This is a genomic window from Vibrio sp. 2CM40D, assembly GCF_023161825.1.
GTDB classification, from domain to species: Bacteria; Pseudomonadota; Gammaproteobacteria; order Enterobacterales; family Vibrionaceae; genus Vibrio; species Vibrio alginolyticus.
The window spans coordinates 1-57,671 of sequence record NZ_JALNTL010000015.1; the positions used below are offsets into that span (position 1 = coordinate 1).

A 57,671-nucleotide genomic window follows, 5' to 3' on the forward strand; every position below is an offset into this window, starting at 1 on the left:
CGGCCTGTCACGCCGGGGGTCGCGGGTTCGAGTCCCGTCCACTCCGCCACTTATATTAAGCCTCAGTCGAAAGACTGGGGCTTTTTTCGTTTTGGTTCCCCGACTTACCTTAAACCCACTTTCGTATTGAAACCTTGCATCGAGAGGCCGGCTTCCCTCTGGCGATGCTTTCTAAGCCCTATATGAGTGAAGTGGAACTCAGTTTTGTGTGGTTTCTACTGAACCGGGTCCTAGTATCGAGCGCTAGTTCTCAGCCCTTGTGCTTACTTACCAAAGCTTCCTTTATTATTACCTGGAAAATTTATTCACTAGGTTATGTTATTTTCGGGGGAGATTTCTCTGCTTTAGATGTTTTGATTTAGCCATAGGCGCTTATTAATATAAACTCAGCGCATTTAAAACTTTCCAAACATGGATTTTGTTTTGTCGACCTATTTAAGCCAGTGTCTTAAAGTATATTCGCTACTTCTTCCCTCTAACCCTCTCCAACCTTCAAAGCCACCACTACGTACGTATAACGTGAGCGGTATAGGTGCTTTCATAGCTGTGTTTGCTGAGTAAGCAGTTCACCTGGCACATTGACTGAGGAAAAGTCTTCTTTCTGTGGACCTTCGTGTAAGTCACGATAGTTTTAATAATTATCTGGTACTTTTTATTCTAAAGGTGTACGCTTCACATCGAATATTTTTTCGACAGTAAATCATGTTATATCTCTTGTTTAAAAGCTTTGTAAGAAGGCTGAACTCCATGCAAAAAACGCGATGAAGTGTTGCTCGGAGTCTTAAATTAATCTTCATCAGGTGTTTTATGTGTGGGTAGCTTCGCTGAAGTTATACGCAGGAGCTTGTACACCTGATAAAAGAGAAGAGATGGCCGGTGATATTTCATCATCGGCCTTTTTGTATCTGTTAAGCAGCTACAAAGCATTACCCAGTATTGAAATAAGGGCCGGTATTGATCACCGGCCCTTTTTTATTTGGTTGAAAACATGAGTATTTTACAAGTTAAAAATTTGTCTTATCAGATAGCTGATAAGACGTTATACAACAACGTAACCTTTCGTATTAACGTGGGAGAGAAAATAGGTATCACCGGAGCGAATGGTGTTGGAAAAAGCACCTTATTAAAATTGCTTATTGGTGAATTATCTGCAGATAAGGGCTGCATTGACTGGTTACCAAACCTTGAGGTGGGGTATTTAGAGCAACATTTTAAGATGGATAATGCGCTGACGGTTTATGAATGCTTAAAGAGTGCTTTTGAGAACTTATACGCTGCCGAGCAGAAGCTTTGGACTTTGTATCAGGCGATGACCGAGTCTCACTCTACATCTCTTTTAAGCCAAGTCGCTCGGCTACAGGCATATTTAGAAGATGAAGACTTCTATGCAATTAATACCAAAATTGAACGAGTTGCTGTAGGTCTTGGTATTTATCAATTTGGCTTAGATACACCGCTTGTCTCGCTAAGTGGTGGTCAAAGACACAAAGTCCTTTTAGGCAAGTTGTTACTTCGCAACCCCGATGTGTTAATTCTTGATGAGCCGACAAACTATCTTGATGCTCCGCACATTGAATGGCTAGTCGCGTTTCTCAATGATTACATTGGCACCGTTTTACTGGTTTCTCATGATATTGATTTCCTTAATCAAGTAGCGACCAGTGTTTGTGATATTGATTATCAAACGGTTCGAAAATACAGCGGTACTTATGTCAAAGCAATGCAGCAAAAGCAGCACGACGGTGCTTTATTAGAAAAGCAATATAAGGCTCAGCAAAGTGAAATTCGAAAGTTAGAGAAATTTATTGCCCAAAATGGTGCAGGAGTTAACGCCAGTCTTGCTAAAGGGCGTAAGAAGAGACTGGATAAAATCGAACGTATTCAACTGAATCATGTAGAGAAAGTATCGACGTTTGACTTTGCTTACCAGCCCATTGAGCAACCGAATGTGGTTGAGGCAAAAGCGTTGATGATCGGTTATCAGCAGCCTCTGCTTCCAGTATTTGATATCACGTTAGCGCGCGGGGAAAAGTTGGTTGTTGCTGGCTTTAACGGCGTGGGTAAGTCGACCTTACTTAAAACCCTGATGGGGAAGATCGAGCCACTCTCTGGTGAGGTGGTATTGGCAAAAGGTGCAATGATTGGTTATTTTTCTCAAGATTTGTCTTGGCGCCATCCTCAGAACACGCCTGAACAGGAGCTGTGCTCTTGTGCGCCAACAATCTCAAGCAAAGAGTCACGCAAGCTATTAGCTCGCTTTGGGATTACGGGGGATAAGACGCAGCGCCACTTAGATACATTGAGCGGTGGTGAGCAAACTCGGGTGAAGTTGTGTTGTTTATCGGTTCAGAAATGCAATGTTTTGCTGTTGGACGAACCAACAACACACTTGGATAGCAGCAGTAAAAATGCGCTTAAAGAGGCTCTCCAGCGCTTTTCCGGTAGCGTGATTGTGGTATCTCATGAGAAGGCATTTTTGCAATCTTGGCCTGATAGAGTTTTAGATATTTCGTTGCTCACTTGTGCTGAATCGGAAACAGAACAGGAGGTGGAGCTATGATGCAGTCCATGATCCTATTTCTCGTTGCTTTTCTTGTTGGTGCTGATGAGTTGATGCTTGGATCTATTCTTGAACCTATCGGAAATGATTTAAGTGTTCAACCGAGTCAGGTGACCTTATTTATTACGGCATATAGTTTAGCCATAGCAATTTTCGCTCCTTACTTGGGCCGTTTATCAGACCGAGCTGGGCGTATTCGTATCATGGTGCCTGCTTGCTTTGTATTTGGGGTTGTGCCTATTACGACGGGCATAGTTCATGATTTTGAACTTGCTATTGCAACTCGTGTGATCACTGGTATTGCAAGTGCAGGCATGTTACCAATTGCATTCGCGTTAGCGGGAGACGCGAAGGGTAATAGAGCGATGCGTCAAATTGTGATGGTTCAGGCGGGATTAACGCTAGGTATGATAACTAGCCCGGCGATCGGAGCATTGTTGACCCAGCTTTTATCATGGCGTGCCGCTTTTATTATTTTGGGCGTTGCGGCTCTTCTTGTCAGTGCCATGAGCGTAGTGTTCATGAACAACAAGCATAATGAGTCCAAGAAGTCAGATACTCTGCCACCTATCGCAGACGTCATTCATCTTCCAGGCGCGTTGAGAGCGATTCTAGCGATGTGTTTAGGCCTAGGGGGAGGTATTGGTGTATTTAACCTGATAGGCCTCCATATTCGAGATACCAGCGAGTTGGCGCTCGGTTGGGTGGGCGCTATTTATGCTGCTCTAGGGATCGTTAGTGTGGTTGGAAATATGTGCGTGGGGAGAGCTTGCTGTTGGCTTGGTAGCTCTCGAGCCGTTATGCGAGTGGCTTTAATGGTGTGCATACCTTGCAGTGCATGGGTGTTCTCAAATGAGATGAGTACGGTGACCGCTTATCTTCCAGTTCTAGTGCTCTGGTCTCTCGCTGGAGGGGTTGGTTCTCCGGCATTACAAGCACATATCGCAAGCTTATCTGATGAATATCGAGGTGTGTTAATGTCTTTTGGAATGAGTATGATGCACTTTGGTGTCGCGATTTGGTCTGCCTTGGCGGGCTTCGCGTATTCTGTAGGCAATGAATGGGTCGCTTTCGTGGCTTTCCTATTGTTTGGCTCAGCAGTAGTTATCTTAAAGCCAGTTGGTAATACTGAACAAAGTGAGCGTTATTCGTAGTGTTTTAGTAGATAAAGAAAAGCCGTTACCTAAAAAGGTAACGGCTTGTTCCAAATACTTTTTGAAAAACGGTCTTAGTTCATGCCGTATTTCTTAAGTTTCTTGCGAAGAGTACCGCGGTTGATACCCATCATAGTTGCTGCGCGAGTTTGGTTACCGCGAGTGTACTGCATGATAGTATCTAGTAGTGGCTGTTCAACTTCAGCTAGAACTAATTCGTATAGTTCTGTTACTTCCTGGCCGTTTAGTTGAGCAAGGTAGTTTTTAAGAGACGCTTTAACAGAGTCACGTAAAGGCTTCTGAGTAATCTGGTCTTGTGACGTTACTGTAGTTACTGTTAATGCTTCTGAAGTCAGATTTTGTTCGAACATATTCGGTCTAGCTCTTCTCTTAATTATGATGCAACGTTATCAAAATAACCTTCTAACGCCTCAATTTGCAGCGGAGCTGCGTCGATAGCGTTGAAGGTACGGCGAAACTCACTTGCCTGTTCATGCTCTTTCAGGTACCACCCAACGTGCTTGCGCGCGATACGTGGACCTAAGAACTCCCCATAAAATTCATGCAGAGCATTTACATGACCAAGCATAATGGTTTTCACTTCCTCAGTTGGAAGTTCCTCCATTGTGGTGCCGTTTTCCAAATAGTGATGGATTTCCTGGAAAATCCAAGGACGACCCTGGGCAGGGCGTCCAATCATTAAAGCGTCCGCACCGGTGTACTCCAGTACAAATTTGGCTTTCTCCGGGCTATCGATATCACCGTTCGCGATAACCGGAATTGAAATCGCCTCTTTTACCGCTTTAATGCTGTCATATTCGGCCTCACCTTTGTACATACATGCTTTCGTTCTGCCATGCAGAGCAAGAGCTTGTATGCCGCAGTTTTCGGCTAATTTAGCGATCTGGACACAGTTCTTGTTGTCTGTATCCCAGCCAGTTCGAGTCTTTAACGTTACAGGAACGTCCACTGCATTCACGACCGCTTTCAAAATCTCTTCGATAATGTTTGGGTATTGAAGCAGAGCAGAGCCCGCTAGCTTCTTATTCACTTTTTTTGCCGGGCAGCCCATGTTGATGTCGATGATTTGTGCACCGTTCTCAACACTGAATTGAGCTGCATCCGCCATAAGCTGTGGATCGGAACCCGCAATCTGTACAGAGCGAATGCCCGATTCGCCCTCGTGTACCATGCGCTGTTTCGACTTTGACGTTCCCCATAGCTTTGGGTTAGCAGACATCATTTCACTGACGGCCATTCCCGCACCATAGCGAAGACACAACTCGCGAAACGGTCTATCCGTTACACCAGCCATAGGGGCTACGATTAGATTGTTCTTAAGTTGATAGTTTCCGATTTTCAAAACGTCATCACAGTTCTGTACCAGCAAGGGCGCGCATTTTACGCATTTTTTCACTGCGTGAAAAGACTAATATTTGAGCATTTACAAATTGTTTTTGTAAATTGTATGAATTTCAAACAATTAGCTCTGAAAACCTTGTCTAGCCTTGCTTACGACCAGAGATGCGACACCATTCACTTTGCTCAACAATCGGGTCAATGTGAAGCTCGTCACGGTAATAGTTCGCAACATCTTCAGCTTGGGTGTCTAATACGCCAGACATTGCAAGGTCGCCATTTGGTTTAACTAGGCCTTTAATGATTGGTGCAAGTTCACGTAAAGGTCCTGCAAGGATGTTGGCCACAACGACGTCAGCGACGAGACCTTCAGGTTGATTTTGCGGTAAGTAAACTTCTAGTTTGTCTGCAACGCCATTACGCTCAGCATTGTCTTTTGAAGCAAGCAGGGCTTGAGGATCAATATCGATCCCTATCACTTTTTCAGCGCCCAGTTTGATCGCTGCGATCGCAAGAATACCTGAGCCACAACCGAAGTCGATAACGGTCTTACCGCTTAAGTCCATGCTTTCTAGCCACTCAAGACAAAGTGCTGTTGTAGGGTGAGTACCCGTACCGAATGCAAGGCCTGGATCCAACATAACATTAACAGCGTCAGGATCTGGAATGTCGCGCCAGCTTGGACAAATCCATAGGCGTTCACCAAATTTCATTGGGTGGAAGTTTTCCATCCATTCGCGTTCCCAGTCTTTATCTTCAAGCTGTTCTACTTTGTAAGCAAAATTGTCAGCCAGCATATTGCTCGCTTTAATTTGGTCGATGATGAAGTTAGTGTCTGCTTCTGCATCATACAGTGCCAGAATATCAGTATCGCCCCATAAGCGAGTTTCGCCAGGTAGAGGTTCGAATACAGGTGTATCCTGCGCGTCTAAGAATGTAACAGACAGCGCGCCAGTCTCTTCCATTAGCATATCGCCGATTTGCTCAGCGTTTTCATTGGTCGCGTTGAGTTTGATTTGAATCCAAGGCATTGGTTTTTGCTCTTAAAGTGAATGAAGTGGCGCAGAGTTTACCAGAACTCTACGATTTGTTTGAGTATATACCCAAATAAGCCGATTTATATGTTGAGCCGTTCGCGTACATATAAAACAAAAATGCCCACGGGAGTGGGCATTTTTTAAGACGTTTGCTTAGGCTTATTGTAAGCCAAGCTTCTTCTCTAGGTAGTGGATGTTTGCACCACCGTGTTGGAAGTTTTCGTCATTCATAATGGAGAATTGCAGTGGCACGTTAGTTTTGATGCCTTCGATGATCATCTCACCCAGTGCGTTTTTCATACGTGCAATCGCTACATCACGGTTCTCACCGTAAGTGATCAGTTTACCAATCATTGAATCGTAATGAGGTGGAACTGTGTAGCCTGTGTAGATATGAGATTCCCAACGTACACCCATACCGCCAGGAGCGTGGAAACGCTCGATCTTACCCGGAGATGGTAGGAAGCGCTCAGGGTCTTCTGCGTTGATACGACACTCAATCGCATGGCCACGGATCTTAATATCATCTTGAGTGAATGACAGAGGCTGACCCGCTGCAACACGAAGCTGTTCTTTGATTAGGTCGATGCCAGTAACCATCTCTGTTACTGGGTGCTCTACCTGAATACGAGTGTTCATTTCGATGAAGTAGAACTCACCGTTCTCGTATAGGAATTCAAACGTACCTGCGCCGCGGTAACCGATCTCGATACATGCACGAGTACAGCGTTCACCGATGTACTTACGCATTTCTTCGGTGATACCAGGTGCTGGAGCTTCTTCCACTACTTTTTGGTGACGACGTTGCATTGAACAGTCACGCTCACCAAGGTGGATTGCGCCGCCTTGACCGTCAGCAATAACCTGAACTTCAACGTGACGAGGGTTTTCTAGGAATTTCTCCATGTAAACCATGTCATTGTTGAACGCCGCTTTTGCTTCAGCACGTGTCATTGCAATGGCTTGGATAAGGTCTTTCTCTGCGCGAACAACACGCATACCACGACCGCCGCCGCCGCCAGATGCTTTGATGATTACTGGGTAACCAATGCGCTTAGCAAATGCTTTGTTTTTCTCTTCGTCATTGTCTAGAGGGCCGTCAGAACCCGGTACACAAGGAACGCCTGCTTTCTTCATTGCATTGATAGCAGATACTTTATCGCCCATTAGGCGGATAGTGTCTGCCTTTGGACCAACGAAGATGAAACCACTGCGCTCAACTTGCTCTGCGAAGTCTGCGTTTTCAGACAGGAAGCCGTAACCTGGGTGGATAGCCACAGCACCAGTCACTTCTGCTGCAGAAATGATGCGTGGAATGTTTAGGTAGCTGTCGATACCACGAGCAGGGCCGATACATACGGTTTCGTCTGCGAGTAGTACGTGCTTAAGATCGCGGTCCGCTGTTGAGTGAACAGCGACGGTCTTAATACCTAATTCTTTACAAGCGCGAAGAATACGAAGTGCAATTTCACCTCGGTTCGCGATGACTACTTTGTCTAGCATAAGGCAAGCCCCGCTTATTCGATTACAACAAGAGGTTGGTCGAATTCAACTGGTTGGCCGTCTTCAGCTAGGATTGCTGTAACAACGCCAGATTTGTCCGCTTCGATTTGGTTCATCATTTTCATTGCTTCAACAATACACAGAGTATCGCCAGCATTTACTTTCTGACCCACTTCTACGAATGCTTTAGAGTCTGGGCTTGGAGAGCGGTAGAAAGTACCAACCATTGGAGAAAGAACTTGGTGACCTACAGGTGTTGCTGCTGGAGCTTCTGCTGCTGGTGCTTCCGCTACTGGTGCCGCTGCTACTGGAGCAGGTGCCGCTGCTGGAGCTGCTGCGTAGTGAATTGGTGCTTGAGGGGCTGCAGTGCCATGACGGCTGATGCGCACTGACTCTTCACCTTCAGAGATCTCTAGCTCAGCAATGCCAGACTCTTCAACTAACTCAATTAGCTTCTTGATTTTACGAATATCCATCTTTTCTTTCTCTTTTATCTTGTGATTAAGACAACCCTCGTAGGGTTGCAGAGTGTTAGGGTTACTTTGCCTGTAGCTTATTGATCGCTGCAGACAGAGCAAATTCATAGCCTTGTGCGCCTAAACCGCAAATCACACCCTCTGCTTTATCTGACAGATAAGAGTGATGACGGAATGGTTCACGTGCATGCACATTTGATAAGTGCACCTCAATAAATGGGATGGCGACGCCAAGTAATGCATCTCGCAGCGCCACACTAGTATGAGTGAAAGCCGCTGGATTGATGATGATGAAGTCAATCTTGCCATAGGCAGAGTGAATGGCTTCAATCAGTTCGTACTCACGATTTGATTGTAGGTGTTCCAGTTCTACCCCAGCGTTATGGGCTTGCTCTGTAAGAGTATCCACAACTTGAGCTAAGGTACTGTGACCATAGTGTGTCGGTTCGCGCAGACCCAATAGATTAAGATTTGGTCCGTTTAGAACAAGAATCCGTGACTTTGCAGACATTGTGTTGCTATCTTCCCTTATCGTGAGTGGAACGTTTATATTCCCAAATATACGATAGTTCAGCACGATTTTTTTGTTAAAACCGAGCAAATTTTAAAAAATCGACCAAGATTATAGCTAATTCATAGCAATTAGCAGCAATTTACTGGTCTAATCTCCTAATAGCCACTCTCGTTTCTGTAACCAAGTTAACAAAAACAACATAATTGCCATATTTTTTGTGTGGCCAATTTGCGCACTAAAGCAAAAAACCGCCATGAGTGATGGCGGTTTTTAAAGTGCTTTTAAAACAGTTGGTTGAATTTATGCCAATTCTGCTTTCTCTGCGATAAGTTTATCTACAACGCTCGGATCGGCAAGCGTTGATGTGTCTCCGAGGTTGCTGGTATCACCCGTTGCAATTTTACGCAGGATTCGACGCATGATCTTACCAGAACGAGTCTTCGGTAAGGAATCCGTCCAGTGCAGTACATCTGGTGTTGCAATTGGACCAATCTCTTTACGCACCCAATCTTTCACTTCTTTGTGTAGCTCTGCTGACGGGAATTCACCATCGTTCAAGGTAATGTAAGCGTAGATAGCTTGGCCTTTGATATCATGCGGAATGCCCACAATAGCGGCCTCAGCAATTTTATGATGTGCGACAAGAGCCGATTCTATTTCAGCGGTACCCATGCGGTGACCCGACACGTTTAGTACGTCATCAACACGGCCCGTGATCCAGTAGTAACCGTCTTCGTCACGACGAGCTCCATCACTAGTAAAGTACATTCCCTTGAAGGTTGAGAAGTAGGTCTGTTCAAAGCGCTCGTGGTCGCCATAAACAGTGCGCATCTGACCTGGCCATGAATCAAGGATCACCAAGTTACCTTCTGCTGCGGTTTCTTCAATGATGTTGCCCATGTTATCAACCAGTGCAGGTTGGACTCCGAAGAATGGTCGAGTTGCTGAGCCTGGTTTTAAATCTGTTGCACCTGGTAGTGGTGCAATTAAGATACCGCCGGTCTCTGTTTGCCACCAAGTATCAACGATAGGCGAGCTCTCGTTACCAATCGTTTTGTAGTACCACTCCCACGCTTCAGGGTTGATAGGCTCACCTACTGAACCCATCACACGTAAGCTTGAACGAGATGTCCCTGCTACCGCTTCGTTACCTTTTGCCATTAGTGCACGAATAGCGGTTGGCGCAGTGTAGAGAATGTTCACTTGGTGCTTATCAACCACTTCACTCATACGAGCCGTGCTTGGGTAGTTTGGAACACCTTCAAACAGAATGGTTTTGGCCCCGTTCGCTAGTGGACCATAAATTAGGTAAGTATGGCCTGTAATCCAGCCCACATCCGCGGTACACCAGAAGGTTTCACCTGGTTGATAATCGAAGACATATTTAAAGGTCATTGCCGCGTAGACGAGGTAACCGCCAGTAGTATGTAGTACGCCTTTAGGTTTACCTGTCGAGCCAGATGTGTAGAGGATGAACAGCGGGTCTTCGGCTTTCATCTCTTCTGGTGGGCAAACGTCAGAAACGTTGGCTGTTGCTTCGTGCCACCAAACATCACGGTGTTCATGCCATTCAACATCACCACCTGTACGTTTAAGCACGACGACTTTATTGATGGTTTTTACGTCTGGGTTGGTTAGTGCTTCATCCACGTTCTTTTTCAGTGGAACAGCGCGTCCGCCACGTACGCCTTCGTCTGCGGTGATCACGACTTTAGCGTCAGAGTCGATGATACGGCCGGATAGTGCTTCTGGTGAGAAACCGCCAAATACTACGGTGTGAACTGCACCAATACGGGTACAAGCGAGCATCGCCACTGCGGCTTCTGGCACCATTGGCATGTATAGACACACCACGTCGCCCTTGCGTACGCCTTGCTCTTTCAATGTGTTGGAGAATTTACACACTTCTTTGTGCAGTTCGTTGAAAGTGAGTGTTTTGTCGTCGGCTGGATCATCGCCTTCCCAAATGATGGCGACGTCGTCCCCGTGTTCTGCAAGATGACGGTCAATACAGTTAGCCGAGACGTTCAGTGTGCCATCTTCAAACCAGCGAATATCAACATGGCCAGTGTCGAAAGAAGTGCTTTTTACTTTGGTGAAAGGTTTGATCCAATCAACGATTTTGCCGTGCTCGCTCCAGAAGCCCTCTGGATCGGTTACCGACTGCTGATACATGGCTAAGTAAGTATCATTATCCGCGTGTGTATGAGTTTTAATATTTTCTTTTACCGGATAAACGTGGGCTTCGCTCATGGCTTCTCTCCTTGTGCCTTATTTCTCGGCCTTACACCAATCTAGATAAGATTTTGAATATATTTTTGTAGGGCTGTTTTTTGGTTCTAAATAACGTGGTCGTGGTAATGACGACGTTGTGCTTATAACTGTCAGTCACCGCGCGTATTTCCACAATTAGACTTTAGGATGAGAGTGATAGAAGCGCCGGGAAATCGCTGAAACAAAAGTATTTCTGGGAGCTAGGTCAACTGATTTTTATGTATACGGTGTGGTTAGGTTGGGTAAATCGCCTTTCGTTAAGCGGACAAAGACCAAAGCGGCAGAAATCGCGTCTTGCAAGGCGTCGTGTTTGTCTTGGATAGGAAGTTCGAGGTGTTTACAAATGGCATCCAGACTTAAGTCGAAATAGGCATTCGGCAAATGTCGTTCCAACTTATCGTGATAAATCTGACTGACCTCGATAAGTGGGTTAGGAAGTGGGAAGCCAAGTTGCCGCAGACAAGCAAGGTCTAAGATCTTTTTATCGTAACGAATGTGATAGCCCACAAGTGGTCGGTTGCCGATAAAGTCGAGCAGCTCGAGCAGCGCCTCTTTTTCACTGATGCCATCGACTAAGTCTTGGTGGCGAATTCGATGGATCTTGACCGAGCCTGAGTCGAGCGATTGCGGCGCGCGTAAGCGGACTTCAAATGGTTGACTGGTGATGATGCGGTTGTCGATGATCTTGGTGGCTGCAATAGTCACCAGCTCGGCGCGATTTGGGTCAAGGCTGGTGGTTTCGCAGTCAAGAGAGACGTATTCTGTTTTATCTGGCGTGCAAAACAGCGACTGATAAGGCGAACCTTTCAGTTTGTAGTGCCAGTATTTGCGTTGTAACCAGTTCATTGCCTACGCCTCTGTGATTTATGAAAATCAGGGTTAATCACGAATTTGATAATGGAAGCCTAAAAATTGCTTAAATTTCTTCACCACATGTAAGCTGTGGCGAAGCAAATCACGCTCAGTTCTATCCAGTTGTTTAATATCAATGTTATTCAACGCTTCTTGCTTTTTGAGTTGCTGATTAAGGCGAAGTTTAAAGAACAATTTCAGTGCTTCGTTGAGATTATCTGCCGTTTCAGATTCTAAGATGCGCTTATTTCTCAGAGCTTCAATGCGCTCAAACGTGTTCTTCTCCTCAATGGCATATTCCAAAGACAAGGTGCGAATGCCGTGTACAATTGGGAAAATACCGCCGCGTTTAATGTCCAATCCGTCTTTAGCACTTTTTACGTTGCCAAATAGAGTTAGGGGCACCGAAAACTGCAAGGCAGGGCGAGTAAAGTCAGACAATATCAACATGCGATCTTTCATTGTGTCACGAAGATGTGCCGCAATTGGGGCCAGCAGCTCGCAATTCCCAGCAACAGCATGGGCGTCACTGAAAATGGCTAAGTCCATGATTTGTTCTGGTTCGGCTTTAGCTATCCAGTGGTTTAGGGTGCTTATCCATTCTTGCTGTGTTTTGACCCATTTCGGGTTGTTAACCATCACTTTACCAGGGCAAAGTGGATAACCGAGCTGTTGTAGGGTGTGTGTGAAGGATTGCATCACTTGTTCGCAATGAGGCCATTCCAGACCATTTTGAATAATCAGGGCATTGTCTTGATCGGTTTTGAGAATTTGCTCTCCTCGGCCTTCAGAGCCGAGTACGATCAAGCAACAATGGTCGTGCAAGGCTGGTGGTATTACTAACTCGAACGCTTTCTCGATAATTTGCTCGTTTACGGCTGAGATCAGCTCCATGATGAAGCGAGTGCGGATGCCGTTTTTCAATAAGCTCTCGACCAATTGACGTTGGCGGTTTGAGGCCAAAGCGAGCTCTTCCACGCTGCTTGCTCGAGCAATACTGAGCGTTAACACGTGAGAGTGGGTTGAGAACGCGCTAAGAATTTGGGTCATATCCAGCATGCCAACGGCTCTGTTGCCTTCACATACCATGAGGCGTTTCATTCTGTTTCTGGTCATTGTGATCATGGCGTTGAATAGAAAGTCACCATCATCAACGTGATAAACAGGAAAGCTCGCGATCTCACCCACTGGTGTGTCGAGCGCGCAACCATCTATCATCACAGAATGCAGCATATTAGTACGAGTCACTATTGCGTACGGGTGGGCTGATGGCCATTTTTCCAATCGTGGATCATCGCCATGGAGTTGAACCAATGCAGCGTCAATCCCATTTTCTTTTAAGGAACGTGTTACCTCGTTAATTGGTGTATTTGGTTCAAGGATCATCGGTGGGTGATAAATGCTGCGGTCAACTTTAGTGAGAATAAACTCCGCTAAGTTTTGCTGTTGATGGGCCGCTTCGATGAGCTCTTGCCGTTTCGATAAATTGTTATCGAAATAGGCTGCAAACTGGCCATTTTCGTTGTAAAGGGCAAGGAAAATTTCTTTCGGCAGTAGGTAAGAGAGCGTGTCCTCAAGCGCGATGTAGTGATGACGTACCTTGTCTTCAAGTAACGAGCGTACATCGAACATATCGTCGTTGGCATAATGTGCGAACACTTCCTGTTGATCGTTGGAGCGCTCTTCTACCGCGCCTTTGATCAGAATATGTAAGTGGGGGTTCTTCTGTCCGCAGGATAAAATAACATCTCGAGCTCGATAGTAGGCGACGTCCAGAGACGATCGCAGTCGCGTTTGTTGTGCTTCAGTTAAGCGATCGAACGGTGGAGATTGCATGTTAAATTTGTCAGGCATGAGAACACCCAATAATGATGGAAGGAACACTCTCTAAGTCTGACAAATTTCTTACCGGAAGCCAGACGACTTTGGTCTAAATTACGATGTTTTCGCTTGAAGATGCCAAATGTCGCAAAGTTAGTATTCCATCGAGGAAACGATAAGTTTCTTATTCTTCCCTTTTTATAATACGCATGGCGATCCATAATTCCCGGCTCGAACGTTGGTGTTCCCGTTTTAGGATATTAGTAATGTTGAAACCTTCTCCGTATGGCTGGATTTCCCAGTACTTTCTCGGATTCTTCTTTGCGTATGGCGTGTATCTGCCATTTTGGTCACTTTGGTTTAAGGATCAGGGCGTATCTTCGACAGATATCGGTTTGCTGGTCGGGTTAGGCCTTGCGACACGTTGTGTTGCCAATATCGTGATCACCCCACGAGTACACAAAGTCGAACATCTTATGCCTGCTTTACGTTGGTTGAGTTTCGCTGCCCTCCTTTTTGTTGGATTTCACTTTTTTACGGGTGGTAGCTTTTGGTTAATGGCACTAGCGACAGTGTTGTTCAATCTTTGTTGTGGACCGATTATTCCGTTGTCGGACGCGATGGCAAATTACTACGCTCGCCTGAAAATGCTCGATTATGGCCGCACGCGGCTATGGGGTTCGATCGCCTTTATCGCAGGCTCGACGGCAGTGGGCTACCTGGTGGCTGAATTTGGCTCCGATATGATCTTGTACACTGCGATGTTCGGCGTGTTTATCTCGTTGCTGTTTGCTATGCGACCGACTAACCCAATGCCTGTAACGCACGGTGGGCAAAGCGCAGAACGTCCAAAGCTGACCGCTCTTTTGACCGACAAGCCGATACTAAAATTCTTAGTGTTGGTGTCACTAATTCAGGGCAGTCATGCGGCTTACTACGGCTTTAGTGCGATTCACTGGAAGGCCGCTGGTCACTCGGAAGATGTCATTGGCTACTTGTGGAGCTTAGGAGTGGCCGCAGAAGTGGCAGTGTTTGCATTGAGTAAGCGCTTATTCGTAGGTTGGTCAATACGCGCGCTGTTTATTGCTGCTGCCGTTGGTGTAATGATGCGTTGGGGTATTACGGCGTCGACAACATCAATTATTGCTTTGGTGGTTGTTCAACTATTGCATGGTGTGACTTTTGCTACCGCACACATTGCCGCGATCCAATATATCCAAAACTCCGAAGAAAATAAGATCGTAGCGTTGCAAGCGTTGTATAACGCGATTCCGTTGGGCGCATTTATCGCGTTAATGACCGTATTGAGTGGCTGGGGTTATGAGCACTGGGGACCGCTTGTGTTCTGGGGCATGGCCGCGATGGGGTTATTGGCTCTGTTCATCAAGCTTGATTCGCAAGACCCACATCAGGTGGTTGATGTATCAGACAAGCCACTTGAAACTCAGAATTAGACTTATGTAACAAAGGTTAAAAACTAAGCTTTGTCTCCGTTATCAAAGCAGTGTTAAATGAAACCTCTCCCTCATGGAGAGGTTTTTTTATTCTCTTGCTTTAAAAGTAGCAAGAAAGGCAAGAAAGGATATCGGATGCAAGGATGGCTGGTGGTTCCCGTTTCTTTAGCGTATTTGGGAGCTTTATTTATCATCGCGTGGTACGGCGACATTCAGAAAAGGTGGCTAGCGCGCTGGCGGCCTTGGATTTATAGCCTTTCCATTGCGGTGTACTGTACATCGTGGACCTTCTACGGCACGGTCGGGCAGGCCAGCAGTAATCCTTGGTCTTTCTTGCCCATTTATATTGCTCCCATTTTAGTGTTTACCATCGGATGGCGCGTTTTAGCTCGGCTTATTTTGATTGCTAAACGGGAACACATCACGTCGATTGCTGACTTTATCGGAGCACGCTACGGTAAATCCCAAGGTTTGGCCGTGGTTGTTACGCTCATAGCGGTTGCGGGAATTTTGCCGTACATCGCTTTACAGCTGCGTGGTATCACTATGGGGCTTGAAATCATTGCTCCGGAGCTAGCTACTGATTTTGGTTATCAAAACGATAGCGTGTCGTGGTTTGTTGTGGTCGCATTGGCGATTTTTACGATGCTATTCGGTACCCGCCACATTGATAACACGGAACACCATCGTGGGATGATGATGGCAATTGCCTTCGAATCCATTATCAAACTGCTGGCTTTTTTAGTGGTTGGTGTTTTCATTGTTTGGTTGGCGATGAACACCGAGAATTTGAGCTTAATTGATGTTGCCGCGCAGACGTATCAGTCACCAAATATCCCGACTATATTGATTCATACTGTACTGACCATGCTGGCGATAGTTTGCCTTCCGCGACAATTCCATACGATGGTGGTAGAAAATGAACGTGCTCAAGATTTGCATGTGGCTCGTTGGTTGTTCCCCATTTATCTGATCTTAATGGGGATTTTTGTCTTACCTATTGCGTGGGTAGGGCAAGGTCTCTTGAGTGGCGCTTCGCCTGATACTTATGTCATCAGTGTGCCGATGTCGGTAGGGGCGAGTGAAATCGCCTTGCTTGCGTTTTTAGGCGGTACTTCAGCGGCAAGTGGCATGGTTATCGTATCGACGATTGCCTTAGCGATCATGGTCTCGAATGACTTGGTTATGCCATTGCTATTGCGTCGCATGCGACTGACGCAGCGTAACCATCACCATTTTTCTGAATTATTACTGCGGATCCGCCGTGGTTTGATATTAGTTTTGTTGATTGGCGCGTGGTGTTTCTATCAAGCGTTGGACACTATTCATTCACTTTCTGCTATCGGCTTTCTCTCGTTCGCGGCTATCACGCAATTCGCTCCTGCGCTGGTTGGCGGTATGTATTGGCGTCAAGGGAATAAGAAAGGTGTGTATGTTGGCCTCGCGGTGGGTTTTGCTACCTGGTTGATTACGTTAATGAGCCAAACAGACATGCTTGCCGGAGACGCCAGTAATAACTTCCTGATCTGGTTGATTACGCCACCAGAGGTATTGGCTAGCTTTGATATCGCGATTTCAGATTGGGGGATGATCCTCAGCGTGGTCGCTAATGCAGTGTGTTTTGTTGTGGTTTCTATGGCTACCCGACCAAGCCTAAGTGAGCGCTTACAATCGGCATCATTCGTTGGTACACCGTTGCCTGAAAGCGAAAATATGAGTCTGTACCAGAGCCGCGTTACGGTTGCAGAACTGGAAATGCTAGCGTCCAGATTTGTAGGACGAACGCGAGTTAAAGCGGCGTTTCAAGCCTACTGGAGCCAACAACGAGAAGAGTTAATGCCGAATCAGCAAGCGCCATCTTCTCTGATTCGGCATACGGAGCGTGTGCTGGCAGGGGTATTTGGTGCATCTTCTGCTAAGTTAGTGCTTACTTCCGCTCTGCAAGGAAGAAACATGCAGCTTGAAGAGGTGGCGACTATCGTCGATGAAGCCTCTGAACTGTACGATTTTAGTCGGGGTTTACTCCAAGGCGCGATTGAGCATATTGGACAAGGTATTGCGGTCGTCGATAAGCAACTACGCTTGGTAGCGTGGAACCAACGCTATTTAGAACTCTTTGAATTTCCGCCAGGCCTGATTCAAGTAGGTCGACCGATTGCGGATGTGATTCGGCACAATGCAGAGCAGGGGTTGTGTGGCCCTGGTGACCCTGATGACCACGTCCGTCGCCGTGTTTATCACCTTGAGCAAGGGACTCGGCACACCTCTTCTCGGGTTCGTCCCGATGGTCGCGTGATAGAGGTGCAAGGTAACCCAATGCCAGGTGGTGGCTTTGTGATGAGCTTTACCGACATCACCGTATTCCGTGATGCAGAGCAAGCACTGAAAGACGCCAACGAGACATTGGAAGAAAGGGTACGTCTGCGGACTCGAGAATTAGAACAACTTAACAAGCAACTGGTGGAAGCGACGCAGCGCTCGGATTTGGAATCGAAGTCCAAATCACGGTTCTTGGCGGCAGTAAGCCATGACTTGATGCAACCGCTCAACGCGGCGCGTCTATTCGCTTCTTCACTATCGGAAGTCGCCAAAGACAGCGAAGCCAAAAAGCTGTCAGCACACATTGAAAGTGCTTTAGAGGCTGCCGAAGACTTAATTGGAGATTTGCTGGATATCTCGCGTTTGGAATCGGGCAAGTTGGAAGTCAACGTGCATGGCTTTGCGTTAAATGATGTGTTATCGAATTTGAATGCTGAGTTTAGTGCGTTAGCCAAACAGCAAGGTATAGAGTTCACGATGATTCCGTCCTCACTCATGGTTAAGTCGGATCCCAAACTGCTGCGCCGTGTGGTGCAAAACTTCCTGACCAATGCGTTTCGTTATAACCCGAATGGCAAAGTCGCACTCGGTGTTCGCCGCGTGAAAGGGCGAGTGCGTATTGATGTATGGGATAATGGAGTGGGGATTGAAGAAGAGAAGCAGCAAGAGATTTTTGAAGAGTTTAATCGCGGAACTCAAGTTCGTTCCGACCAAGGCCTCGGACTTGGTTTGGCGATTTCGAAAGGAATTGCTCAGGTACTTGGGCATGAAATTTCGATGCGCTCTTGGGTTGGAAAAGGCAGTGTTTTTTCCATCACCCTAGATAAAGCTGATCATGTTCAGCCTCATCCAGTTCACGTGGCGATGAATAAGCAATCTGAACTCGGTCATCTGAGAATCCTTTGTGTCGATAATGAGCCTGACATTCTAGTCGGCATGGAAAACTTACTTTCCCGATGGGGTTGCGATACACGAGTTGCGATTGATTTAGTTGAAAGTCTACAAGCGCTTGAGGATGGTTGGATTCCGGATGTAATTTTCTCCGATTACCGACTTGATGATGGTCGTACTGGTTTAGAAGTGTTACAGCAATGCCGCCTGAGATTAGGCCACAGCTTTGAAGGCGTCATCATCAGTGCAGATCGTACCGATGATATGCTTGATGGCATCAAAGCAAATGGGTTCAGCTTTATTGCTAAGCCAGTTAAGCCGCTTAAGCTGCGTTCGGTGCTCAATCGAGTCGCTTAGGATTGGAGTGTTTGAAAAATCGCTATAAAAGAGACCTCCGAATGGAGGTCTCGATGTTTGTAATCTTAGTTGATAGGCTGAGTTTGCCGTTTATTCTGCGACGCCGCCTTGGGTCAGTTTGGCTGGATTAAGCAATCGCTCTAGTGTGGCTCTATCCAAATCAGTTTCTTCTTCCGCGACATCAATAATCGCGCGTCCCTGTTTGTAGGCTTTTTTCGCGACTTCTGCCGCTTTTAGGTAACCAATGACCGGGTTGAGAGCCGTGACCAAAATTGGGTTTTTGGCGAGTGCTACATCCAAGTTATCTTGGCGAACTTCAAACGTCGCAATGGCTTTGTCAGCTAAAGCGGTTGCGCTGTTAGAGAGTAACTCGATGCTCTCCAATACGTTATGAGCAATAACTGGCAGCATGACGTTAAGCTGGAAGTTGCCCGCTTGGCCTGCGACGGTTATGGTGGTGTCATTACCAATGACTTGCGCTGATGCCATAGCTGCTGCTTCTGGGATCACAGGATTTACTTTGCCAGGCATGATGGAAGAACCCGGCTGCAAGCCTTGTAATTCAATTTCACCTAAACCAGCCAATGGGCCTGAATTCATCCAACGAAGATCATTTGCGATCTTCATGATCGCAACTGCTGCTGTTTTGAGCTGTCCCGACAGAGCGACGATCGCATCTTGACTGCTTAAATTGAAAAAGAAGTTATCACTGGCCGTGAACTGAATGCGAGTTGATTGGGTTAGGTTGCTAGCGAATAAGTCTGCAAAGCGTGGATCGGCATTGATCCCCGTTCCAACCGCCGTACCACCTTGGGCTAAGGCTTTTACAGCAGGAAGTGTTTGTTCAATCGCTTGTTTTGCATGCTCGATTTGGAACTGCCAACCGCCAAGTTCTTGAGCAAAGGTAATTGGCATCGCGTCCATTAAGTGGGTGCGACCGGTTTTTACAACATCTTTCAATGCTTGCTGTTTAGACTCTAGTGTTTGGCTGAGGTGTGACAGGGCCGGGAAGAGCTGTTTTTCGATGGCTAATGCTGCGCTAACTTGAATGGCCGTTGGTACCACATCGTTGCTGCTTTGCCCCATGTTGACGTGATCATTAGGGCTAACAGTGCCGCCTAGATGCTGGGAGGCCAGTGTTGCAATTACTTCATTCGCATTCATATTTGAGCTAGTGCCTGATCCTGTTTGGAACACGTCAATTGGGAATTGCTCAATATGATTGCCTTCGATAATTGCTTGAGCTGCGTCAGCAATCGCGTTGGCAATATCTCCTTCAAGCAGCCCTAGCTGTGCGTTGGTGAGTGCCGCAGTCTGCTTGATGTGTGCTAACGCTTTGATAAAACCAGATGGCATTTTATGTTGACTGAATGAGAAGTTATCGACGGCGCGTTGAGTTTGGGCTTGGTAGAGAGCATCTGCAGGGACCGTTACTTCGCCCATACTGTCAGTTTCTATGCGGAATTCGGTGCTCATGGTAGGGATCCTTTTGGTTAATCGAGTGAGATTTGAATCAGGCGTAATTGTTGTTGTAGTGCGAGAAATTTCACGTCGCCTTGTTCAAACTGGTAGTAATAGCGTTTGAGGCAGAATAATGGCGTATGGATAGAATCGAGACAGACACGACGGAAGATACGGCTGCGAGTTGAGTCTTGAATTGCGTCTAGTAAATGGAAATAAACCTGACGTAAAAACAGCTCACACAACAATAGATTTTCTTCATCGGCATCGTGTTCATAACAAGAAGACAACACCATTCCCCAATGAATATAGTCATGAATCACGTCTGGCTCAAAGCCATGTGGTGCGGCGAGAAGGAATCTATCTTGGGCTTTAAAAAATGCGTTAAAGATGTCCCGTTTGTTGTCCATAACCACCTCTCATTAAATGTAATGATAATTATTATCAATTAAATTGTGGGTTGGCAACCCTTTTTAGAGTAAGAGGTTGTTGAAGAAAGACTTACGGAAACAAAAGCCGACGCAAAGGCGTCGGCTGAGTAGGAATTCATTTATGCTGAGTGAAACTAAGTCACTGTCGTTTGAATACCGGTGAATTAGCTTGTCGCCGTTATTCAGTAAATAAGGTTTCGTACTTCACAAATGCGGTTTGTGTTTCACCATAATACAGTGTGCCGCCTGATTGAATGACGACTCTTAACCAGCTTTCTGCAGATGCAGGCTTTGGTAAGGTGATGTACCAGCTTTGGCCTGCTTGATCGGCGGGCTTCATATCAATCGGTTGAGCGTTTTTCTCTTTGTCACTCACAATAGAAACTTTAACCCCTTCGAGTGGGTAAGCGGCGTTGAGTGACAATTCTAAGTTATTTTTAGTGAGTTTTTCAGAGCGAAATTTCACTTTAAAATCGCCATTTTCCATATCACACAGACCACTGGTGTAACGACAATTAGACTTACTCGCGAGTTTGTAAGTTTCCCCTTCTTGCGCCGCGTGGGGTTTCTCGCTGAGGGCCATATCGGTACCGAAGTAAGCGATCAAAGAGAGAACTGGCGCAATCAGTAGAGCGAGAATAAAGTGCTTGTTTTTGAACATCTTGGCTTCCTTGCAACGACATACTGCGAATATGGTAACTGAAAAGTGAGAATAAAAAAGCCCCGGACGGCTGGTTCCAAACGGGGCTTTTGTGGTTTTGATTAGTTTTTAGTGATCCACTGCACTACCAGCACCTACTGGCACGCGAACGTGTTCGACTAGGTCTTTTACTTCTTGTGGCGTTTCTGCTGTTACTTTGGAGACAGCGAATGCGACGATGAAGTTAAATAGTGCGCCAATAGCACCAAACGCGTTTGGCTCAATACCCAGGAACCAGTTTGTTCCCCAGCTTTCTAGATATTTCCAATCAGCAACGAAAAGGATGCCTTTGTGTTGGAATACGTAGAACAGCGTAATACTGATACCTGCAATCATACCGGCGATTGCGCCTTCTTTGTTGATGCTCTTGCTGAAGATGCCCATCATCAATGCAGGGAAGATGGATGAAGCGGCAAGACCAAAGGCGAGTGCTACCGTACCTGCGGCAAATCCAGGCGGATTTAAACCGAGATAGCCTGCGGCTGCTATCGCTACTGCCATTGATATTCGACTAGCAAGTAGCTCTTTTTTCTCGGATATGTTCGGATTGATAACCCCTTTGATTAAGTCATGGGAAATAGCTGAAGAAATGGCGAGTAGTAAACCTGCTGCGGTAGATAGTGCAGCTGCAAGACCACCTGCTGCCACAAGTGCGATCACCCAGTTTGGTAGTTTAGCGATCTCTGGGTTAGCCAATACCATGATGTCGTTATCAACGCGCAGTTCGTTGGTGGACGCATCTGAAGTGTATTGGATATTGCCATCGCCATTTTTATCGTCAAAACCGAGTAGTCCAGTTGTTTCCCAGTTTTTGAACCACGCAGGACGCTCGTCATACGCTAGGTGCTGACCCGGAGCTGGATTTACCGTATTCATTAGGTTGAGACGAGCCATCGCTGATACCGCTGGTGCTGTAGTGTAAAGGATTGCGATGAAGATCAGAGCCCAGCCTGCTGATGTACGTGCGTCGCGAACCTTCGGCACGGTAAAGAAACGGATAATTACGTGTGGTAGACCGGCAGTACCAATCATCAGTGACATGGTGTAGACAAACATATTAAGTGTGTCGCCACGTACTTGGGTCGTGTATTCACTGAATCCGAGTTCGGTCACAACTTGGTCAAGCCGATCGAGTAGATAGACATCGGTACCAGCCATGGTACTCCCCAGACCAATTTGTGGGATTGGGTTACCAGTGAGTTGCAGAGAGATAAAGATTGCAGGGATAGTGTAAGCAAGAATGAGTACGCAATATTGAGCAATCTGCGTGTAAGTGATGCCTTTCATGCCGCCAAGAACCGCGTACATGAAAACGATACACATACCAATTAATAGGCCGGTGGAGTAATCCACTTCTAAGAAGCGACCAAACGCAACGCCCACGCCTTTCATCTGACCGATAACATAAGTCACTGATGCGATGATAAGACAAACAACCGCTACGATACGTGCTGTGTTGGAGTAAAAGCGTTCACCAACAAACTCTGGCACCGTAAACTTACCAAATTTGCGTAGGTAAGGCGCTAGCAACAGCGCAAGCAGAACGTAGCCACCAGTCCAACCCATTAGAAATACTGAGCCGCCATAGCCCATGAAGGCAATTAAGCCTGCCATTGAGATAAACGACGCTGCGGACATCCAATCGGCTGCGGTTGCCATACCGTTTGCAATCGGGTTTACACCGCCACCAGCAACATAAAACTCTTTGGTTGATCCGGCGCGAGCCCAAATAGCAATCCCGATGTACAGGATGAACGTGGCGCCAACGACCAGGTAGGTAATAGTTTTCAAATCCATCTGAGTGACTCCTTATTCGTCCACGCCGAATTCACGGTCAATTTGGCGCATCTTCCATGCGTAATAGAAAATAATTCCTAGGAACGCATAGATGGAGCCTTGTTGAGCAAACCAGAAACCGAGTTTGTAACCGCCTAGTTGAAATTGATTTAGTACGTCGACAAATAAAATGCCGCAGCCGAAAGACACGACGAACCAGATGACCATTAGGCCGATCATGAGCTTCACGTTTTTGTCCCAATAGGCTTTGGCTCTTTCTTCGCTTTCAAATGCCATTGCCGTCTCCTTACGATTGGTATTGTTGTTAATGAAATGTTTCAATATGTACATTAGCAAGGTGTTGGCAATAACTCTTTTCAACTTTAGTCGGGGTGTTAAAAATGAAGAACCCCCATATTATGGGCTTTTGCAGCGAACAAAGGGGCAAAACGTTATGTTAATAAACTGTTAAGTTAGCCAAAGGTCTAAAGGTTGATTGGATAAACAGGCATGATTAAGACGGGCCATTAATCTTTTCTTCATTGAACTTGGAGATGCTGTGTAAGTATTGGTGGTGATCTTGTGGCTCTTAAAGAGAGAAGGCGTAGATAAGAAAGCTCACAAGTAATTTATTTACATAAAGTTTTCGCATCAAATCACCGTTTTAACGCACAATAAAGTAATATAACTGAGTCATTCTCGTACAACCTCGCATTTTGAGACGGTGTAAAGGGGAGGCAGATTAGGGCATTACCTCATTAACGAAGTAGCCTTGCTCATCACAATTATTATCGTTTTTCATTAAGGGAGGGTGAGAATGGACGCAGACACCATTAACAGTTTTTTTCTAATAGGTGCGTTGTTAATCGCACTTAGCGTTCTTTTAAGCCCAGTGTCTTCTAAGTTGGGAATCCCAATTCTTTTGGTATTTTTAGCCGTTGGAATGCTAGCGGGGGAAGACGGCTTAGGCGGCATTTTATTCGATAACTTTTCGATCGCTTATTTGGTTAGTAACCTCGCATTAGCCATCATTTTGCTTGATGGTGGGATGAGAACGCGGGTCGCCAGCTTTAGGGTTGCGTTATGGCCCTCGGTCTCTTTGGCGACATTTGGCGTTGCGATCACCACCATTTTAACCGGGCTGATGGCAACGTGGTTATTCGACTTAGATTTATTGCAAGGCATATTGGTTGGTGCGATTGTTGGTTCCACCGATGCTGCCGCGGTCTTCTCTCTACTCAAAGGTCGTAGCCTGAACGAACGTGTTGGTTCAACGCTGGAAATTGAATCCGGCACCAATGACCCAATGGCGGTGTTTCTGACCGTAACTCTGATTGCTATTTTAGCGAACCCTGGCGCAGATTTAAGTGCGGGCTTTTTGGCGTTCAGTTTTCTTAAGCAGTTTGGTATTGGCGCGTTACTTGGCTTCGCTGGTGGCTGGATCTTATGGAAAGTTATCAATCGCAATCAATTACCAGATGGGCTGTATTCTATTTTAACGGTCAGTGGTGGCTTGCTTATTTTCGCTTTATCTAACACTTTGGGTGGCAGTGGTATTTTGTCGATTTACCTTGTTGGTCTTTTATTAGGTAACCGTCCAACACGCAGCCGCCACTCTATTCTTCATGTTTTAGATGGTATGACGTGGCTAGCTCAAATTGGTATGTTCTTGGTGCTTGGTTTGTTGGTTACGCCATCCAATTTACTCTCTATTGCGTTGCCAGGTCTTGCGCTTGCTTTCGGGATGATTTTGTTTGCCCGACCAATCTCAGTTTGGATTGGTTTACTGCCATTCAAGAGTTTCACGCCACGTGAAAAGTGGTTTGTCTCTTGGGTAGGACTGCGTGGTGCTGTACCTATCATCCTCGCGGTATTTCCGATGATGGCAGGGTTGCCAGATGCTCAACTGTACTTCAATTTGGCATTCTTTGTAGTAATGGTGTCTTTGATAGTACAAGGGGGCACGTTGACTAAGGCGATGTCTCTTGCAAAGGTCGAGCTACCTTCTAAGCCTGAGCCAATTTCGCGTACGGGTGTAGAGATTTACCCGACCAGTGAGTGGGAGCTGTTTATCTATAGACTTAAAGCAGATAAATGGTGCATTGGTGAGCCATTACGTAGTCTTTCGATGCCGGAAGGAACGCGTATCGCCGCTGTATTTCGCAGTAAAGAGCTATTGCACCCATCCGGCAGTACGCGTCTTGAGGAAGATGATACCTTGTGTGTATTAGCACAAGAAAAGGATTTAGATGCACTGAGCTTACTGTTTAGTGAAGCCCCAGAGAAAGCGTCGCTAGCGCGATTCTTCGGTGACTTCTTCCTCGATATTGAAGTGAAGCTTGCCGATATTGCCGTGATGTATGGTTTGAATCTGGGGGATGAACCGCTGGATAAAAGTTTGAGAAACCTTGTCGAAGAGCAATTAGGTAGCACGCCAGTATTGGGAGACCATTTCGAGTGGCAAGGTTTGCATTGGATCGTCGCTGATGTTGTTGATCAGCAGGTCACTAAAGTCGGTATCCGATTGCCAAACGAAAAAAGTAAGTCTGACGATAAGACGTCAATCTAGTCGCTCATTTCCGTCAGCATAATCACGGCTTGCGTGCGGTTCTTTACACCGAGCTTACGGAAAATGGCTGTCATGTGCGCTTTTATGGTGGCTTCTGAAACATTCAATTCGTAAGCGATTTGCTTGTTCAGCAAGCCATCGGACAACATTCCCAACACTTTATATTGCTGCGGTGTTAGCGCAGCAATCTTTTCCGCTAAGTCATTACATGCCGCGTTATTGGTGATCAACCCTTCAGGGAAGTATGGGTCGCCATTCAGCACTTGATTGAGCGCGTTCACTAATTCGCGCATGTCGCTGGACTTGGGAATAAAACCAAATGCACCATGGCTTTTCACCTGCGTCACGATCGCCGGCTCTTCACTCGCTGAAACGACGACGATAGGTAAATCTGGATGCTCTGCTCGCAAATGAATCAAGCCAGACATACCATTTGCTCCTGGCATTTTGAGATCCAATAGCACTAAATCTGGCTCTTCCTCTCGTTCTAACAAAGCCAGAAGTGCGTCGAGTGAGTCCGCTTCCAGCAAATTTGCACCACTAATAGCCATGTGGATAGATTGAAACAAGGCATTCCGGAAGAGTGGGTGATCATCTGCAATAATGATGGTGTAGGTCGAATCCATGACGTTAAACACTTTTGACTATTTCGTTAAATTTATTATTGTCCAGCTTTGAGAGAGTGGACAATATTTATTCGCTAAAAGTCTGAACCAAATCGACTTTTATTAGGAAAATTGCATATAAACGCAATGTTCTTATTCAAATCTGAGCAATAAAAACGCCAGTGGACATCACTGGCGTTTGAATATCTGGTTATCAGAACTGCTTGATATGCTCTAAGAAAGGCTCGGCTTGCATAAAGCCCGTCAAACGAGCGTTTGAAACGTGTTCACCACTGGCATCCCAAAACTCAATTGTTGGTAAACCAAGCACACTCATGTGCTTCAGTAGTTCGATGTCTTGCACTTGGTTTTTGGTCACGTCCGCTTGCAGAAGAACGAAGTCTTGCAGTTTGGCTTCGACGCTTGGGTCATGGAAGGTGTACTTTTCAAACTCTTTACATGCTACACACCAATCGGCGTAGAAATCGAGCATGACGGGTTTACCTGCCGCTTTCGCAAGTGCCAGTTGTTCTTCAAGCTCCGCCACGTTAGCAATGCGAGTAAAGCTAACAGTGGCTTGCTGAGTTTGTGTTGTGCTGTTGCCAAACCAGTAATTTAAGATAGGTTGTGCTGAGGCTAGCAAACCTAAGACGGCGATTATGCCCACGGCACTTTGTTTCCAGCCACCAAACTCTAGACTGTTTTTGATGTGGTATAGCCAACCAAAAGCAGCAATACCCAGTGCTGACCACAGAATCGTTGACCACATTTCTGGCATGATGCGTTCTAGTAAGAAGATAGGTGCGGCAAGCAGAATAAAGCCGAAGAGTGTTTTCACTCGGTCCATCCAACCACCTGCTTTTGGTAGCAGTTTGTTGCCGAAGACCGCAACAAGAATCAGCGGAATACCCATGCCCATCGCCAGCGCGTATAACGCGATACCACCGGTAAGCAAATCGCCGCTTTGTGCAACGTAAAGTAGCGCACCAGACAGAGGCGCTGTGGTACATGGTGAGCACACCAGTCCAGAAATCGCCCCCATAGCGAATACGCCTGCACTGCTGCCGCCTTGTTGTTTGTTGCTGAGGTTGTTTAACCACGTTTGAACGTTGCTTGGTAGCTGTAATGAGTACAGACCAAACATAGACAAAGCGAGTGCGATGAACAGTACGCTCAAACCAATCAGCACATAAGGGTGTTGCATTGCCGCTTGGAACTGCATGCCAGCAGACGCGACCACAAGGCCGAGTAGGGTGTAAGTCAGCGCCATGCCTTGCACGTAGACGAATGACAAGCCTAGCGCGCGGCGTTGGCTTAGTTTGCCACTGCCAAGCACTATGCTGGTCAGAATTGGGTACATCGGTAGCACACAAGGTGTAAACGCCAAGCCCACACCAAGCGCCAAGAACAGAAGTGGTGTCCACCAGTTATCAGCAAGGTTGGCTGCAAGGCTATCTTGCTGTGTTACTGGAGCTGATGGTGTGTCGGCAGAACTAGATGATTGCACCGCTGGTGGCGTTGCTGTTGGTGCCTGTTCTGCTTTTGATGCAGTTGTCGCCGTTGTTGAATCTGAGTTCGACGAAGTAAACGCGCTGATAGGAATCACGCGAGTTTCTGGCGGGTAACAGAAGCCTGCTTTCGCACAACCTTGGTATTGCACCACCACGCGCGCACCGTCTTGCCAATCATACATTGGTACGTTAACGAAGAGAGGTTGCGTATAGATATGCACGTCACCAAAGAATTCATCTTTATGCGGTGTGCCGTCTTCCATTTGCAGTTCGCCTAGCGATACTTTCTCACCAGCTACAGACAAGCGCTCTTGATATAGGTAGTACCCGTCACGTACCTGCCAATCGAGCATCAATTTGTCATCTTGCTGGTAGAAGTTAAATGGAAACGCCTGATCAACCGGAACAAAGCTGTCGCTGCTGCTACCAAAACTGTTGTTCTGGCTACTGTTAAACTGGTCTTTGCCAAATAAAGCTAAAGACGGAGTGGAAAAGGTAATGAGCCCTAAGAGTAAAACGGAAAGTAATGCGCGCATAAAAGAGTCAATTCATCTTAGATAATTGCCGTTAGTGTAACTCAATCAGACCCGGAGGCGAGTCAATAAGTTTCATGAAAATGAAGATTTATTGAGCATAAATCAAGACAACAGGCAATAAAAAAGGGAGCCGAAGCTCCCCGAGTAAGACTCTGTTTCTACTAGATCAGTAGACCACCGAATGCGAAGCCAAGTGCTACCGCAGAAGCGATGGTTACCACACCAGGTACAAAGAATGGGTGGTTGAATACGTACTTACCGATACGAGTTGAGCCCGTGTCGTCCATCTCAACCGCTGCTAGAAGCGTTGGGTAAGTTGGCAGCACGAATAGCGCACTTACTGCTGCGAAAGATGCAACTGCGGTAAGTGGTGCAACACCGATTGCTAGTGCTGCTGGCATCAGCGCAACAGTGGTTGCACCTTGTGAGTAAAGCAGCATTGAAGCGAAGAATAGAACAAGTGCTAGCATCCATGGGTAGTCTGCTAGTAGCGCACCCGCAACTTCTTTGATGCCGTCAACGTGCGCGTTAACGAACGTAGAACCTAGCCATGCCACACCAAGAACACACACACACGCTGTCATACCAGAGCGGAATGTTGCTGCGGCTGGGATTTTGCCAGCATCGATTTTACAGCTCATTACGATAGCTGCCGCAGCTGCGAGCATTACCGTCATGATAGCTTCGTTACGGCCTAGAGCAGGGTTCTCGATAAGACCCACAGAGCCAGAAATTGCTGCTGCGTAACACACGACAAATGCGATTGCGCCTAGGAAGATGAAGGTTGCTTTCTTCGCTGTTGGTAGGATTTCGCGTTTTGCTTCTGTATTTAGCTTGATTAAGCCTTTTTCTAGACGCTCTTGGTATTCAGCATCGTCTTTTAGCTCACAGCCCATGAAGTTCGCCACGAACGCACCGATCATGCACGCGATGAACGTCGTTGGGATACAGATTGCTAGTAGTGTTAGGTAGTCAACGCCAAATGGGTGCAGCATTGCCGCGAACGCGACAACAGCCGCTGAGATTGGTGATGCGGTGATAGCGATTTGCGATGCTACGACCGCGATAGACAGTGGACGAGAAGGGCGCACGCCTTGGCCTTTCGCTACTTCTGAAATCACTGGCAAAGTAGAGAATGCCGTGTGGCCAGTACCCGCCATTAATGTCATTAGGTAAGTTACGATAGGCGCATAAAAGGTGATGCGCTCAGGATGCTTGCGCAAAAAGTTTTCAGCAACTTGCACCATCCAGTCTAAACCACCAGCTACTTGCATTGCTGCGATAGCGGTGATTACAGACATGATGATCAAAATTACGTCAACGGGAATGTAAGCTTGGCTTGTTGGTACGCCCAAGATCAAAGACAACGCAATGACCCCAGCACCACCGGCAAAACCAATGCCGATACCACCGATTCTTGCCCCCAAATAGATGAAGAGCAGAACCACGAAGAGTTCGACCATGACCATATTGATACCTCTTTAGTTTTTTATTTGATTCTGATTTTTTGAACACTCAGGAACAGGAGTAAATGCTCAGAGAATGAGAACCTAGTGGTTTAGCGGCAATAAAAGCATATAAAAAATGTGGTTAACCGTATGAGAGCCTAAAAAAGGGGCCTGAGTGGCCCCCTTCGGATTCGTTATTACTCGTAACGTTTTGCTTTGTAAGTAGGATGCATGAAGTTTTCTACTGACAAGATTTCATCAAGCTCCTCTGCTGTAAGCAGACCGCGCTCTAGCACGACTTCACGAACACTCTTACCAGTTTCTGCACAAATCTTACCTACGATGTCACCTTCGTGGTGGCCGATGTATGGGTTTAGGTAAGTGACGATACCGATAGAGTTGTAAACGTAGTTTTCGCAAACTTCTTTGTTCACAGTGATGCCGTCGATACATTTATCACGTAGGTTCACACACGCATTGTGTAGTAGAGAGATAGACTCAAACACACTTTGTGCGATCACAGGTTCCATAACGTTTAGCTGTAGCTGACCGCCTTCTGCTGCGAAAGAAACCGTGTTGTCGTTACCGAGAACTTTGAAGCAAACTTGGTTTACTACTTCTGGGATAACTGGGTTTACTTTAGCTGGCATGATTGAAGAGCCTGCTTGCATTTCAGGTAGGTTCAATTCATTTAGACCCGCACGAGGACCAGAAGAAAGTAGACGAAGGTCGTTACAGATCTTCGATAGTTTCACTGCTAGGCGTTTTAGCGCGCCGTGAGTCATTACGTATGCACCACAGTCAGACGTTGCTTCGATAAGGTCTTCTGCTGCAACAACGTCAAGGCCTGTTACTTCCGCTAGGTGTTTTACTGCAAGCGCTTGGTAGCCAGTTGGTGTATTTAGACCAGTACCGATTGCGGTTGCGCCTAGGTTGATTTCTAGGAGGAGTTTAGATGTGTAATCTAGAGCACGAATCTCTTCGTTTAGTGTTACCGCCCATGCATGGAACTCTTGACCTACTGTCATTGGTACTGCGTCTTGAAGCTGAGTACGGCCCATTTTCAGTACATCTTTAAACTCAACGGCTTTAAGTTCGAATGCGCCTTTTAGGTACTCAATTGCTTCCATTAGCTTGTGTACGCTGTTGTATACCGCAATACGGAAACCTGTTGGGTACGCACAGTTGGTTGATTGGCTCTTGTTTACATGGTCATTTGGGTTAACAAATTCGTATTGGCCTTTCTCTTTACCCATCAACTCAAGCGCAACGTTTGCGATCACTTCGTTCGTGTTCATGTTAACTGAAGTGCCTGCACCGCCTTGGAATACGTCTGATGGGAACTGATCCATACACTTGCCAGTTTCTAGGATCAAATCACACGCTTCGATGATGTAGTTTGCAACGTCTTTTGGAATAGCGCCAAGTTCTTTGTTTGCTAACGCTGCTGCTTTTTTGGTCATTACCATGCCGCGTACAAATTCTGGTACGTCAGAGATGGTCATATTGGAGATGTTGAAGTTCTCGATCGCACGTAGCGTATGAATACCGTAGTACGCATCTGCAGGGACATGACGTTGACCTAATAGATCTTCTTCAATACGAGTGGCTGGGTTTGCTGTTTTTGGAGCATCAGATAGGGTAGCCATAGCAGGATCCTTAGATGATAATTCTGATAATAAAGTTATTTATTAGCCATTTCTGCAATCTAGAATCCATTCATCAGAATTTTTGGCTGGAAAATCCGTCCTGACTTATGTGGCACATGATACTGCACCTAGCGCATAAAAATAGTAACTAGATCACCTTTTTCGTTTTTCATGAGTCAATAATTTGCAAAGTATGAACGGGTTATTAATAACCCTTTATGGGTACTCGATTTTCCTCGACAAACATGAGTTTTTAGAGTTCGAAATTAGCACTTTAAAAGCACGAAAAAATCGGTATGCAATTGAATGAAACGCGCTCCCGCTACTTTGTCTAAAAGAGAAGGAGACCAGTATGAACACGCTTTTTTACAACGATTCGTTTGAGCTTAGTCTGCTTTTACCATTACACTGAATTAAACAAAGGAGGGCGTGTGTTTCCTATCTTATTATTAGCGTTTATTTTTGTTCCGATCATTGAAATCGGTTTATTTATTCAGGTGGGCGGCTTTTTAGGTTTATGGCCGACCATTGCACTAGTCTTAATCACGGCATTTGTTGGTGCATCGTTGGTTCGTAGCCAAGGTATACAAACACTGATGTCAGTACAGGGGCGTCTTGAACAAGGTGAAATTCCAGCCCAGCAAATTTTTGAAGGCGTAATGCTAGCGGTGGCTGGCGTGCTACTGTTAACCCCGGGCTTTATGACCGATGCCCTTGGTATGTTGGTGTTGCTTCCTGCGCCACGCGCCGCGATAGCTAAATACTTGATGAGCAAAATGGTGGTGAAAACCATGCATGGCGGTGGCTTCCAAGGTGGTTTCTCTAACCAGGGGCCATTTGAGCAAGACCCGTTCCGTCGTGACCCATTTGATTCCCAGTCAGATAATGGCAATACCTTCGAAGGGGAATACGAGCGTAAAGACGATGATGATCGCAACAAGCTCAACTGATTGAGTTAGACAGTAAAGAAAATAAAAGGGTGCACCAAGCGCCCTTTTCTGTATTTGGAATTCGTGCTGCTTACAATGCGCCTTCAAAGCCCATTTGACGCCATGCTTCAAAAGCAATGATCGCAACGGCATTCGAAAGGTTTAGGCTGCGCGCATCTGGCATCATTGGAATGCGAATACGCTGCTCCATTGGCAAGCTATCGATGATTTCAGCAGGCAAACCACGAGTTTCTGGACCAAACATCAAAACATCACCCGTTTGGTATTGTGCATCAACGTGGTGACCTGTGGTTTTGGTGGTGCAGGCAAACAATCGGTAGTTACCTTGCTTCTCTTTCTCTAAATATTCTAAGAACGCTTGATAGTTTTTATGACGCGTTACGCGAGCTAAATCATGGTAATCCAAACCAGCGCGGCGGACTTTTTTCTCTTCAAGATCGAAACCCAGAGGTTCAATTAAGTGAAGGTTTGCACCGCAGTTGGCGCATAGTCGAATGATGTTGCCGGTGTTCGGCGCGATTTCTGGTTCGTATAAAGCGATATCAAACATGGTATTGAAATAGAGTTGGTCAAAGAGAGGGGCAGTATATACCCAAGTCACCGAGATATGCGAGATTCAGCAAGATTGACCTGGGTATGAAAGCAGACATTAGCGCGGATGTAAATACCGTAAGTAGCGATGCTCTTTATAAGAGAGCGTGAGCATAGTTTTCTTCAACTGCTCGCCAGTTGACGACGTTCCACCACGCATCAATATATTCTGGGCGACGGTTTTGGTAGCTGATGTAATACGCGTGCTCCCACACGTCTAATGCGAGGATTGGTTCACCGCGCACATCCACTACATCCATCAGAGGGTTGTCTTGATTACTGGTGGACGTAATGTGAATCTCACCATCTTTTACGATCAGCCATGCAAAGCCAGACCCAAAGGTATTGATGGCAGCTTGGGCAAACGCCTCTTTAAATTGCGCAAAGCTACCAAATTTATCGTTAATTGCTTGAGCAAGCGCGCCTTGAGGCTCTCCGCCACCGTTTGGTGACATGCAATTCCAATAAATGATGTGGTTGTAATAGCCGCCACCATTATTACGTACTGCTGGACTGAGCTTAGAGATATTGTCAAAGATCTCGTCTAATGACTGAGTTTCGAGCTCGCTCCCTTCAACGGCATTTACAAACTTATCAAAGTACGTCTTGTGGTGTTTGCTGTAATGCACTTCCATGGTTTTCGCATCGATGTACGGCTCTAGTGAATCGTACGGGTAAGGCAGAGCGGGAAATGTATGTGACATAGTAAATCCTCCTTAATTGGAAAATTTACTTTAATGCTAACGATAATTATTATCAACTTTGATCTTTGTAAGGGTATTCTAAGAAGCCTCACCAATTTCTAAAGTGAGGGTGGGGCTGTGAATCACTCACTCTAGAAATATGGTGCGAATTATTGTTAGTTCATCAAATTGAGACTAACAATTGATCGGTAAGGTGATACTCATGCGCAATCCGCCTAAAGGACTTCGGCTGGCTGCGATCGTGCCACTGTGCTGGCGAATGGCACTTTCGGTAATGGTTAGGCCGAGACCTGTGCCGCCAGAGTGGCGATCGCGTGCCGTGGAAACGCGATAGAACGGGCGAAAAATCGCGGCCAGTTCCTCTTCTGGTACACCTTCTCCATTATCGTCAACCGTGATACGAAGCGTATCGTCATCGGCTTTGATGTCGATTTGTACCTCATCTTTTCCGTAGTAAATGGCGTTACGAACGATATTTTCCACCGCACTCATCAGCAGTTTAGGGTTACCGGAAATATTGCGCTTAGGTAATTCTGAATAGTGTAGCTGTTTGCCCATTTGCTCTGCTTCAAACTGCGCATCTTTAATGATCTCTTCCCATAAACTTTCTAATGGCTGTGTTTCGCGAGTCATATGACTGTTCGCCTGCATGCGAGAAAGCTCTAATAGTTCACTGATCATCTGTTCCAAGCGCTGCGCTTCTGTATCGATACGAGTCAATTCTGGGCTTTCTCCTTGTTTACGCGTCGCTAATGCGCTTGCCATGCGCAGACGAGTTAAAGGTGAGCGCAGCTCGTGAGAGATATCGGATAGCAAACGTTGTTGTCCTGAAATCATTTGATTAACCGCTTCGACCATCTGGTTGAAGCTGCTACCTGCTTGACGAAATTCCGCCGTACCTTTTTCTAAATTTGGGTCTGTGACAAATTCACCTTTCGCCACACGTTGAGCAGCGGCTTCAAGACGACGTGCAGGCTGACTCAAAGCCCAAGCAAGCCATAACAGCAATGGTGTACTAACCAACATGACCGCAAGCAAGAGCTGGAATGGGTGATCAAACAGACGCAGGAGTAGAGGTGGTGGCTCATTCCATTTGAAACCCACGTACATCAAGATATCGGAACCTGCCAAAGTGATAGGAATTGGGCCCGCAATCATGTATCGACCATACAGCTTCTGCTTTGGATTATTGTAATCTTCGATACTGGTGACAAAGTTTTGCATGGCACGCAATTGAAAATTGCTGCGTTTTTCTGTCGTAAGAACATTACCGCTATAGTCAGAAAAAAACACTCGTGGGCGAGGGTCGTGCTTGCCGTGGCGGTTGCCCTCGATACGAAAAAGTATGCGGCCTAAATCAGTTTGCTGGCTGTATTTTTGTTGGATTGAGTCACGCGTTTCTACCATACGTTTGTAGTGTTCTTCTGGAATATCGCGAGCTTTGCGTGGGTCCAAATGTGGCAGTGATAGCACGGCTATCAATACTAATAACATGGTGAACCAAAAAATGGCAAAGATGCGTCCATACAGGCTATTGATGTTTGGCAGTTTGATGCGTGATAGGCGCATTAATCCTCCTCAAGCAGCATGTAGCCACGACCACGCAGGGTTTTGATTCGCGGCTTACCATTGCTTTGATCTGGTAATTTTTTACGTAAGTTCGAGACATGCATATCGATAGCGCGATCAAAAGCAGCGAGTCGTTTACCAAGCACATCTAAGCTCAGTGTCTCTTTGGTCAGCACTTGTCCTGGGTTTTGTACGAAGTGGGTGAGTAGCGCAAACTCGGTTGCCGTGAGATCGAGCAACTGTTGCTCACAATACGCTTCTTGCTTACCGGGATAGAGGCGGATTTCTTGATACTCAATGCAATCGCTGTTTTTGGTATTTTTTTGTGTGCTGCTAGTGCGGCGTAAAATCGCGCGGATTCGCGCTAACAGCTCTCGGTCACTAAAAGGTTTTGGTAAATAATCATCCGCGCCCAGTTCCAAGCCGATCACGCGATCAATTTCTTCCCCTTTAGCGGTCAGCATCAAGACGGGAGTTTCCCAATTTTCACGTAAGCGTTTCAGCGTTTCCATGCCATTGAGTTTTGGCATCATGACATCCAACAAAATCAAATCAATCTTATCATTGATCGCAGCTAAGCCGGCTTCACCGTCATTTGCTTCGCTGACCTCAAACCCTTCGAAACTGAGTACTTCTTTTAATAAGCTAGTTAGCTCGATATCGTCATCGATTAAAAGAATGTTTGCCATGGGGGCACCTATAGTAAGTTACCGATAGCCTAATATTACATTGGAATGATGCGCAACGAAGAGGAGAAAAATCACTCTTTACGATTCTTTACGCTCCCTATACGTCGCTTTACCTAGCGGGTCGTATTCTATACTCAAGCGCTGTGAGAACAGCTCAGAAGAACCACTCACCTGTGTAAGGAATCGTATTATGAAGTCTGCAAAAAAACTTGTGTTAGCTGCTGTTGTTCTACCTCTTACTCTTGGCGCCGCAAGCGCATTCGCTTACGGTGGTAAAAACCATCATAAAGGTCCTCGTGACGAATGCGGCATGGGTATGGACCGAGGTGTCATGCGTCAACTAGACCTGACTGATGCACAAAAAGATCAGCTAAAAGAAATGCGTGAAGCAAACAAAGCAGAAATGAAAGCAAAATTCGCTGATGGCAAAGAAGCACGTATGGCTGAGCGTCAAGCGCATCACGCAAAAGTACAATCGCTTTTGCTGGCGGATAACTTTGATGAAGCTCAAGCTAGCGAATTAGCAAAAGAGATGGTTGAGCGCCAAACGGAACGTCGCGTGCAAATGCTAGAAAGAAAGCACCAAATGCTTAGCGTATTAACACCTGAGCAGAAAGCGAAATTTGTTGAGCTACAAAATGAACGTATGCAAGAGTGTGGCGACAGAATGCACAAGCGCATGGAAAAGTCGCGCAATAATTAAGTCATGAATTGATGTTATATAAAGAGGCAGCCATTGGTTGCCTCTTTTTGATCTGGTTATTTCATGGTCATTCAATATACTCAACGTATGGTTTTAGTTAACTCTTTGATTATGAAACAGCAATACGCACGTTTAGTTACGACCGCCGCTTGGACTGCAACCATTGTGGCGACGCTTCTTCTGATAGTAAAAGTCATCACGTGGTGGGTAACCGGCTCAGTGAGCTTATTGGCGTCATTGATTGACTCCATGTTAGATATCGCGGCTTCGGTTGTGAATCTTGTGGTGGTTCGTTACGCCTTACAACCGGCAGACCGCGAACATACGTTTGGACATGGTAAAGCTGAGTCCTTAGCGGCCCTAGCCCAAGCAATGTTTATTTCGGGCTCGGCAGTATTTTTGATTCTTAACGGGATTGACCGATTTTTCCGCCCACATGCTTTACACGCACCGGAGTTAGGTGTGTATGTATCGCTGTTTGCGATTGTGGTCACACTTGGCTTGGTGATGTTCCAAAAACATGTGGTTCGCGTGACGGGGAGCCAAGCAATAGCGGCGGATTCTCTGCATTATCAGACTGACTTGTATATGAATGCTGCGATCATGGTTGCTCTGGGGCTCAGTTATTTTGGAGTGACTCAAGCGGATGCTGTGTTTGCGATTGGTATTGGTGTCTTCATTCTTTATAGCGCTTTCAAAATGGTAAGCGAAGCGATTCAAACCTTACTTGATAGAAAGTTGCCCGATGAAGAGCTTGAGCAAATTAACCAAGCTTGTTTGAGCGTAAAAGGGGTATTGGGCGTGCATCAGTTACGCACGCGAATGTCCGGACCGACGCGCTTTATACAGTTGCATTTAGAGCTAGACGATAACTTACGATTAATTGAGGCGCATTACATCGCTGATAAAGTGGAAGATAATTTATTGGCTCTTTTTCCTGATGCGGACGTATTGATCCATCAAGATCCATTGTCTGTCGTTTTCGGACCAGAGAAAGAGCAGAAAGCGCAAGATTGGTAGGCTTGAAAAATCCATCAGTGCCCGACGACAAACAGGTACTTATTGACTATCTTTCCATCAATACTTATTAAGATTCGTGATCCTGATATGAATCAACAAAGTTTTATAGAGAAACTGTAATACTCTTACATAAGTAGAAAAGTTACATAAAAAAGTGCGTTTTCATTGGTAATCCTGTAGAGGAAATGTAACATAACGCACAGTTCTGGATTATGCAGGTTGCTTGGTAACAAGGGGCCTAAAAGAAAATTAAATAATTGATTGCCAAAGATCGAGGGTGAGCATGATTAAGAAGATCGGTGTTTTAACAAGTGGCGGTGACGCACCTGGTATGAACGCTGCGATACGCGGCGTAGTACGTACAGCACTATCCGAAGGATTGGAAGTATTCGGTGTGTACGACGGCTACCTAGGCCTATACGAAGGCCGCATCGAGAAGCTAGATCGTTCTAGCGTTTCAGATGTGATCAACAAAGGTGGTACGTTCCTAGGTTCTGCACGTTTCCCTGAATTTAAACAAGTGGAAGTTCGTGAAAAAGCGATTGAGAACCTGAAAAAACATGGTATCGATGCACTAGTGGTAATCGGTGGTGATGGTTCGTACATGGGTGCGAAGAAACTGACTGAAATGGGTTACCCATGTATCGGTCTTCCGGGCACAATCGACAACGATATCGCAGGTACGGATTACACTGTGGGCTACCTAAGTGCACTAAACACCGTTATCGATGCAATCGACCGTTTACGTGATACTTCTTCATCTCACCAACGCATTTCAATTGTAGAAATCATGGGCCGTCACTGTGGTGATTTGACTCTGATGTCTGCAATTGCGGGCGGTTGTGAATACATCATCACTCCGGAAACTGGTCTAGACAAAGACAAGCTGATCAGCAACATCCAAGATGGTATCGCTAAAGGTAAGAAACACGCGATCATCGCGCTTACTGAGCTAATGATGGATGCTAATGAACTAGCACGTGACATCGAAGCCGCGACAGGTCGTGAAACTCGTGCAACAGTACTTGGTCACATCCAACGTGGTGGTCGTCCAACTGCATTTGACCGCGTACTAGCATCTCGTATGGGTAACTACGCTGTTCACCTATTGATCGAAGGTCATGGTGGTCGTTGTGTAGGTATCGTGAAAGAGCAACTTGTTCACCACGATATCATCGACGCAATCGAAAACATGAAGCGTCCAGTACGCAACGATCTATACAAAGTTGCTGAAGAGTTGTTCTAAGCAAGCTTGAAATAGATAAACAAAACCGCGGCTTTCCGCGGTTTTTTTGTATTTGATAATCAACAAAAAGAAACTAGTGATAGACGAGTGTTAAGACACGCTGCTCTGCTCTATGAGCGTTAATTTGCGCTCGCGCAGCGCAAACAAGTAGCCCAGTAGCCCACCCAACGTATTCCCAACCGCGATACCGATAAACAAGCCTTCAATGCTGTAGATTTGGCTCCCGACCCACGCCGATGGCAAGGTAAAAATGAACAGCCGCATAAAGCTCCACTGGAATGCACGCAATGGCTTGTGCATCGCATTCAAACCACTGACTAACATCATCACGATGCCTTGGAAGCCATAACTAAATGGCACCACCAGTAAATAATGCCAAAGCAGGTTTTTCACCGCATCTTCCTGAGAAAACAGCGCAGCCAGAGGAATGCTCAGCGGTACCATCATCAAGAAGATAAACCCTTGGAATACCACTGCAAAACGCATGCTAATAAATAAACCGGAAAAGGCTCGTTGCGGTTGTTTGGCTCCTAAATTTTGTGCCATAAACGGTGTGAGGGCAGAGGTCAGCGACATCAATACTAGAATCAATATGGACTCAATACGCTGCGCTGCGCCGTAAGCAGCAACCGCCGCTGTACCGTGGTTGGATAACAGCATCATCAGAATGGCACCGGACAACGGATTCATCGCGTTTGATAGCGCAGCAGGGGTACCAATTTTTAGTGTCTGTTGCCAGTCTTGTTTCAGCAAAGCCCATTGGGGTTGAGCAAGCAATTTTTCCCGTTTAATTAGCACATAGAATGAGCCACACAAAGCACCTAACCAGCTAAAGGCACTTGCTATGGCTGCGCCTTGAATGCCAAGTTCCGGAAAAGGGCCATAACCGAAAATCAACAATGGATCGAGCATGCCATTAATCAAACCAGCCAACATCATTACTTTTGCTGGTGTTTTTGTGTCGCCAGTAGCTCGGATAGCACTGTTGCCCGCCATTGGGATCACTAGCAGAGGAATGGTGAGATACCAGACCTGCATATACTGCTCAATAAGAGGGATGAGATCATCAGACGCACCAAGAAAACGAAACAATGGCGAAATGGTGGTAAAGCCAATAGAAGACGCGATAGCCACAAGTAACACGGCTAATAACAAACCGTGGGTGGTGAACCGTGCAGCTTGTGGTGCATGACCTTGCCCAAGCAAGCGACCAATATTGGTCGATAGTCCCATCCCAATCCCCATCGTAATGCAGTTAACCGCAAAGGTGACAGGGAAGGTATAGCTGATAGCTGCTAGCGCTTGAGTGCCAAGCAACGAGATAAAAAACGTGTCCACCAAGTTAAACATCAAAATTGCGATCATGCCCATGGTCATGGGTACGGTCATTTTCCGCAGCGTTTCAGGAATGGGTGCGGTCAACAAACCATGCTTATCGGTCGCTTGGGGTTCCAGCTTGTTATTTTCCTGCATGTGTGACAACTATCTGGTGAGCAAAATGCAAGGATACAAGAAAGCGAGATGCCGAGCGAGTGAGCATTTCTAACGCAAACCGTTGCCTAGTTGTTCGTTATTTTAACTAAGTCACAAAAATTTTGTGCCACCCCCTTGGGATCGCTGCTTCGACCCCTTATATAGGGATCACGTGTCTGGGGCTACAGTCCCTAAGGACAATTATCAAATAAACATGGAAATTTTCAGGAGAGACGACCGATGAACATTCGTCCATTACATGACCGAGTTATCGTTGAACGTAAAGAAGTTGAATCTAAGTCTGCTGGTGGCATCGTTCTGACTGGTTCTGCTGCAGAAAAATCGACTCGCGGTGTTGTTCTAGCTGTGGGTAAAGGCCGCATCCTAGAAAACGGCACCGTACTGCCACTAGACGTTAAAGTCGGTGATACCGTTATCTTCGCTGAAGGTTACGGTACAAAAACTGAAAAAATCGACGGTAAAGAAGTGCTTGTCATGTCTGAAAACGACATCATGGCGATCGTTGAATAATAGCAATCATTGAGTAATTTTTTGCTCAGATTCAATTACGAAATTACACACAAAGAATTTTAGAAAGGAAATCAAAGATGGCTGCTAAAGACGTTAAATTTGGTAATGACGCACGAGTTAAAATGCTGGAAGGTGTAAACGTTCTGGCTGACGCAGTAAAAGTAACACTGGGTCCTAAAGGACGTAATGTCGTTCTAGACAAATCTTTTGGTGCACCAACTATCACTAAAGATGGTGTATCAGTAGCGCGTGAAATCGAGCTGGAAGATAAATTCCAGAACATGGGCGCACAAATGGTTAAAGAAGTTGCGTCTAAAGCAAACGACGCAGCGGGTGACGGTACAACAACAGCAACGGTACTAGCGCAATCTATCGTTAACGAAGGTCTAAAAGCAGTCGCTGCGGGCATGAACCCAATGGATCTTAAGCGTGGTATCGACAAAGCTGTTGCCGCGGCAGTTGAGCAACTAAAAGAGCTTTCTGTTGAATGTAACGACACAAAAGCGATCGCGCAGGTTGGTACTATCTCTGCAAACTCAGACGCAAGCGTAGGTAATATCATTGCAGAAGCAATGGAGCGTGTGGGTCGTGATGGCGTTATCACGGTTGAAGAAGGTCAGGCGCTACAAGACGAGTTAGACGTAGTAGAAGGTATGCAGTTCGACCGCGGTTACCTGTCTCCTTACTTCATCAACAACCAAGAATCAGGCAGTGTTGATCTAGAAAACCCATTCATTCTTCTAGTAGACAAGAAGATCTCAAACATTCGTGAGCTTCTTCCAACGCTAGAAGCTGTCGCGAAAGCATCTCGTCCACTGCTTATCATTGCAGAAGATGTAGAAGGCGAAGCGCTAGCAACATTGGTTGTGAACAACATGCGTGGCATCGTAAAAGTTGCAGCTGTGAAAGCACCTGGCTTCGGTGACCGTCGTAAAGCAATGCTACAAGACATCGCTATCCTAACTGGCGGTACTGTGATTTCTGAAGAGATCGGTCTAGAGCTAGAAAAAGTTGCACTAGAAGATCTAGGTCAAGCGAAGCGTGTTTCTATCACGAAAGAAAACACGACTATCATCGATGGTATCGGTGAAGAAGAGATGATCTCTGGCCGTGTTGCTCAGATTCGTCAACAAATCGAAGATGCAACTTCAGACTACGACAAAGAGAAACTACAAGAGCGCGTAGCTAAACTGGCTGGCGGTGTTGCAGTAATCAAAGTTGGTGCTGCGACTGAAGTTGAAATGAAAGAGAAGAAAGACCGTGTAGAAGATGCGCTAGCCGCAACTCGCGCAGCGGTTGAAGAAGGTGTTGTTGCTGGTGGTGGTGTTGCACTTATCCGCGCGGCATCTAAGATTGCTCACCTAACGGGTGACAACGAAGAACAAAACGTTGGTATCCGCGTTGCACTACGTGCAATGGAAGCGCCAATCCGTCAAATCACGAAGAACGCAGGTGAGGAAGACTCAGTTGTTGCGAACAACGTGAAAGCGGGTGAAGGTAGCTACGGTTACAACGCGGCAACAGGCGAATACGGCGACATGCTAGAAATGGGTATCCTAGATCCAACTAAAGTTACTCGTTCTGCACTACAATTCGCAGCATCGGTTGCAGGTCTGATGATCACAACTGAAGCGATGGTTACTGACCTACCGCAAAAAGACGCGCCAGCGATGCCTGACATGGGCGGCATGGGTGGCATGGGCGGTATGGGCGGCATGATGTAAGCCAGCTTATCTCATCGCTCTAGGGAAACCTTATAGCGGAAAGATAACCGACCAAACCCTTAAAAGTCGAGGCAGATGCCTCGACTTTTTTATGCGTGTCACCTGAGAAACATGACGTTCTGGTGTGGCTTATCATGAAATTTTTGAGCGTAAAAAGCGCCATTTCAGAAGCAAAAAATCGAAGAGAAATATTTTTTCTTTTGAGTCAGATGGTTAAATCTGACCTATTGCTAACACTTTTTGAACGGGGACAGAGCAAAATCTGAACATTACACTATGTTGTAAATTGTTGCTTCCCATCATGGAGATGAAAATGAAAAAGCTTATGACGTCATTGGCGGTTGCAGCCGCTATCGCATCACCTGTTGCTTTTGCCGACAGTACACCTGTGATGTTCTCTACTATCGATAACACAAACGCACCCTCTAATTCTTCAGTAGGTGGCGTTCGTTTAGCTGTGTTGCATGGGCAGGTAAATGAGGTTAAAGGTGTCGACTTTTCACTGCTTGGTATGTCAGAAACGGATCGTACGACAGGTGTGAACTTCGGTCTGTTTTTTGGCGCAGCAAAAGTAAATCAAGAAATGAAAGGCGCGTCTTTAGGCTTAGTTAACTGGAACCAAGGTCAGACGACGGGTGTTAACTTGGGTGCTGTTAACATTACGAACAACGTAAAAGGCTTGAACTGGAGCGCGGTGAACTATTCTGAAGGCTACACCATGGCGGATGTGGGCTTAGCGAGTATCTCTAAGAAGTCTAATTTCCAGTTTGGTTTCTTCAACATGACCGATCAAATCGATGGTGTGCAAATTGGTCTTTTGAACTGTGCGGATAACGGTTTCTTCAAGTGTTTCCCACTCATCAACTTTGCTAAGTAATCCCTGAGAAAGTCAGAATCTTTATATACAGAAAGCCCTCGATGTTCGTCGAGGGCTCTTTAATTGCTGATGAGATGAAGCGAGTTTCTCGGAGCGTTAACTATTTAATTAATCGTGATGAAGTTTTGCGTTGTTGAATTCTTTGATGAACACCGCGGCGTAATGCTTTGATGTGGTTTTCTGCTTTATCCACACCTAACAACACGGTTAATGTCAGGAGAGTAATAACCACCGACTGCGTTAAATAACCCAAACCTATCATCAAACCTAAACCTGCTAGCACCCATATTACAGCCGCGGATGTTACGCCATGGATTTTTCCATCAAGTGTCATCATAACGCCAGCGCCTAAGAAGCCGACGCCAGTAATGATCTGACCAAGCACTCGTGCTTGATCAAGTGTATTTGGCGATAACGACACTGCCATCGACATAAACAGGTAGGTGCCTGAAATAATTAATATTGCTGTGCGAATGCCAACCGGTTTACCACGAGTTTGGCGCTCTATACCGATCATGAGCCCATTAATGGCGCAGCATAGTAGGGCAGGCCAACTGAATGGGCCAAGATCGAAAATTTGTTCGAATGCTGTATGCATCTTGACCTCCAAAAGTGCGGAGTATGCATAGACTTACCGTGCAAAGCGAACAAAAATAATCAATCTAGACGACAAATTTAATTGAGTGTCAGAGCTTATTCTAAATGCAAATCCAACGGCGTTTTACTTGGCCTGCCACCAACTTCTCGTGTGAGTTTTGGTACCAGATAACCCGATACACGCGTGATGAGTCCGCGCATAATAGCTTTCGCTTCTTCGTCCGAAATAAAGTAGTGCGCTGCGCCTTGCACCTTATCAAGAACGTGGAGGTAATAAGGCAAGATACCCGCGTCAAATAAGGCCTCACTTAACGCCACTTGAGCTTCTACCGAATCATTCACGCCTTTCAGCAGAACGCCTTGGTTTAGAAGCGTAACGCCCGCTCTTTTGAGCTTGAACATCTGTTCAGCAAATTCGTCATTGATTTCGTTGGCATGGTTGATGTGAGTGACGAGGATGATTTGTAACCTTGATGCTTGCAGAAGTTGGCATAGTTCATCAGTGACTCGAGCTGGAATCACCACAGGTAAACGGCTATGAATACGCAGACGTTTGATGTGAGGAATGTGAGCAATGTGCTCTAAAAGCCAATGAATCTCATCGTCTTTTGCCATTAATGGATCACCACCTGAGAAGATGACTTCGTTCAACTCTGGTTGTTGTGCCATGTACTCTAAGCACTTGGTCCAGGCTTGTTTCCCGCTTTTGTTCTCTTGATAAGGGAAGTGACGACGAAAGCAGTAACGGCAATTTACCGCGCAGCCACCTTTGACAATCATCAGGGCGCGGTTGCGATACTTGTGTAGCAGGCCAGGGACTTCATTGTCCTGCTCTTCCAATGGATCATTGGAGTAACCCGGATGCACCTCAAATTCGTCGCTCAGTGGTAAAACCTGACGTAAAAGAGGGTCTTTAGGGTTGCCTTTCTCCATCCTATCGACAAAACTTTGCGGTACACGCTGTGCAAACAGCTTGCGCGCGGCAAACCCGTCTTGCCACGGTGAAGGATCAATTTCCAGTATTTCGAGCAATTTTGCAGGATCAGAGATCCCATTCGCCAACTGTTTGAGCCAGTTTTGCTCAACAGATTCGACTTTTCGGGTTATTATGTGCGGCATTGAATTTAGCTCTAAGAATGTAAGAGGAAAAAATGGCTACAGTTAGCACCAATGAATTTAAAGGCGGTCTTAAGTTAATGCTTGATAACGAGCCTTGTGTAATTCTGGAAAACGAATACGTTAAACCAGGTAAAGGCCAAGCGTTCAACCGTGTTAAAATTCGTAAACTTCTTTCTGGTAAAGTGCTAGAGAAAACATTCAAGTCTGGTGACACTTGTGAAGTGGCAGACGTAATGGATATCGACCTAGATTATCTATATTCAGACGGCGAATTCTACCACTTTATGAACAGTGAAACGTTTGAACAGATCGCAGCGGATGCAAAAGCGGTAGGTGAAAACGCTAAGTGGTTGGTAGAAAACAACACTTGTATGATCACTCTTTGGAACGGTAACCCAATTACTGTTACTCCACCAAACTTCGTTGAGCTAGAAGTTGTAGACACAGATCCAGGCCTGAAAGGTGATACTCAAGGTACTGGCGGTAAACCAGCGACGCTATCAACTGGCGCTGTTGTTCGTGTTCCTCTGTTCATCTCAATTGGTGAAGTGATTCGCGTAGATACTCGTACTGCTGAATACGTAGGTCGTGTGAAGTAAGCACTTTATATGATTGTTAGAAAGGTCGCTTCGGCGGCCTTTTTTATTGCCTGTGATTCTTCTCTTTTAATCCCTCTGCGTAAAACATCGATATCCTCCGCAAATTTTTGATGATTTTGTATTATTCGTAAAAATCTTATTTATTCCATGAATCTGTCGATTATTCCTTAATGTAACATTTTGATACATTAGTACTTGTTGCTGAGTTGCATAGCAATCTGATTTTTATCGATTTAACTCAGTAACAATCCAAAAAAGGAGAACAAAATGGAAAGCAGAGGTTTAGGAAGGGGTTTAAAGGTGGAAGAAAGACGTCAGTTACTACATAAAGGATTAAAAGCAGCCGTATTTGGCGTACCGCTGTTGGCAATAGGCTTAACGATTAATAGCTCGGTGCTGATGACCGATGCGGGTTACAGCTACGTGCATCAGAATAATATTACTGGTGAGTTGGATGTGTTTACTGAACCTGGCATTCATTTTCGTATGCCATTTCTGTCCAAAATCACCAAGTATGACCAAGTGATCACTGTGTCATTCGGTAACAGCAAGGGCGAAGATTTTTATCAACGTCTTGATGCGATTCAGGTTCGATTTGCCGACACCTATATTGGTCAGATCCCCGTAACATTCCGCTTTAAGCTCAGTAATGACCCTGAAGCGGTGAAGAAGATGCATAAAGAGTTCCGCAACAACAGTAACTTGATCGATGCGCTGCTTGTAAAGAACGCACGTAACGTAACGGTGATTACCGCAACCCAATACACGGGTGAAGAGTTTTTCCAAGGTGGTTTGAACCAGTTCAAATCGAAACTTGGCGATCAGTTACGAGAGGGGATTTATCTAACAGAGCGACGTCAGGTTGAAGTGGAAGAGTTGGATCTTGCGCCTGTTGGGGCGAATCAAGCTAATCCGAACCAATTACAGCGCACCAATCAACTGGTTTGGAAAACCGTACCTGTCGTAGACAAAACCGGGCAACCGATTCGTCAAGACAATCCGTTACAACAATACGGTATTCAAGTGACGCAGGTGACCATTGGTGACCCGCAGCCAGAAAAGCAATTAGATCAGCTATTGGCAGATAAAAAGCGTTTAGTGGCGGATCGTATTCGCGCGATTCAGGAACAAGAAACGTCGAAAGCACAGGCAGAGACCGAGCAGTTACGCAAAGAGATTCAACGAACACGTGAGGTGCAAGACGCTCAGCGTGGTAAAGAACTCGCAATTATTGCTCAGCAAAAAGAAGTGGAAGTTGCACGTCAGATTGCAGAGCGTGAAATCGTTGAAGTGGAAAAAACCAAACGACTTGCTGAAGTCGAGAAGGAGAAAGAGCTAGCTATCGCAGAGGCTAACTTAGCGATTCAAAAAGCGAACGCACTTTCTGCTGAGTTTGAAGCGAAAGCGATATTAGCGAAAGGTCGCGCAGAATCTGAAGTCCTTAAAGGTAAGTATGCGGCGTTAGGAGCAAACCGTGAAGTTTACTTGGCAGAATTGAATCGAGACGTAGCGAACTCACTGTACAACAATTTGCAAAACTTCCAAGTTCAGATGCCACAAAATTACATTGGTGGAAGTGACGAAACGGGCTTGAAAACAAACCTAGATGTGATTACTGGCTTTGGTGCTCTGGGTCTTATGGACCAGACAAAGAAGGTCACACAGCAATAAGATCATGGGTGGTCAAAAGCTTAAAAAGCAAAAAGATCATAGGTAACCCAAAGCAATAAAAAAGCTGGCATTTAGCCAGCTTTTTCTTTTTTGGTCAGTCTCTTAAATCATGAAGATAAAGATAACTGCTAGTGCAGTGATGAGGCCTGCAAATGCATAGCATGCAATTTTACCAATCACACCAGTGTGGAACTTAAGGTCGTGCATGCCGTGGTGTACACGGTGCATTGCATGCCACATTGGCAATGCTAGCGTGCCAATGATGAATAGCGCACCGATGATGCTGGTTGCGAATGCGGAGACACGCTCGTAGCTCATCGCTTCTGCATCAATCACGCCTAGTGGGACCAAGATGCCCAGCACCAATACCGTGATTGGCGTGATCATCGCGAACCAAGTACCACCTGCGCCAAACAGACCCCACCAGATTGGCTCATCAGAACGTTTTGGTGATGTGTTTACACTATAATTCGGTTTCATTGCTCAGCTCCTTACACCACGATGAGAACGATCAGTGAGATAAACGCAACAGCGGCCCACTGAGTCAATACGATGATCTTCTTGTCCACTGGTTTGCCTTTCAAACGAATTGGCATTACTTGTGGCATCATGCTGAAGAAAGTTTGAGCGTGGAATAGGCTACCGAGTAGTGCAACGATGTTGATTGCGACTACGATTGGGTTCGCCATGAATGCCAACCAACCTTGCCATGCTTCAGGACCTTTCACCAAGCAACCTAAACCGAAAGTTAGGAACAGAGTGAATAGGATTAACGGAAGCACCGTAGCTTCGCGTAGCATGTAGAAGCGGTAGAAAGGATGGTTCTTCCACCAAGTGCGTTTTACTTCACGAACGTAAGGTTTACGATTGCTCATCCTTATGCCTCCACTTTCTTTGGTGAACCATCAGGTTTCAACATAGCAATCACGAAGTCCATAGAAGACTCCACTTTGCCTTGGTTTACTGCCGCTGCTGGGTCAACGTTCTTCGGACAAACTTCAGAACAGTAACCAACAAACGTACAACCCCAAGCACCGTTTTCACCGTTGATAAGCTTCATGCGCTCATCTTTACCGTTGTCACGGCTGTCTAGGTTGTAGCGGTGGGCTAGCGTTAGTGCAGCAGGACCGATGAACTCTGGGTTAAGACCAAACTGAGGACATGCTGCATAGCACAGACCACAGTTGATACAGCCAGCGAATTGCTTGTATTTCGCCATCTGTTCTGGCGTTTGCAAGTTCGTACCGTCTTCTGGTTTACGATCGTTACCAATGATGTATGGTTTGATTGCTTCTAGGCGCTCGATGAATGGCGTCATATCAACAATCAAGTCTTTCTCGATTGGGAAGTTCGCTAGAGGCTCGATAGCCACACCGTCTGGGTAGTCACGTAGGAAGCTCTTACAAGCAAGTTTCGGTACGTTGTTCACCATGATGCCGCAAGAACCACAGATCGCCATACGGCAAGACCAACGGTAAGACAGATCTTTGTCTAGGTGGTCTTTGATGTAACCAAGTGCGTCAAGTACAGACATGGTTTCATCGAATGGGACTTCGAATGTTTGCTTGTATGGTTCTGCATCTTTTTCTGGGTCGTAACGCAGGATGTCTACTTTTTGAATGCGATTTGCTGACATTATGCTTGCTCCTCTGCGTTCTTCTCTTCAGCCGCTGCTTTTTCTGCTGCTTCACCGTATAGACGAGCTTTTGGTTGTGACTTAGTGATGGTCACATTGCTGTAATCGATACTTGGTGCTGACTCTGGCTTGTAGAAAGCAAGTGAGTGTTTTAGGAAGTTCACGTCATCACGTTCTGTACAACCGTCGTCTAGACGCTGGTGCGCGCCGCGCGATTCTTTACGTAGAATCGCAGAGTGAACCATCGCTTCTGCGACTTCTAGGCCGTAACCCACTTCGATTGCGTATAGAAGGTCTGTGTTGAACACTTTACCTTTGTCTTTGATGCTGATGCGTTTGTAACGTTCTTTCAACTCAGTGATTTTGTCGATAGTCGCTTGCATCAAATCTTCTTGGCGGTAGATACCACAGCCCGCTTCCATGGTGTGACCCATTTCTGTGCGGATCTCTGCCCAGTTTTCGTCGCCTTCTTGGTTCATCAGTTTCGCGATGCGTTCTTCAACTGCTTTTACTTGCGCGTCAATTGCCGCGTCGTTCCAGCCTTTGAATTCTGCCGCACGTTTCACTGCGTTTTCACCAGCTACGCGGCCAAATACCACGAATTCAGCCAGTGAGTTAGAACCTAGACGGTTCGCACCGTGAAGGCCAACAGATGCACATTCACCAACCGCGAATAGGCCTTTAATGCGAGTTTCACAGCCGCCGTCCGTTTCAATACCACCCATGGTGTAGTGAACGGTTGGACGAATTGGAATCGGCTCTTTTGCTGGGTCTACGTTTACGTAAGCTTTTGCTAGCTCACAGATGAACGGTAGACGCTCTTGTAGGTACTCTTCACCAAGGTGGCGAAGGTCTAGGTGCACCACGTCACCCAGTGGGTGTTTGATGGTGTTGCCTTTCTGTTGTTCGTGCCAGAAAGCTTGAGAAACTTTGTCACGAGGACCCAGTTCCATGTATTTGTTCTTCGGTTGGCCAACTGGAGTTTCAGGGCCCATGCCGTAATCTTGTAGGTAACGGTAGCCATTCTTGTTAACGATGATACCGCCTTCACCACGACAACCTTCCGTCATCAGGATACCTGTGCCTGGAAGACCGGTTGGGTGGTATTGAACGAATTCCATATCACGTAGAGGAACGCCGTGACGGTAAGCCATTGCCATACCATCGCCCGTTACGATACCGCCGTTGGTGTTACAGTGGTAAACACGGCCCGCGCCACCTGTTGCTAGAACAACAGATTTTGCTTTGATAGTAACAAGCTCGCCTTCAGACATGTGAATAGCAATCAGACCTTGAACTTCGCCTTCATCAACAAGCAGATCCACCACAAAGTACTCATCAAAACGTTTGATGTTGCTGTACTTCATTGATGTCTGGAATAGCGTATGAAGCATGTGGAAGCCAGTTTTGTCTGCAGCGAACCAAGTACGTTCAACCTTCATACCACCAAAGCGGCGTACGTTGACTTCACCGTTCTCTTTACGACTCCATGGGCAACCCCATTGCTCCATTTGGATCATTTCGCGAGTCGCGTTCTCTACAAAGTATTCAACAACATCCTGTTCACATAGCCAGTCACCACCGCCAACAGTGTCGTTGAAGTGGTTGTCTAAGCTATCTTCATCCTTGATAACTGCTGCTGAGCCACCCTCTGCAGCGACCGTGTGGGAGCGCATTGGATAAACTTTAGAAATCAGAGCGACTTCTAAGTCTGGGTTTGCTTCAGCCGCTGCAATAGCAGTACGAAGACCAGCGCCGCCTGCGCCGATGACTGCGATATCTGTGGTGATAATTTGCACAGTTATCCTCCAGTGTGTGATTGCGGAAATCCGCTTGTTATTGTCATTACGAGGCGCTCCTTAAAAAGAACTCCCCAAAAGTAGTAGGGTTAGTGTAGATGAGCCACATGGCAGAAAAATTGATGTAATTGGGTTTTTGCTTCGGTAATGCACTTAAGGGCATAGAATTTATAGGTTATGTGACTGCTATCACGGCATCGAGGTTTTGGCCCTCAAGCATTAACATTAGGGATGTTAAACCCGTGTTGCGTGACATTAACCGCATGGATAATAGGATTTTAACTGAGTGTTTTTTGTTCTGCGGCACGAGTAATGCTTGCCTCAAATTTGCGAGCACATTAGTAAAAAGAAGAAGGGATATTCCTCTCTTCTTGAAGAGGAAAAAGCATGTAGAATGAGACTTTCCTCGCTGAATTAAAGTTTGAGAGACTTGTTATGCAAACCAACTGGCAACCTACTGCTTCCATTGACCAACTTCGTCAACGTGCGACGTTAATCGCGTCGATTCGACAATTCTTCGCTGACCGACAGGTGATGGAAGTCGATACGCCAGCCATGAGTCACGCAACCGTGACTGACATCCATTTGCATACTTTCCAAACCGAGTTTGTTGGCCCAGGCTATGCCGATGGCAGTAAGCTGTTTTTTATGACCAGCCCAGAATTCCATATGAAGCGCCTTTTGGCTGCGGGCAGCGGTTGTATTTATCAAATCAACAAAGCATTTCGTAATGAAGAGAATGGTCGCTACCACAACCCTGAATTCACGATGTTGGAGTGGTATCGCGTTGGCTTTGACCATCATAAATTGATGGATGAAATGGATGACCTGTTGCAGCTGGTATTGAAGTGTGGCGCAGCGCAGCGCATGACGTATCAGCAAGCCTTAATTGATGTGTTGGGTGTGTGTCCACTGGAAGGCTCGATGACTGAGCTGAAAGCGGCGGCAAGCAAGCTGGGTTTGAGTGACATTGCTGAGCCAGAAGAAGATCGCGATACGCTGCTGCAACTACTATTTAGCGTGGGAGTAGAAAACAAAATTGGTCAGGACGTGCCGGCTTTTGTGTACGACTTCCCTGCATCACAGGCGGCGCTTGCGAAAATCAATCCTCAAGATCATCGCGTCGCGGATCGTTTTGAAGTGTACTTTAAGGGGATAGAGCTGGCGAACGGATTTCATGAACTGGATAACCCGAAAGAGCAATTAGCGCGCTTTGAACAAGATAACGCAAAGCGTATCGAAATGGGTTTAAAACCACAGCCGATCGATTATCATCTGATCTCTGCACTGGAAGCAGGGTTGCCAGATTGTGCAGGGGTCGCGTTGGGTATCGATCGTTTGATCATGCTGGCGCTAGGCTGTGACCACATTGATCAAGTGACGGCCTTTCCATTTCCAATTGCATAAGGACGTCCAATGAACCTGACGGCTGCACGTTTCGTCATCTTTAGCTACGCCATATTGATCGCTTTTTTATCTCTGAGTTCAGGTGAACTGCAAGACTGGGGCAATATCGCGTATCTCGACAAAATGCAGCACGCTATGGCGTATAGCGGCTTTGCGTTTTTAGGTTGCTTTTGCGTGTGGCGTTGGCGTCAACGTTGGGCGGTGGCGATTGGTATTTTGCTATTCAGCGCCGTTATTGAGTGGTTGCAAGGGTATGTAGGGCGACAAACTTCTTGGTTAGACCTTGTCGCCAACTCAACTGGCATCTTAACTGGTCTGTTATGTTACCGTATTTGGAGCCTCTATCGACCTAGGTTGGTGAAGTCGCTATACTCGATTCGTTAATGAAGAGGGAACACGATAACAATGAAAACGCGCGACAAAATCGTCTACGCGGCACTGGAGTTGTTCAACCAACATGGTGAGCGAAACATCACCACCAATCACATTGCCGATCACATCGAAATTAGCCCTGGTAATCTGTATTACCACTTCCGCAATAAGCAAGAAATCGTTCGTGAGATCTTTGCGCTTTATTCAGCAGAACTTTTAGAAAGATTTACCCCTATTCAAGGTTCGCAAGAGAGCCTGACTATGCTGAAGAGCTACCTAGACTCTATTTTTACCTTGATGTGGAAATACCGCTTTTTCTACGCAAACTTACCAGAAATCTTGTCACGAGATGAACAGCTACACGAACAGTACATCGATGTGCAAGAGAAGCTGCAAGCGAACCTCATTGCTATTATGCAAGAGTTCGTAACGATGAAGCTGTTGAATGTCGATCAACAACAGTTGAAGTCATTGGTATGTACATTGCACTTGATTGCGTGTAGTTGGTTGGCGTATCAATCCGCGATGGCTTCAAAAACCAACATTACCGAGCAAATGGTGAAGCAAGGGATGTTGCAGATGCTTAATGTCGTTAAGCCATTAGCAACTGAGCAGGGCTTAGAGCAGCTACTGTTATTAGAAGATGCGGTTAGCAATCTACACAGTTAAACGTCAAACTGCTTAATATTTCGAGAGTCACTCTCATTTTCGAGTCGTGGCTCGAGTTGACTTGTCAAATATGCCACGCACAATAGTCCCATACGCTAAAAACCCTTGCAGGGATAAGATTCTCGATAAAGGAACTATCGCCCCATGAATTACGACATTTTTAATGGTGATGCTGATGGCATCATTGCTCTTCTACAATTGCGTTTGGCTGATCCTGTCGATGCCCAGTTAATAACCGGTGTAAAGCGCGACATCAAGCTGGTGGAAAAAGTAGATGTGCAAGCGGGTGATGAGCTGACTGTGTTAGACATTTCGATGGAAAAGAACATGGCAGGTCTAGAGCAAGCTTTGGCTCAAGGCGCGCACGTCTTTTACGCCGATCATCACAAAGCGGGCGACATTCCTCAGCATGGTAATTTGGATGCGCACATCGATCTCGATGCCAACATGTGCACGGCGTTGATTGTCGATAAGTTGCTTGATGGGCGTTTTCATGACTGGGCGATTACGGCGGCTTATGGCGATAACATGATTGCTAAAGCCGATGAGTTAGCGAATAACGCGGGCTTGTCGCAGCAACAGAAAGAGCAGCTAAAAGAGCTGGGTACTTTAATTAACTACAACGGCTACGGATCGAAAGTCGAAGATTTACACTTTCACCCTGCGGAGCTGTACCGAGCTTTGCTGAAGTACACGTCACCATTTGAAGCTATTGAAGATACGGCCTCGCCATACTACCAATTGCAATCGGCTTACCAACAAGACATGGAGGCGGCTCTCGCAGTGCCTGCCATGCATGAGAGCGGTAAGCTAAAGTTGTTTGAGTTACCAAACACGGCGGCATCACGCCGAATCAGTGGTGTTTATGGCAACTGGCTGGCAAACCAAACCCCTGACTCTGCGCATGCGGTACTTACTGAAAATGCAGATGGGACTTATACGGTTTCACTTCGTGCCCCGTTAAACAATAAACAAGGTGCCGTGGCCGTGTGTGGTCAGTTCCCGACAGGTGGGGGCCGAGAGGCGGCGGCAGGAATCAACGCGTTAAGCAAAGATGATGTGCATGCTTTTATTGATGCGGTAGAAACCTACTACGCATAGCATTTTCCAAAATATGAATGCAAAAAAGGAGCCGAGTGGCTCCTTTTTTATTATAAGTCGATGAGTCAGATAATCAGCGTTTTAACCAAGATTTCGGATTCTGCGCTTCACTATTACGACGAATTTCAAAGTACAGCGATGGCCTGTCTTGACCACCCGTATCACCCGCGAGAGCAATCACTTCGCCGGCGGTGACTCGATCGCCTTCTTTTTTAGTTAACGCTTGGTTGTAACCATAGAGGGTCATGTCACCTTTTCCGTGGTCGAGCAGTACCACTAAACCGTATCCGCGCAGATACTCAGCAAATACGACAGTACCAGGATAAACGGCTTTCACTTGTTGACCATAGTTGGCAGACAACACCATACCCTTCCAGTTTACCTGCCCAGTTTGTCGCGTACCAAAGTTGTGTAACACACTGCCTTTGAGTGGCCAAGGCAACTTACCGCGCTGTTTGCCGAGTCCGTCCATTGGCACCGCATTACGCTTCGCTGCTTTGGCGATCTCTGCTTTTAAACGGGTTTCGTTGCGTTGCAGCTCGGCTAAGTAGCGTTTGTCATTCTTGATACTGCTCTGAATTTTATTCAGGGTTTGCTTACGCTTGGATTGTGTACTCGCTAGCGCTGTACGTTTTTCGGATTGCTGCTTGAGCAGAGTCTCGATTTGCTCTTTTTCTAGCTCGAGCTGGTTTTTGTTGTGCGCTAATTCTTGGGTTATTTTGGTGATCGCATCAATCACTTCAGCACGTGCTTTAGCTAAATGCTGGAAGTATTGGCTCATGCGGTCTTCTTCCACACCTTGATTTAACAAGTGACCATTGGCCTTCGCTCGCTCGGTTACGTAATACGTTTGCAGCAGCTGTTTGAGTTCTTCTTCTTGCTCTTGACGCTGTGCTTCTTGCAAGGCAATTTTCTCTTCTAGATTTTCTATGTTTTTGTCTGCTTGTGCGAGGTTAGACTTGGTTTGTCGTATTTCACGCTCAAGCTTAGAAATTCCAAGCTCTTGATCTTTTAATGATTTCTGTAACTCATTGAGCTGCTTTTCTTGGGAAGAGAGCGATTTGCGCTGACGGCTTATCTCACTGGATACGCCTTTGAGCTCTTGCTGACTCACAGCAGAGGAGGTAATGGGATAAGTGGCAGATAAAGCACAAGTTAATAAAATAGCCGAGCGTAGAACAGGGTGATTTTGTTTTCGCACTTGAGAGTTACCTACCACGTTGTTGTCAAAAAGGTTTGTTGACGATTAAATACCATCTCCATGGATAAAGCTTTGCGACTTGCCGTTAAAGCCTTGATCCATATCGAGAGAGGGTTTATCCGTTTTTGGACGTCCGACGATTTTTGCAGGCACGCCAGCCACCGTTGTGTGAGGAGGCACGGCTTGCAATACCACAGAGCAAGATCCGATTTTCGCGCCTTCACCGACTTCGATATTGCCAAGAATCTTTGCACCAGCTCCGATCATCACACCCTCGCGAATTTTCGGGTGACGATCACCGCATTCTTTACCAGTACCACCAAGGGTGACATCTTGCAGTATAGACACGTCGTTTTCGACCACGGCAGTTTCACCAATCACGATGCCTGTTGCATGGTCGAGCATGATGCCACTACCAATGCGCGCTGCAGGGTGGATATCGACCTGACATGCTACCGAAATCTGATTTTGTAGGTAAGTCGCAAGAGCGTGACGACCTTGCTTCCATAGCCAGTTTGCTACTCGGTAGCCTTGCAGTGCGTGATAGCCTTTTAGGTACAGCAATGGCATTGAGTACATTGAAACAGCAGGGTCGCGATTGACCGTGGCACAAATATCACAAGCCGCGCCGTCAGTGATGGTTGGATCAGCTGCAAAGGCTTCTTCAACCACTTCACGCACAGCCATCGCTGGCATGGAAGCGGTGTTCAATTTGTTAGCCAGAATATAACTCAGAGCGGCACACAAACTTTCATGCTTGATAATGGTGGCATGATAGAAGCTCGCCAGCATAGGCTCTTGTTCTGACATTTCACGGGCTTCTGAGACAATTTTGTTCCAGACTTTTTGTTTTTCGCAGTGTTTCATTCTCAATATCCAGAGTGGTTCTTCCGTGACCCGACAACTTCAATTTTTCTCAGATGAGCTGCAAAGGGCGGTAGATTGCTACTTTCCTTCGGCTTTTTTGTCACGAGCAAGTAAATCTTGCGCTGCTAAGCGCGCATCTTTTCCTTGATACAATACTTGATAAATTTGATCAACTATCGGCATCTCAACACCCATACGTTGAGAAAGTAGCCATACTTCTTTTGTATTGCGGTAACCTTCAACCACTTGACCAATTTCTTCTTGAGCCGTATCAACGTCTTTACCTTGGCCTAATGCCAAGCCAAAGCGTCGGTTACGTGATTGGTTATCGGTACATGTCAGGACAAGATCGCCTAAACCCGCCATGCCCATAAAGGTTTCTGGCTGTGCACCCAGCGCAGCACCAAGGCGACTCATTTCAGCCAAGCCACGAGTAATTAATGCAGTACGGGCATTGGCGCCAAAACCGATACCATCAGACATACCCGCACCAATCGCAATAACGTTTTTCACAGCGCCACCCAATTGCATACCAATAAAGTCACTATTGGCATATACGCGGAAGGTTTTGCTACAGTGGATTTTTTCTTGTAGATCCGCAACAAATTCAGAATCTGGAGACGCAACAGAGATTGCAGTCGGCATACCCATTGCGAGCTCTTTCGCAAACGTTGGGCCAGACAATACTGCTAGTGAGTAGTTTTCACCGATAATGTCATAAGCGACGTCTTTCAGCAGGCGCCCCGTTTCAGGTTCAAGCCCTTTGGTTGCCCAACAGATGCGAGAGTCTTCGCGCAAGAATGGTTTACAGCTGTTTAGCACGATGCCAAAGACATGGCTTGGAACCACAACCAACAAATCTCGGCTTGCTTGAACGGCTTTTTCTAAATCCGATTCAATGATCAAGCTTTCAGGGAAATCAACACCTGGTAAAAAGGCATGGTTAGCTCGGTCTGCTTCTAGGCGAGCCATGTGCTCTGGCTCGTGTCCCCAAAGGACAACGTTCGCGCCGTTACGAGCGAGTGAGATTGCCAAAGAGGTGCCGTATGAGCCTGCGCCAATCACAGTCATTGCGATGTCTTTACCGTAAGCATTGTTTGTATTTGCTTGTGTCATGCTACCGCCTAATTGTCTTGCTACTAGTAGAATCTAGTTCCTAATCGTCAAATTTTACGCCTTCTGGCGATTAGGAACTAGGAACTTTTGTCAGAAATAAAAAATGCACATTGCATCGAATGGTAGACGCTCTGTGCATTTTATTTGAGTCGGTGACGTCAGCACTGTGGCTATTCGTCACTT

General features: G+C 46.2%; 50 protein-coding genes. 18 read left to right on the plus strand and 32 right to left on the minus strand.

The genetic code is table 11. The annotated features are described in order from the left end of the window. The first annotated feature begins 988 nt into the window (after positions 1 to 988). Positions 989 to 2,560: an ABC-F family ATP-binding cassette domain-containing protein gene (locus MTF70_RS22225; protein ID WP_025768822.1), complete on the plus strand. Its 1,572-nt coding sequence runs from the start codon at positions 989 to 991 to the stop codon at positions 2,558 to 2,560. Continuing rightward, positions 2,557 to 3,714: an MFS transporter gene (locus MTF70_RS22230; RefSeq protein ID WP_042523691.1), complete on the plus strand. Its 1,158-nt coding sequence runs from the start codon at positions 2,557 to 2,559 to the stop codon at positions 3,712 to 3,714. Before MTF70_RS22225 ends, MTF70_RS22230 begins: the two co-directional genes overlap by 4 nt. 74 nt (positions 3,715 to 3,788) lie before the next feature. On the opposite strand, the gene fis is transcribed toward MTF70_RS22230, so the two are convergent. The 9 genes from fis to MTF70_RS22275 all read right to left on the minus strand — a co-directional run bounded on the left by fis (position 3,789) and on the right by MTF70_RS22275 (position 13,583). Next, positions 3,789 to 4,085 carry a DNA-binding transcriptional regulator Fis gene (gene fis, locus MTF70_RS22235; protein WP_000462885.1) on the minus strand — a complete coding sequence of 99 codons (297 nt, stop codon included), beginning with the start codon at positions 4,083 to 4,085 and terminating at the stop codon, positions 3,789 to 3,791. 23 nt (positions 4,086 to 4,108) lie between these two features. Beyond that, positions 4,109 to 5,077, minus strand: coding sequence for a tRNA dihydrouridine synthase DusB (gene dusB / locus MTF70_RS22240; protein WP_005382505.1), 969 nt, complete (start codon positions 5,075 to 5,077; stop codon positions 4,109 to 4,111). A 139-nt stretch (positions 5,078 to 5,216) separates the two neighbouring features. Then, positions 5,217 to 6,104, minus strand: coding sequence for a 50S ribosomal protein L11 methyltransferase (prmA, locus tag MTF70_RS22245; RefSeq protein WP_005382507.1), 888 nt, complete (start codon positions 6,102 to 6,104; stop codon positions 5,217 to 5,219). Positions 6,105 to 6,269: 165 nt separating this feature from the next. Further along, positions 6,270 to 7,613 (minus strand): acetyl-CoA carboxylase biotin carboxylase subunit, encoded by a 1,344-nt coding sequence (accC, locus tag MTF70_RS22250; protein WP_005382509.1) that lies wholly within the window; start codon positions 7,611 to 7,613, stop codon positions 6,270 to 6,272. Positions 7,614 to 7,627: 14 nt separating this feature from the next. After that, on the minus strand, positions 7,628 to 8,089 hold the full coding sequence (gene accB, locus MTF70_RS22255; protein WP_025768820.1) for an acetyl-CoA carboxylase biotin carboxyl carrier protein: 462 nt from the start codon (positions 8,087 to 8,089) through the stop codon (positions 7,628 to 7,630). Between the two features lie 61 nt (positions 8,090 to 8,150). Continuing rightward, positions 8,151 to 8,600, minus strand: a complete 450-nt coding sequence (gene aroQ, locus MTF70_RS22260) for a type II 3-dehydroquinate dehydratase (protein WP_042523695.1) — start codon at positions 8,598 to 8,600, stop codon at positions 8,151 to 8,153. Between the two features lie 303 nt (positions 8,601 to 8,903). Then, on the minus strand, positions 8,904 to 10,856 hold the full coding sequence (gene acs, locus MTF70_RS22265) for an acetate--CoA ligase (RefSeq protein WP_205461567.1): 1,953 nt from the start codon (positions 10,854 to 10,856) through the stop codon (positions 8,904 to 8,906). A 237-nt stretch (positions 10,857 to 11,093) separates the two neighbouring features. After that, positions 11,094 to 11,723 carry a 3'-5' exonuclease gene (locus tag MTF70_RS22270; protein WP_042523697.1) on the minus strand — a complete coding sequence of 210 codons (630 nt, stop codon included), beginning with the start codon at positions 11,721 to 11,723 and terminating at the stop codon, positions 11,094 to 11,096. Between the two features lie 33 nt (positions 11,724 to 11,756). Then, positions 11,757 to 13,583: a DUF294 nucleotidyltransferase-like domain-containing protein gene (locus MTF70_RS22275; protein WP_205461568.1), complete on the minus strand. Its 1,827-nt coding sequence runs from the start codon at positions 13,581 to 13,583 to the stop codon at positions 11,757 to 11,759. A 233-nt stretch (positions 13,584 to 13,816) separates the two neighbouring features. Here MTF70_RS22275 and MTF70_RS22280 point away from each other — a divergent pair, with 233 nt between their 5' ends. Further along, a complete protein-coding gene (locus MTF70_RS22280; RefSeq protein ID WP_053307400.1) occupies positions 13,817 to 15,004 on the plus strand; it encodes a 3-phenylpropionate MFS transporter in 1,188 nt (395 codons plus the stop codon). 135 nt (positions 15,005 to 15,139) lie between these two features. Then, a complete protein-coding gene (locus MTF70_RS22285) occupies positions 15,140 to 18,571 on the plus strand; it encodes a PAS-domain containing protein (protein ID WP_085570088.1) in 3,432 nt (1,143 codons plus the stop codon). 90 nt (positions 18,572 to 18,661) lie between these two features. Here MTF70_RS22285 and MTF70_RS22290 read toward each other — a convergent pair whose 3' ends face one another. From MTF70_RS22290 to MTF70_RS22310, 5 genes are all read right to left on the minus strand, one after another. Continuing rightward, positions 18,662 to 20,047, minus strand: coding sequence for a class II fumarate hydratase (locus MTF70_RS22290; protein ID WP_005386369.1), 1,386 nt, complete (start codon positions 20,045 to 20,047; stop codon positions 18,662 to 18,664). A gap of 17 nt (positions 20,048 to 20,064) precedes the next feature. After that, positions 20,065 to 20,442, minus strand: coding sequence for a hypothetical protein (locus MTF70_RS22295; RefSeq protein WP_005382370.1), 378 nt, complete (start codon positions 20,440 to 20,442; stop codon positions 20,065 to 20,067). Positions 20,443 to 20,641: 199 nt separating this feature from the next. After that, a complete protein-coding gene (locus tag MTF70_RS22300) occupies positions 20,642 to 21,124 on the minus strand; it encodes a hypothetical protein (RefSeq protein WP_005382371.1) in 483 nt (160 codons plus the stop codon). Positions 21,125 to 21,232: 108 nt separating this feature from the next. Continuing rightward, complete coding sequence (locus tag MTF70_RS22305; protein WP_005382372.1) at positions 21,233 to 22,960, minus strand: sodium:solute symporter family protein; 1,728 nt, start codon at positions 22,958 to 22,960, stop codon at positions 21,233 to 21,235. A 12-nt stretch (positions 22,961 to 22,972) separates the two neighbouring features. Continuing rightward, positions 22,973 to 23,236 carry a DUF4212 domain-containing protein gene (locus tag MTF70_RS22310; RefSeq protein WP_005382373.1) on the minus strand — a complete coding sequence of 88 codons (264 nt, stop codon included), beginning with the start codon at positions 23,234 to 23,236 and terminating at the stop codon, positions 22,973 to 22,975. Between the two features lie 520 nt (positions 23,237 to 23,756). Here MTF70_RS22310 and MTF70_RS22315 point away from each other — a divergent pair. After that, entirely contained in the window at positions 23,757 to 25,508 is a 1,752-nt protein-coding gene (locus MTF70_RS22315) for a potassium/proton antiporter (RefSeq protein ID WP_005382374.1), read from the plus strand. On the opposite strand, the gene MTF70_RS22320 is transcribed toward MTF70_RS22315, so the two are convergent. The 4 genes from MTF70_RS22320 to aspA all read right to left on the minus strand — a co-directional run bounded on the left by MTF70_RS22320 (position 25,505) and on the right by aspA (position 31,257). Next, a complete protein-coding gene (locus MTF70_RS22320) occupies positions 25,505 to 26,134 on the minus strand; it encodes a response regulator transcription factor (protein WP_005382375.1) in 630 nt (209 codons plus the stop codon). The two genes, MTF70_RS22315 and MTF70_RS22320, sit on opposite strands and share 4 nt — an antisense overlap. Before the next feature lie 193 nt (positions 26,135 to 26,327). Further along, entirely contained in the window at positions 26,328 to 28,160 is a 1,833-nt protein-coding gene (locus MTF70_RS22325; RefSeq protein WP_005382376.1) for a protein-disulfide reductase DsbD, read from the minus strand. A 161-nt stretch (positions 28,161 to 28,321) separates the two neighbouring features. Beyond that, positions 28,322 to 29,629 (minus strand): anaerobic C4-dicarboxylate transporter, encoded by a 1,308-nt coding sequence (locus tag MTF70_RS22330; RefSeq protein WP_042523706.1) that lies wholly within the window; start codon positions 29,627 to 29,629, stop codon positions 28,322 to 28,324. 176 nt (positions 29,630 to 29,805) lie between these two features. Then, positions 29,806 to 31,257, minus strand: a complete 1,452-nt coding sequence (aspA, locus tag MTF70_RS22335) for an aspartate ammonia-lyase (RefSeq protein WP_005382379.1) — start codon at positions 31,255 to 31,257, stop codon at positions 29,806 to 29,808. A 431-nt stretch (positions 31,258 to 31,688) separates the two neighbouring features. On the opposite strand from aspA, the gene MTF70_RS22340 reads away from it, so the two are divergent. After that, entirely contained in the window at positions 31,689 to 32,207 is a 519-nt protein-coding gene (locus MTF70_RS22340) for an FxsA family protein (protein ID WP_033907286.1), read from the plus strand. Positions 32,208 to 32,277: 70 nt separating this feature from the next. Here the strand turns inward: MTF70_RS22340 and trmL are convergent, their stop codons facing one another. The 4 genes from trmL to MTF70_RS22360 form a co-directional block, all read right to left on the minus strand. Then, entirely contained in the window at positions 32,278 to 32,757 is a 480-nt protein-coding gene (gene trmL, locus MTF70_RS22345) for a tRNA (uridine(34)/cytosine(34)/5-carboxymethylaminomethyluridine(34)-2'-O)-methyltransferase TrmL (RefSeq protein WP_025768811.1), read from the minus strand. A 136-nt stretch (positions 32,758 to 32,893) separates the two neighbouring features. After that, on the minus strand, positions 32,894 to 33,502 hold the full coding sequence (locus MTF70_RS22350) for a superoxide dismutase (protein ID WP_005382382.1): 609 nt from the start codon (positions 33,500 to 33,502) through the stop codon (positions 32,894 to 32,896). Positions 33,503 to 33,676: 174 nt separating this feature from the next. Continuing rightward, on the minus strand, positions 33,677 to 35,071 hold the full coding sequence (gene cpxA / locus MTF70_RS22355; protein ID WP_005382383.1) for an envelope stress sensor histidine kinase CpxA: 1,395 nt from the start codon (positions 35,069 to 35,071) through the stop codon (positions 33,677 to 33,679). After that, complete coding sequence (locus tag MTF70_RS22360) at positions 35,071 to 35,760, minus strand: response regulator (RefSeq protein ID WP_042523708.1); 690 nt, start codon at positions 35,758 to 35,760, stop codon at positions 35,071 to 35,073. Before MTF70_RS22360 ends, cpxA begins: the two co-directional genes overlap by 1 nt. Positions 35,761 to 35,950: 190 nt before the next feature. Here MTF70_RS22360 and MTF70_RS22365 point away from each other — a divergent pair, with 190 nt between their 5' ends. The 3 genes from MTF70_RS22365 to pfkA all read left to right on the plus strand — a co-directional run bounded on the left by MTF70_RS22365 (position 35,951) and on the right by pfkA (position 38,729). After that, positions 35,951 to 36,463, plus strand: coding sequence for a CpxP family protein (locus MTF70_RS22365; protein WP_005386388.1), 513 nt, complete (start codon positions 35,951 to 35,953; stop codon positions 36,461 to 36,463). 111 nt (positions 36,464 to 36,574) lie between these two features. Then, on the plus strand, positions 36,575 to 37,483 hold the full coding sequence (gene fieF / locus MTF70_RS22370; RefSeq protein WP_025768809.1) for a CDF family cation-efflux transporter FieF: 909 nt from the start codon (positions 36,575 to 36,577) through the stop codon (positions 37,481 to 37,483). 283 nt (positions 37,484 to 37,766) lie between these two features. After that, a complete protein-coding gene (gene pfkA / locus MTF70_RS22375; RefSeq protein ID WP_005381521.1) occupies positions 37,767 to 38,729 on the plus strand; it encodes a 6-phosphofructokinase in 963 nt (320 codons plus the stop codon). Positions 38,730 to 38,819: 90 nt separating this feature from the next. On the opposite strand, the gene MTF70_RS22380 is transcribed toward pfkA, so the two are convergent. Then, complete coding sequence (locus MTF70_RS22380) at positions 38,820 to 40,202, minus strand: MATE family efflux transporter (protein ID WP_053307396.1); 1,383 nt, start codon at positions 40,200 to 40,202, stop codon at positions 38,820 to 38,822. 240 nt (positions 40,203 to 40,442) lie between these two features. Between MTF70_RS22380 and MTF70_RS22385 the strand changes: the two genes are divergently transcribed. The 3 genes from MTF70_RS22385 (at position 40,443) to MTF70_RS22395 (ending at position 43,334) form a co-directional block, all read left to right on the plus strand. Next, positions 40,443 to 40,733, plus strand: coding sequence for a co-chaperone GroES (locus MTF70_RS22385; protein ID WP_005381516.1), 291 nt, complete (start codon positions 40,443 to 40,445; stop codon positions 40,731 to 40,733). A 77-nt stretch (positions 40,734 to 40,810) separates the two neighbouring features. Beyond that, positions 40,811 to 42,457: a chaperonin GroEL gene (gene groL / locus MTF70_RS22390; RefSeq protein WP_005381509.1), complete on the plus strand. Its 1,647-nt coding sequence runs from the start codon at positions 40,811 to 40,813 to the stop codon at positions 42,455 to 42,457. A 313-nt stretch (positions 42,458 to 42,770) separates the two neighbouring features. Continuing rightward, positions 42,771 to 43,334, plus strand: coding sequence for a hypothetical protein (locus MTF70_RS22395; protein WP_005381507.1), 564 nt, complete (start codon positions 42,771 to 42,773; stop codon positions 43,332 to 43,334). A 100-nt stretch (positions 43,335 to 43,434) separates the two neighbouring features. Here the strand turns inward: MTF70_RS22395 and MTF70_RS22400 are convergent, their stop codons facing one another. Together MTF70_RS22400 and epmB are read right to left on the minus strand one after the other, a co-directional pair. After that, on the minus strand, positions 43,435 to 43,932 hold the full coding sequence (locus MTF70_RS22400; RefSeq protein WP_005381504.1) for an MgtC/SapB family protein: 498 nt from the start codon (positions 43,930 to 43,932) through the stop codon (positions 43,435 to 43,437). A 95-nt stretch (positions 43,933 to 44,027) separates the two neighbouring features. Further along, positions 44,028 to 45,050 carry an EF-P beta-lysylation protein EpmB gene (gene epmB, locus MTF70_RS22405; protein ID WP_053307395.1) on the minus strand — a complete coding sequence of 341 codons (1,023 nt, stop codon included), beginning with the start codon at positions 45,048 to 45,050 and terminating at the stop codon, positions 44,028 to 44,030. Between the two features lie 32 nt (positions 45,051 to 45,082). Here epmB and efp point away from each other — a divergent pair, with 32 nt between their 5' ends. Then, entirely contained in the window at positions 45,083 to 45,649 is a 567-nt protein-coding gene (efp, locus tag MTF70_RS22410; protein ID WP_005381500.1) for an elongation factor P, read from the plus strand. A gap of 267 nt (positions 45,650 to 45,916) precedes the next feature. After that, complete coding sequence (locus MTF70_RS22415) at positions 45,917 to 47,320, plus strand: SPFH domain-containing protein (protein ID WP_005381498.1); 1,404 nt, start codon at positions 45,917 to 45,919, stop codon at positions 47,318 to 47,320. Between the two features lie 102 nt (positions 47,321 to 47,422). Here the strand turns inward: MTF70_RS22415 and frdD are convergent, their stop codons facing one another. From frdD to frdA, 4 genes are read right to left on the minus strand one after another with little or no spacing between them, the layout of a single operon-like run. Continuing rightward, positions 47,423 to 47,800, minus strand: a complete 378-nt coding sequence (frdD, locus tag MTF70_RS22420) for a fumarate reductase subunit FrdD (RefSeq protein ID WP_005381493.1) — start codon at positions 47,798 to 47,800, stop codon at positions 47,423 to 47,425. Between the two features lie 11 nt (positions 47,801 to 47,811). After that, positions 47,812 to 48,195 carry a fumarate reductase subunit FrdC gene (frdC, locus tag MTF70_RS22425; RefSeq protein WP_005381491.1) on the minus strand — a complete coding sequence of 128 codons (384 nt, stop codon included), beginning with the start codon at positions 48,193 to 48,195 and terminating at the stop codon, positions 47,812 to 47,814. 2 nt (positions 48,196 to 48,197) lie between these two features. Beyond that, positions 48,198 to 48,956, minus strand: coding sequence for a succinate dehydrogenase/fumarate reductase iron-sulfur subunit (locus tag MTF70_RS22430; RefSeq protein ID WP_053307393.1), 759 nt, complete (start codon positions 48,954 to 48,956; stop codon positions 48,198 to 48,200). Beyond that, positions 48,956 to 50,755, minus strand: coding sequence for a fumarate reductase (quinol) flavoprotein subunit (gene frdA, locus MTF70_RS22435; RefSeq protein WP_005381487.1), 1,800 nt, complete (start codon positions 50,753 to 50,755; stop codon positions 48,956 to 48,958). The genes MTF70_RS22430 and frdA overlap by 1 nt, the downstream gene beginning before the upstream one ends. A gap of 435 nt (positions 50,756 to 51,190) precedes the next feature. Here frdA and epmA point away from each other — a divergent pair, with 435 nt between their 5' ends. The 4 genes from epmA (at position 51,191) to MTF70_RS22455 (ending at position 54,304) form a co-directional block, all read left to right on the plus strand. Beyond that, on the plus strand, positions 51,191 to 52,162 hold the full coding sequence (epmA, locus tag MTF70_RS22440; protein ID WP_205461571.1) for an elongation factor P--(R)-beta-lysine ligase: 972 nt from the start codon (positions 51,191 to 51,193) through the stop codon (positions 52,160 to 52,162). Between the two features lie 9 nt (positions 52,163 to 52,171). Then, positions 52,172 to 52,546, plus strand: a complete 375-nt coding sequence (locus MTF70_RS22445; protein ID WP_005381482.1) for a VanZ family protein — start codon at positions 52,172 to 52,174, stop codon at positions 52,544 to 52,546. Positions 52,547 to 52,567: 21 nt separating this feature from the next. Continuing rightward, positions 52,568 to 53,203: a TetR/AcrR family transcriptional regulator gene (locus tag MTF70_RS22450; protein ID WP_005381480.1), complete on the plus strand. Its 636-nt coding sequence runs from the start codon at positions 52,568 to 52,570 to the stop codon at positions 53,201 to 53,203. A gap of 144 nt (positions 53,204 to 53,347) precedes the next feature. Next, positions 53,348 to 54,304, plus strand: coding sequence for an acetyltransferase (locus tag MTF70_RS22455; protein ID WP_053307392.1), 957 nt, complete (start codon positions 53,348 to 53,350; stop codon positions 54,302 to 54,304). 73 nt (positions 54,305 to 54,377) lie between these two features. Here the strand turns inward: MTF70_RS22455 and MTF70_RS22460 are convergent, their stop codons facing one another. The 3 genes from MTF70_RS22460 to gpsA form a co-directional block, all read right to left on the minus strand. Next, the gene (locus MTF70_RS22460; protein ID WP_005381476.1) at positions 54,378 to 55,523 is read right to left on the minus strand and encodes a murein hydrolase activator EnvC; all 1,146 of its coding nucleotides are present in this window, start codon (positions 55,521 to 55,523) and stop codon (positions 54,378 to 54,380) included. Between the two features lie 27 nt (positions 55,524 to 55,550). Further along, a complete protein-coding gene (gene cysE, locus MTF70_RS22465) occupies positions 55,551 to 56,372 on the minus strand; it encodes a serine O-acetyltransferase (protein ID WP_005381475.1) in 822 nt (273 codons plus the stop codon). Between the two features lie 78 nt (positions 56,373 to 56,450). Continuing rightward, a complete protein-coding gene (gene gpsA / locus MTF70_RS22470) occupies positions 56,451 to 57,488 on the minus strand; it encodes an NAD(P)H-dependent glycerol-3-phosphate dehydrogenase (protein ID WP_005381474.1) in 1,038 nt (345 codons plus the stop codon). Positions 57,489 to 57,671 lie beyond the last annotated feature (183 nt).

Bases quoted from the DNA above. Each gene is read 5' to 3' on its own strand.
- MTF70_RS22225 (WP_025768822.1), top strand. From the start codon at position 989: ATGAGTATTTTACAAGTTAAAAATTTGTCTTATCAGATAGCTGATAAG.
- MTF70_RS22230 (WP_042523691.1), top strand. From the start codon at position 2,557: ATGATGCAGTCCATGATCCTATTTCTCGTTGCTTTTCTTGTTGGTGCT.
- fis (WP_000462885.1), bottom strand. From the start codon at position 4,085: ATGTTCGAACAAAATCTGACTTCAGAAGCATTAACAGTAACTACAGTA.
- prmA (WP_005382507.1), bottom strand. From the start codon at position 6,104: ATGCCTTGGATTCAAATCAAACTCAACGCGACCAATGAAAACGCTGAG.
- accC (WP_005382509.1), bottom strand. From the start codon at position 7,613: ATGCTAGACAAAGTAGTCATCGCGAACCGAGGTGAAATTGCACTTCGT.
- accB (WP_025768820.1), bottom strand. From the start codon at position 8,089: ATGGATATTCGTAAAATCAAGAAGCTAATTGAGTTAGTTGAAGAGTCT.
- aroQ (WP_042523695.1), bottom strand. From the start codon at position 8,600: ATGTCTGCAAAGTCACGGATTCTTGTTCTAAACGGACCAAATCTTAAT.
- acs (WP_205461567.1), bottom strand. From the start codon at position 10,856: ATGAGCGAAGCCCACGTTTATCCGGTAAAAGAAAATATTAAAACTCAT.
- MTF70_RS22270 (WP_042523697.1), bottom strand. From the start codon at position 11,723: ATGAACTGGTTACAACGCAAATACTGGCACTACAAACTGAAAGGTTCG.
- MTF70_RS22275 (WP_205461568.1), bottom strand. From the start codon at position 13,583: ATGCCTGACAAATTTAACATGCAATCTCCACCGTTCGATCGCTTAACT.
- MTF70_RS22280 (WP_053307400.1), top strand. From the start codon at position 13,817: ATGTTGAAACCTTCTCCGTATGGCTGGATTTCCCAGTACTTTCTCGGA.
- MTF70_RS22285 (WP_085570088.1), top strand. From the start codon at position 15,140: ATGCAAGGATGGCTGGTGGTTCCCGTTTCTTTAGCGTATTTGGGAGCT.
- MTF70_RS22290 (WP_005386369.1), bottom strand. From the start codon at position 20,047: ATGAGCACCGAATTCCGCATAGAAACTGACAGTATGGGCGAAGTAACG.
- MTF70_RS22295 (WP_005382370.1), bottom strand. From the start codon at position 20,442: ATGGACAACAAACGGGACATCTTTAACGCATTTTTTAAAGCCCAAGAT.
- MTF70_RS22300 (WP_005382371.1), bottom strand. From the start codon at position 21,124: ATGTTCAAAAACAAGCACTTTATTCTCGCTCTACTGATTGCGCCAGTT.
- MTF70_RS22305 (WP_005382372.1), bottom strand. From the start codon at position 22,960: ATGGATTTGAAAACTATTACCTACCTGGTCGTTGGCGCCACGTTCATC.
- MTF70_RS22310 (WP_005382373.1), bottom strand. From the start codon at position 23,236: ATGGCATTTGAAAGCGAAGAAAGAGCCAAAGCCTATTGGGACAAAAAC.
- MTF70_RS22315 (WP_005382374.1), top strand. From the start codon at position 23,757: ATGGACGCAGACACCATTAACAGTTTTTTTCTAATAGGTGCGTTGTTA.
- MTF70_RS22320 (WP_005382375.1), bottom strand. From the start codon at position 26,134: ATGGATTCGACCTACACCATCATTATTGCAGATGATCACCCACTCTTC.
- MTF70_RS22325 (WP_005382376.1), bottom strand. From the start codon at position 28,160: ATGCGCGCATTACTTTCCGTTTTACTCTTAGGGCTCATTACCTTTTCC.
- MTF70_RS22330 (WP_042523706.1), bottom strand. From the start codon at position 29,629: ATGGTCATGGTCGAACTCTTCGTGGTTCTGCTCTTCATCTATTTGGGG.
- aspA (WP_005382379.1), bottom strand. From the start codon at position 31,257: ATGGCTACCCTATCTGATGCTCCAAAAACAGCAAACCCAGCCACTCGT.
- trmL (WP_025768811.1), bottom strand. From the start codon at position 32,757: ATGTTTGATATCGCTTTATACGAACCAGAAATCGCGCCGAACACCGGC.
- MTF70_RS22350 (WP_005382382.1), bottom strand. From the start codon at position 33,502: ATGTCACATACATTTCCCGCTCTGCCTTACCCGTACGATTCACTAGAG.
- cpxA (WP_005382383.1), bottom strand. From the start codon at position 35,071: ATGCGCCTATCACGCATCAAACTGCCAAACATCAATAGCCTGTATGGA.
- MTF70_RS22360 (WP_042523708.1), bottom strand. From the start codon at position 35,760: ATGGCAAACATTCTTTTAATCGATGACGATATCGAGCTAACTAGCTTA.
- MTF70_RS22365 (WP_005386388.1), top strand. From the start codon at position 35,951: ATGAAGTCTGCAAAAAAACTTGTGTTAGCTGCTGTTGTTCTACCTCTT.
- fieF (WP_025768809.1), top strand. From the start codon at position 36,575: ATGAAACAGCAATACGCACGTTTAGTTACGACCGCCGCTTGGACTGCA.
- pfkA (WP_005381521.1), top strand. From the start codon at position 37,767: ATGATTAAGAAGATCGGTGTTTTAACAAGTGGCGGTGACGCACCTGGT.
- MTF70_RS22380 (WP_053307396.1), bottom strand. From the start codon at position 40,202: ATGCAGGAAAATAACAAGCTGGAACCCCAAGCGACCGATAAGCATGGT.
- MTF70_RS22385 (WP_005381516.1), top strand. From the start codon at position 40,443: ATGAACATTCGTCCATTACATGACCGAGTTATCGTTGAACGTAAAGAA.
- groL (WP_005381509.1), top strand. From the start codon at position 40,811: ATGGCTGCTAAAGACGTTAAATTTGGTAATGACGCACGAGTTAAAATG.
- MTF70_RS22395 (WP_005381507.1), top strand. From the start codon at position 42,771: ATGAAAAAGCTTATGACGTCATTGGCGGTTGCAGCCGCTATCGCATCA.
- MTF70_RS22400 (WP_005381504.1), bottom strand. From the start codon at position 43,932: ATGCATACAGCATTCGAACAAATTTTCGATCTTGGCCCATTCAGTTGG.
- epmB (WP_053307395.1), bottom strand. From the start codon at position 45,050: ATGCCGCACATAATAACCCGAAAAGTCGAATCTGTTGAGCAAAACTGG.
- efp (WP_005381500.1), top strand. From the start codon at position 45,083: ATGGCTACAGTTAGCACCAATGAATTTAAAGGCGGTCTTAAGTTAATG.
- MTF70_RS22415 (WP_005381498.1), top strand. From the start codon at position 45,917: ATGGAAAGCAGAGGTTTAGGAAGGGGTTTAAAGGTGGAAGAAAGACGT.
- frdD (WP_005381493.1), bottom strand. From the start codon at position 47,800: ATGAAACCGAATTATAGTGTAAACACATCACCAAAACGTTCTGATGAG.
- frdC (WP_005381491.1), bottom strand. From the start codon at position 48,195: ATGAGCAATCGTAAACCTTACGTTCGTGAAGTAAAACGCACTTGGTGG.
- MTF70_RS22430 (WP_053307393.1), bottom strand. From the start codon at position 48,956: ATGTCAGCAAATCGCATTCAAAAAGTAGACATCCTGCGTTACGACCCA.
- epmA (WP_205461571.1), top strand. From the start codon at position 51,191: ATGCAAACCAACTGGCAACCTACTGCTTCCATTGACCAACTTCGTCAA.
- MTF70_RS22445 (WP_005381482.1), top strand. From the start codon at position 52,172: ATGAACCTGACGGCTGCACGTTTCGTCATCTTTAGCTACGCCATATTG.
- MTF70_RS22450 (WP_005381480.1), top strand. From the start codon at position 52,568: ATGAAAACGCGCGACAAAATCGTCTACGCGGCACTGGAGTTGTTCAAC.
- MTF70_RS22455 (WP_053307392.1), top strand. From the start codon at position 53,348: ATGAATTACGACATTTTTAATGGTGATGCTGATGGCATCATTGCTCTT.
- cysE (WP_005381475.1), bottom strand. From the start codon at position 56,372: ATGAAACACTGCGAAAAACAAAAAGTCTGGAACAAAATTGTCTCAGAA.
- gpsA (WP_005381474.1), bottom strand. From the start codon at position 57,488: ATGACACAAGCAAATACAAACAATGCTTACGGTAAAGACATCGCAATG.